This is a genomic window from Pseudomonas sp. S2_A02 (genome assembly GCF_054668495.1).
Genome location: NZ_CP162776.1, coordinates 3,739,681 through 3,797,351, shown reverse-complemented (window position 1 = coordinate 3,797,351; position 57,671 = coordinate 3,739,681). Strand labels below are relative to the sequence as shown.

Annotated in this window: 51 protein-coding genes and 1 pseudogene; 28 read left to right on the top strand and 24 right to left on the bottom strand. The window is 59.2% G+C overall.

Annotated features, from left to right (window positions below; genetic code table 11):
• Positions 1–88 precede the first annotated feature (88 nt).
• Both AB4O41_RS17210 and AB4O41_RS17205 read right to left on the bottom strand, forming a co-directional pair.
• Complete coding sequence (locus AB4O41_RS17210) at positions 89–1,039, bottom strand: homoserine kinase (RefSeq protein ID WP_460144054.1); 951 nt, start codon at positions 1,037–1,039, stop codon at positions 89–91.
• 59 nt (positions 1,040–1,098) lie between these two features.
• Complete coding sequence (locus AB4O41_RS17205) at positions 1,099–1,386, bottom strand: DUF2782 domain-containing protein (protein ID WP_008076254.1); 288 nt, start codon at positions 1,384–1,386, stop codon at positions 1,099–1,101.
• 74 nt (positions 1,387–1,460) lie between these two features.
• Between AB4O41_RS17205 and polA the strand changes: the two genes are divergently transcribed.
• Entirely contained in the window at positions 1,461–4,229 is a 2,769-nt protein-coding gene (gene polA / locus AB4O41_RS17200) for a DNA polymerase I (protein ID WP_460144053.1), read from the top strand.
• A 299-nt stretch (positions 4,230–4,528) separates the two neighbouring features.
• Here the strand turns inward: polA and yihA are convergent, their stop codons facing one another.
• Entirely contained in the window at positions 4,529–5,170 is a 642-nt protein-coding gene (gene yihA / locus AB4O41_RS17195; RefSeq protein ID WP_123720064.1) for a ribosome biogenesis GTP-binding protein YihA/YsxC, read from the bottom strand.
• Positions 5,171–5,361: 191 nt separating this feature from the next.
• Between yihA and AB4O41_RS17190 the strand changes: the two genes are divergently transcribed.
• The 7 genes from AB4O41_RS17190 (at position 5,362) to AB4O41_RS17160 (ending at position 12,631) form a co-directional block, all read left to right on the top strand.
• Entirely contained in the window at positions 5,362–5,652 is a 291-nt protein-coding gene (locus tag AB4O41_RS17190; protein WP_007947948.1) for a c-type cytochrome, read from the top strand.
• A gap of 46 nt (positions 5,653–5,698) precedes the next feature.
• Positions 5,699–6,310 (top strand): c-type cytochrome, encoded by a 612-nt coding sequence (locus AB4O41_RS17185; RefSeq protein ID WP_008076257.1) that lies wholly within the window; start codon positions 5,699–5,701, stop codon positions 6,308–6,310.
• Positions 6,311–6,508: 198 nt separating this feature from the next.
• Complete coding sequence (locus tag AB4O41_RS17180) at positions 6,509–7,150, top strand: thiol:disulfide interchange protein DsbA/DsbL (RefSeq protein ID WP_123356943.1); 642 nt, start codon at positions 6,509–6,511, stop codon at positions 7,148–7,150.
• 14 nt (positions 7,151–7,164) lie between these two features.
• A complete protein-coding gene (locus AB4O41_RS17175; RefSeq protein ID WP_460144052.1) occupies positions 7,165–8,025 on the top strand; it encodes an endonuclease/exonuclease/phosphatase family protein in 861 nt (286 codons plus the stop codon).
• On the top strand, positions 8,026–10,056 hold the full coding sequence (locus AB4O41_RS17170) for a GGDEF domain-containing protein (RefSeq protein WP_460144051.1): 2,031 nt from the start codon (positions 8,026–8,028) through the stop codon (positions 10,054–10,056). It abuts the gene before it with no gap.
• Positions 10,057–10,161: 105 nt separating this feature from the next.
• Complete coding sequence (locus AB4O41_RS17165) at positions 10,162–10,941, top strand: N-acetylmuramoyl-L-alanine amidase (RefSeq protein ID WP_460144050.1); 780 nt, start codon at positions 10,162–10,164, stop codon at positions 10,939–10,941.
• 73 nt (positions 10,942–11,014) lie between these two features.
• Positions 11,015–12,631 carry an EAL domain-containing protein gene (locus AB4O41_RS17160; protein ID WP_460144049.1) on the top strand — a complete coding sequence of 539 codons (1,617 nt, stop codon included), beginning with the start codon at positions 11,015–11,017 and terminating at the stop codon, positions 12,629–12,631.
• A gap of 12 nt (positions 12,632–12,643) precedes the next feature.
• On the opposite strand, the gene AB4O41_RS17155 is transcribed toward AB4O41_RS17160, so the two are convergent.
• Entirely contained in the window at positions 12,644–14,434 is a 1,791-nt protein-coding gene (locus tag AB4O41_RS17155) for an ATP-binding protein (protein WP_460144048.1), read from the bottom strand.
• 10 nt (positions 14,435–14,444) lie between these two features.
• Entirely contained in the window at positions 14,445–15,791 is a 1,347-nt protein-coding gene (algB, locus tag AB4O41_RS17150) for a sigma-54-dependent response regulator transcription factor AlgB (RefSeq protein WP_460144047.1), read from the bottom strand.
• A 442-nt stretch (positions 15,792–16,233) separates the two neighbouring features.
• Here algB and AB4O41_RS17145 point away from each other — a divergent pair, with 442 nt between their 5' ends.
• From AB4O41_RS17145 to AB4O41_RS17125, 5 genes and pseudogenes are all read left to right on the top strand, one after another.
• Positions 16,234–16,518: a hypothetical protein gene (locus AB4O41_RS17145; protein WP_460144046.1), complete on the top strand. Its 285-nt coding sequence runs from the start codon at positions 16,234–16,236 to the stop codon at positions 16,516–16,518.
• Between the two features lie 82 nt (positions 16,519–16,600).
• Positions 16,601–16,765, top strand: coding sequence for a DUF1328 domain-containing protein (locus AB4O41_RS17140; protein WP_003177151.1), 165 nt, complete (start codon positions 16,601–16,603; stop codon positions 16,763–16,765).
• Positions 16,766–16,767: 2 nt separating this feature from the next.
• Positions 16,768–16,872, top strand: a pseudogene (locus AB4O41_RS17135) (inhibitor of vertebrate lysozyme family protein); the annotation flags it as partial.
• A gap of 723 nt (positions 16,873–17,595) precedes the next feature.
• A complete protein-coding gene (gene gltP / locus AB4O41_RS17130) occupies positions 17,596–18,927 on the top strand; it encodes a glutamate/aspartate:proton symporter GltP (protein ID WP_367373517.1) in 1,332 nt (443 codons plus the stop codon).
• 204 nt (positions 18,928–19,131) lie between these two features.
• The gene (locus tag AB4O41_RS17125) at positions 19,132–20,361 is read left to right on the top strand and encodes a nucleoside recognition domain-containing protein (RefSeq protein WP_460144045.1); all 1,230 of its coding nucleotides are present in this window, start codon (positions 19,132–19,134) and stop codon (positions 20,359–20,361) included.
• A 117-nt stretch (positions 20,362–20,478) separates the two neighbouring features.
• Here the strand turns inward: AB4O41_RS17125 and AB4O41_RS17120 are convergent, their stop codons facing one another.
• From AB4O41_RS17120 to AB4O41_RS17080, 9 genes are all read right to left on the bottom strand, one after another.
• Positions 20,479–21,105, bottom strand: a complete 627-nt coding sequence (locus AB4O41_RS17120; protein ID WP_454833575.1) for an ABC-type transport auxiliary lipoprotein family protein — start codon at positions 21,103–21,105, stop codon at positions 20,479–20,481.
• Positions 21,102–22,040, bottom strand: coding sequence for an MlaD family protein (locus AB4O41_RS17115; RefSeq protein ID WP_460144044.1), 939 nt, complete (start codon positions 22,038–22,040; stop codon positions 21,102–21,104). The genes AB4O41_RS17120 and AB4O41_RS17115 overlap by 4 nt, the downstream gene beginning before the upstream one ends.
• Position 22,041: 1 nt before the next feature.
• The gene (locus AB4O41_RS17110; protein ID WP_460144043.1) at positions 22,042–22,845 is read right to left on the bottom strand and encodes an ABC transporter ATP-binding protein; all 804 of its coding nucleotides are present in this window, start codon (positions 22,843–22,845) and stop codon (positions 22,042–22,044) included.
• Positions 22,842–23,990 (bottom strand): ABC transporter permease, encoded by a 1,149-nt coding sequence (locus AB4O41_RS17105; RefSeq protein WP_460144042.1) that lies wholly within the window; start codon positions 23,988–23,990, stop codon positions 22,842–22,844. The genes AB4O41_RS17110 and AB4O41_RS17105 overlap by 4 nt, the downstream gene beginning before the upstream one ends.
• Positions 23,991–24,044: 54 nt before the next feature.
• Positions 24,045–25,073, bottom strand: a complete 1,029-nt coding sequence (locus AB4O41_RS17100) for a DUF5924 family protein (protein ID WP_460144041.1) — start codon at positions 25,071–25,073, stop codon at positions 24,045–24,047.
• Between the two features lie 205 nt (positions 25,074–25,278).
• Positions 25,279–26,655 (bottom strand): M16 family metallopeptidase, encoded by a 1,377-nt coding sequence (locus AB4O41_RS17095; RefSeq protein ID WP_460144040.1) that lies wholly within the window; start codon positions 26,653–26,655, stop codon positions 25,279–25,281.
• A gap of 56 nt (positions 26,656–26,711) precedes the next feature.
• Positions 26,712–28,370, bottom strand: a complete 1,659-nt coding sequence (locus AB4O41_RS17090; protein ID WP_460144039.1) for a Na/Pi cotransporter family protein — start codon at positions 28,368–28,370, stop codon at positions 26,712–26,714.
• Between the two features lie 321 nt (positions 28,371–28,691).
• The gene (locus tag AB4O41_RS17085) at positions 28,692–29,459 is read right to left on the bottom strand and encodes a TerC family protein (RefSeq protein ID WP_460144038.1); all 768 of its coding nucleotides are present in this window, start codon (positions 29,457–29,459) and stop codon (positions 28,692–28,694) included.
• Positions 29,460–29,545: 86 nt separating this feature from the next.
• On the bottom strand, positions 29,546–30,853 hold the full coding sequence (locus AB4O41_RS17080) for a CitMHS family transporter (protein ID WP_460144037.1): 1,308 nt from the start codon (positions 30,851–30,853) through the stop codon (positions 29,546–29,548).
• A 320-nt stretch (positions 30,854–31,173) separates the two neighbouring features.
• On the opposite strand from AB4O41_RS17080, the gene AB4O41_RS17075 reads away from it, so the two are divergent.
• Positions 31,174–31,575: a GFA family protein gene (locus AB4O41_RS17075; RefSeq protein ID WP_460144036.1), complete on the top strand. Its 402-nt coding sequence runs from the start codon at positions 31,174–31,176 to the stop codon at positions 31,573–31,575.
• Here the strand turns inward: AB4O41_RS17075 and AB4O41_RS17070 are convergent, their stop codons facing one another.
• The gene (locus tag AB4O41_RS17070) at positions 31,576–31,902 is read right to left on the bottom strand and encodes a DOPA 4,5-dioxygenase family protein (RefSeq protein ID WP_460144035.1); all 327 of its coding nucleotides are present in this window, start codon (positions 31,900–31,902) and stop codon (positions 31,576–31,578) included.
• A gap of 83 nt (positions 31,903–31,985) precedes the next feature.
• Here AB4O41_RS17070 and AB4O41_RS17065 point away from each other — a divergent pair, with 83 nt between their 5' ends.
• The gene (locus tag AB4O41_RS17065; RefSeq protein ID WP_460144034.1) at positions 31,986–32,651 is read left to right on the top strand and encodes an NAD(P)-dependent oxidoreductase; all 666 of its coding nucleotides are present in this window, start codon (positions 31,986–31,988) and stop codon (positions 32,649–32,651) included.
• A gap of 17 nt (positions 32,652–32,668) precedes the next feature.
• Here AB4O41_RS17065 and AB4O41_RS17060 read toward each other — a convergent pair whose 3' ends face one another.
• Positions 32,669–33,619: a choline sulfate utilization transcriptional regulator gene (locus AB4O41_RS17060; protein WP_460144033.1), complete on the bottom strand. Its 951-nt coding sequence runs from the start codon at positions 33,617–33,619 to the stop codon at positions 32,669–32,671.
• A gap of 114 nt (positions 33,620–33,733) precedes the next feature.
• Here AB4O41_RS17060 and betC point away from each other — a divergent pair, with 114 nt between their 5' ends.
• The 3 genes from betC to AB4O41_RS17045 all read left to right on the top strand — a co-directional run bounded on the left by betC (position 33,734) and on the right by AB4O41_RS17045 (position 37,908).
• Positions 33,734–35,248 (top strand): choline-sulfatase, encoded by a 1,515-nt coding sequence (gene betC, locus AB4O41_RS17055; protein WP_460144032.1) that lies wholly within the window; start codon positions 33,734–33,736, stop codon positions 35,246–35,248.
• Positions 35,249–35,264: 16 nt separating this feature from the next.
• Positions 35,265–36,185, top strand: a complete 921-nt coding sequence (gene choX, locus AB4O41_RS17050; RefSeq protein ID WP_460144031.1) for a choline ABC transporter substrate-binding protein — start codon at positions 35,265–35,267, stop codon at positions 36,183–36,185.
• A gap of 154 nt (positions 36,186–36,339) precedes the next feature.
• Positions 36,340–37,908 (top strand): SulP family inorganic anion transporter, encoded by a 1,569-nt coding sequence (locus AB4O41_RS17045; protein WP_460144030.1) that lies wholly within the window; start codon positions 36,340–36,342, stop codon positions 37,906–37,908.
• Between the two features lie 89 nt (positions 37,909–37,997).
• Here AB4O41_RS17045 and aroE read toward each other — a convergent pair whose 3' ends face one another.
• The gene (gene aroE / locus AB4O41_RS17040; protein WP_460144029.1) at positions 37,998–38,819 is read right to left on the bottom strand and encodes a shikimate dehydrogenase; all 822 of its coding nucleotides are present in this window, start codon (positions 38,817–38,819) and stop codon (positions 37,998–38,000) included.
• Positions 38,820–38,900: 81 nt separating this feature from the next.
• On the bottom strand, positions 38,901–39,815 hold the full coding sequence (gene hemF, locus AB4O41_RS17035; protein ID WP_460144028.1) for an oxygen-dependent coproporphyrinogen oxidase: 915 nt from the start codon (positions 39,813–39,815) through the stop codon (positions 38,901–38,903).
• A gap of 174 nt (positions 39,816–39,989) precedes the next feature.
• On the opposite strand from hemF, the gene AB4O41_RS17030 reads away from it, so the two are divergent.
• Entirely contained in the window at positions 39,990–40,967 is a 978-nt protein-coding gene (locus AB4O41_RS17030) for an NADPH:quinone reductase (protein WP_460144027.1), read from the top strand.
• A gap of 111 nt (positions 40,968–41,078) precedes the next feature.
• Here AB4O41_RS17030 and AB4O41_RS17025 read toward each other — a convergent pair whose 3' ends face one another.
• From AB4O41_RS17025 to AB4O41_RS17015, 3 genes are all read right to left on the bottom strand, one after another.
• Complete coding sequence (locus tag AB4O41_RS17025; RefSeq protein ID WP_030127850.1) at positions 41,079–41,636, bottom strand: L-threonylcarbamoyladenylate synthase type 1 TsaC; 558 nt, start codon at positions 41,634–41,636, stop codon at positions 41,079–41,081.
• Between the two features lie 54 nt (positions 41,637–41,690).
• On the bottom strand, positions 41,691–42,797 hold the full coding sequence (dprA, locus tag AB4O41_RS17020) for a DNA-processing protein DprA (protein WP_460144026.1): 1,107 nt from the start codon (positions 42,795–42,797) through the stop codon (positions 41,691–41,693).
• A gap of 80 nt (positions 42,798–42,877) precedes the next feature.
• On the bottom strand, positions 42,878–43,903 hold the full coding sequence (locus tag AB4O41_RS17015; protein WP_429431016.1) for a LysM peptidoglycan-binding domain-containing protein: 1,026 nt from the start codon (positions 43,901–43,903) through the stop codon (positions 42,878–42,880).
• A 169-nt stretch (positions 43,904–44,072) separates the two neighbouring features.
• Between AB4O41_RS17015 and def the strand changes: the two genes are divergently transcribed.
• The 5 genes from def to AB4O41_RS16990 all read left to right on the top strand — a co-directional run bounded on the left by def (position 44,073) and on the right by AB4O41_RS16990 (position 48,755).
• The gene (gene def, locus AB4O41_RS17010) at positions 44,073–44,579 is read left to right on the top strand and encodes a peptide deformylase (RefSeq protein ID WP_008007919.1); all 507 of its coding nucleotides are present in this window, start codon (positions 44,073–44,075) and stop codon (positions 44,577–44,579) included.
• 70 nt (positions 44,580–44,649) lie between these two features.
• Positions 44,650–45,609: a methionyl-tRNA formyltransferase gene (gene fmt, locus AB4O41_RS17005; RefSeq protein WP_460144025.1), complete on the top strand. Its 960-nt coding sequence runs from the start codon at positions 44,650–44,652 to the stop codon at positions 45,607–45,609.
• Entirely contained in the window at positions 45,606–46,916 is a 1,311-nt protein-coding gene (gene rsmB, locus AB4O41_RS17000) for a 16S rRNA (cytosine(967)-C(5))-methyltransferase RsmB (protein WP_460144024.1), read from the top strand. Before fmt ends, rsmB begins: the two co-directional genes overlap by 4 nt.
• A 22-nt stretch (positions 46,917–46,938) precedes the next feature.
• Positions 46,939–48,312: a Trk system potassium transporter TrkA gene (trkA, locus tag AB4O41_RS16995; protein ID WP_223489456.1), complete on the top strand. Its 1,374-nt coding sequence runs from the start codon at positions 46,939–46,941 to the stop codon at positions 48,310–48,312.
• 131 nt (positions 48,313–48,443) lie between these two features.
• On the top strand, positions 48,444–48,755 hold the full coding sequence (locus tag AB4O41_RS16990; protein ID WP_030129933.1) for a tetratricopeptide repeat protein: 312 nt from the start codon (positions 48,444–48,446) through the stop codon (positions 48,753–48,755).
• Positions 48,756–48,899: 144 nt separating this feature from the next.
• Here AB4O41_RS16990 and AB4O41_RS16985 read toward each other — a convergent pair whose 3' ends face one another.
• Both AB4O41_RS16985 and AB4O41_RS16980 read right to left on the bottom strand, forming a co-directional pair.
• A complete protein-coding gene (locus tag AB4O41_RS16985) occupies positions 48,900–49,787 on the bottom strand; it encodes a lysophospholipid acyltransferase (protein WP_460144023.1) in 888 nt (295 codons plus the stop codon).
• A 41-nt stretch (positions 49,788–49,828) separates the two neighbouring features.
• A complete protein-coding gene (locus AB4O41_RS16980) occupies positions 49,829–50,386 on the bottom strand; it encodes a DNA-3-methyladenine glycosylase I (RefSeq protein WP_460144022.1) in 558 nt (185 codons plus the stop codon).
• An 81-nt stretch (positions 50,387–50,467) separates the two neighbouring features.
• Here AB4O41_RS16980 and glyQ point away from each other — a divergent pair, with 81 nt between their 5' ends.
• From glyQ to AB4O41_RS16960, 4 genes are all read left to right on the top strand, one after another.
• A complete protein-coding gene (gene glyQ, locus AB4O41_RS16975) occupies positions 50,468–51,421 on the top strand; it encodes a glycine--tRNA ligase subunit alpha (RefSeq protein WP_003213601.1) in 954 nt (317 codons plus the stop codon).
• Positions 51,418–53,472: a glycine--tRNA ligase subunit beta gene (gene glyS, locus AB4O41_RS16970; RefSeq protein WP_460144021.1), complete on the top strand. Its 2,055-nt coding sequence runs from the start codon at positions 51,418–51,420 to the stop codon at positions 53,470–53,472. The genes glyQ and glyS overlap by 4 nt, the downstream gene beginning before the upstream one ends.
• A 4-nt stretch (positions 53,473–53,476) precedes the next feature.
• Positions 53,477–54,016 (top strand): D-glycero-beta-D-manno-heptose 1,7-bisphosphate 7-phosphatase, encoded by a 540-nt coding sequence (gene gmhB, locus AB4O41_RS16965; RefSeq protein ID WP_460148367.1) that lies wholly within the window; start codon positions 53,477–53,479, stop codon positions 54,014–54,016.
• Positions 54,017–54,098: 82 nt separating this feature from the next.
• The gene (locus AB4O41_RS16960) at positions 54,099–54,878 is read left to right on the top strand and encodes a lysophospholipid acyltransferase family protein (RefSeq protein ID WP_460144020.1); all 780 of its coding nucleotides are present in this window, start codon (positions 54,099–54,101) and stop codon (positions 54,876–54,878) included.
• Positions 54,879–55,060: 182 nt separating this feature from the next.
• Here AB4O41_RS16960 and AB4O41_RS16955 read toward each other — a convergent pair whose 3' ends face one another.
• The gene (locus AB4O41_RS16955) at positions 55,061–57,373 is read right to left on the bottom strand and encodes a CHASE2 domain-containing protein (protein WP_460144019.1); all 2,313 of its coding nucleotides are present in this window, start codon (positions 57,371–57,373) and stop codon (positions 55,061–55,063) included.
• Positions 57,374–57,671 lie beyond the last annotated feature (298 nt).

The following is a 57,671-nucleotide window of genomic DNA, read 5'->3' as shown; positions in this document are numbered from 1 at the left end:
AAGCCCGCTCCCACATTGAATCTCCTGTGCACACAAATCCTGTGACCGACGGAGATCGAATGTGGGAGCGGGCTTGCCCGCGATGCTTTTAGAGGGCGAACGGCAACGGCGTACTGACCTTCTGCCGTTGCGTCAGCCGCAACTGAAACTCCATCGGATCGTGAATCAACACGTCCTGCCCGGCGAAAGACTCCGCTGCGATCAACCGCGACAACCAGAACCGTACGCAAGCCACGCGCAGCATGGTCGGCCATAGCTCGGCTTCGGCAGCGGTAAACGGTCGCAGCGCGGCGTAAGCCCCCAGCAATGCCCGCGCCCGAGCGCCATCAAGCTGCCCTTGTTCGTCCGAACACCAATCGTTCAAGGCAATCGCCACGTCATAGAGCATCGGCCCCGAACAGGCGTTGTAGAAGTCGATCAACCCGGTCAGGTGCGTACCTTCGAACATCGCATTATCGCGGAACAGGTCCGCATGGATGTTGGCGCGCGGCAGCGCCAGAATTTTCGTCTTCTGTTGTGTGATTTCATCCAGCGCCCGTTGCAGCAAATCGCTTTGCTCGGCATTCAGATGCGAAAGCAACTGCGTGCCCTCCTCCAGCATCCAGTCCAGGCCGCGATCGGTTTTGCGTTTGATCATGTTGGCCTGGGTCGCCAAGTGCAAATGAGCCAGCAGTTCGCCGACCTGAGCGCAATGCTGCGCGTTGGCGTCCTTGATGTGTTTTCCCGCCAGACGTGGCTGCAACAGCGCGGGTTTGCCGGCCAGCTCGCGCAAGGCGACGCCGTCGGTGGTGCGCAGGGCATAAGGCACCGGCAGGTCGGCGTCGTGCAGCACGTCGAGCAGCTCGATGAAGAACGGCATCTCCTGCACCGGACCACGCTCGATCAGGGTCAGGACAAATTCGCCCTGCTCCAGGCTGATAAAGAAATTGGTGTTTTCGCTACCGGCGGCGATCCCCTGGAAATCAAGCAGGCGGCCAAGCCCGTAAGGGGCGAGAAAGGTTTCCAGCTCGGGCCGAGCCAGGGGGGTGAACACAGACATGGTTAAAACTGCCAGTACGGGCGCCGCGACTGCCGGCGCCGATTTAAGTTAGGAGCGGTTTACCACTCGAATATTTTCCATGACGGAATCAGCATATCCGGCTGGTCCGAGCGGATGAAGTTACCGTCCGAGCCATCAGCGCGCACCAGGAAATACGGTTTACCGACTTTCGGGGTCACCTTGATGGCATACAAAAAACCATTTTGCCGATATTCCTGAATGGTTTTGTCACCTTCAGTGCGGATTGTTACATCCGGGTCCGCCGAGGGCGCGTCGTCCGCCGCCATGACAGCCAATGGAGTGATTGCAAACAAGCCAGCCAGCAACAAGCGATTTAGTGTGCGCATGATAACCTTGTCCCTTTGTCGTCAACGGTCCCGCTATTCTAGCGCCGGACCCGCCGAAAAGGTTGATCCTGCTCATGAGCCAAGCCCCCCTCGTCCTGGTGGACGGTTCTTCTTATCTGTACCGCGCCTTTCACGCGCTGCCACCGCTGACCACGTCCAAAGGCCTGCCGACCGGAGCGGTCAAGGGCGTATTGAACATGCTCAAGAGTCTGCGCAAGCAGTACCCGGACAGCCCGTTTGCCGTGGTGTTCGATGCCAAGGGCGGGACGTTTCGCGATGCGATGTTCGCCGAATACAAGGCCAATCGCCCAAGCATGCCCGACGACATGCGGGTCCAGATCGAGCCGCTGCACGCCAGCGTCAAGGCCCTGGGCTTTCCATTGCTGTGCGTGGACAACGTTGAAGCGGACGACGTGATCGGCACCCTGGCTCGCAGCAGCGCGGCCGCCGACCGCCCGGTGGTGATCTCCACTGGCGACAAGGACATGGCGCAACTGGTCGACGGGCACATTACCTTGGTCAATACGATGACTGGTAGCGCGCTGGACGTAGAAGGCGTGAAGGAGAAATTCGGCGTCGCTCCCGAGCAGATCATCGATTATCTGGCACTGATGGGCGATTCGTCCGACAACATTCCGGGCGTTCCAGGTATCGGTCCGAAAACCGCTTCCGGCCTGCTGGTCGGCGTGAACGGTGGCCTGACCGAGCTCTATGCACAGCTCGACATCGTCCCGACCCTGCCGATTCGCGGCGCCAAAACCCTGCCGGCCAAGCTCGAAGAGCATAAGGAGATGGCGTTCCTCTCCTATCAACTGGCAACCATCAAGATCGACGTACCGCTGGACATCGGTCTCGATGACCTGCAAATGGGCAAGCCGGATCACGACAAGCTCGCCGAGCTTTACACCCTGCTGGAATTCAAAAGCTGGTTCGAAGAGAACCAGCGCGACGCGAAGCGATCGGGCCAGGACATTGTCGAGGTCATCCAGGAACAACCGGGTGCCGCCGAAGCGAAGTACGAAACCATCCTCGACCAAAAGCACTTCGAGGCCTGGTTGGACAAGCTCGACAAGGCGCCGTTGATCGCCTTCGTCACCGAAACCAACGGCAGCGATGCGCAACATGCACAACTGGTGGGCCTGTCGTTTTCCGTCGCAGCCAACGAAGCGGCCTACATTCCGCTGACCCATTCCTACATGGGCGTGCCGGAACAACTGGATCGCGACACCGTGCTGCTGGCGTTGAAGCCGCTGCTGGAAAACCCGAATAAGCTGAAAGTCGGCCAGCACGCCAAGTTCGAAACCAATATCCTCGCCAACTGCGCCATCGGTGGCGATCAGAGCAACGGGATTGTTGTTCAGGGTATTGCCTACGACACCATGCTCGAGTCTTACGTCCTGGACTCGACGGCCACCCGTCACGACATGGACAGCCTGGCGCTCAAGTACCTGGGCCAAAGCAAGACCGACATTCAAGAGATTGCCGGCAAAGGCGTCAAACAGCTGAGCTTCGATCAAATCTCTCTTGAGCTGGCGGGTCCCTATGCCGCCGAAGATGCCGACGTCACCTTTCGGTTGCATCTGGCATTACAGGAAAAACTGGCGGCAACGCCAAGCCTGGGCAAAGTGCTCAACGAGATTGAAATGCCGCTGATGCCGGTTCTGGCCCGTATCGAGCGCCAGGGCGCGCTCGTGGATGCCAACCTGCTGGGCATCCAGAGCGTCGAGCTGGGCGAGAAACTGGTCGCCCTTGAACGTGAGGCGTTCGCCATTGCCGGTGAAGAATTCAATCTGGGTTCGCCGAAGCAACTGGGCGTGATCCTCTACGAAAAGCTCGGTTTGCCCGTACTCAGCAAAACCGCCAAGGGCCAAGCCTCGACGGCCGAAGCGGTATTGGCCGAGTTGGCCGAACAGGACTACCCCCTGCCCAAGGTGCTGATGCAATACCGCTCGCTGAGCAAGCTCAAGAGCACCTACACCGATCGTTTGCCAGAGCAGATCAACGCTCGCACGGGGCGCATTCATACGTCTTACCAGCAAGCCGTCGCCGCCACCGGACGTTTGTCGTCCATCGACCCGAACCTGCAGAACATTCCGATTCGCACTGCCGAAGGTCGCCGGATTCGTCAGGCGTTCGTCGCGCCGAAAGGCTACAAGCTGCTGGCCGCGGACTATTCGCAAATCGAACTGCGGATCATGGCGCATCTGGCCAAGGACGAAGGCTTGCTGCACGCCTTCCGCAACAACCTCGATGTACACCGGGCAACGGCCGCAGAGGTGTTTGGCGTCGAACTGGATGCAGTCACTAATGATCAGCGTCGTAGTGCGAAAGCCATTAACTTCGGTTTGATCTACGGCATGAGCGCGTTTGGCCTGGCCAAGCAGATCGGCGTTGACCGCAAACAATCCCAAGCCTACATCGACCGCTACTTCGCTCGTTATCCCGGCGTGCTGGAGTACATGGAGCGCACACGCGCCCAGGCCGCCGAGCAAGGTTTCGTCGAAACCATCTTCGGCCGTCGTCTGTACTTGCCGGAAATCAACGCGAAAAACCAGGCACTGCGCAAAGCTGCCGAGCGCACGGCAATCAACGCCCCGATGCAAGGCACGGCGGCGGACATCATCAAGAAAGCCATGGTAACGGTGGATAACTGGCTGACATCGTCAGGCCTGGACGCCAAAGTCATCTTGCAGGTACACGATGAATTGGTGCTCGAGGTGCGCGAGGACCTGATCGACCAGGTGCGTGAGGAGATTCGCGTGCACATGAGCAGCGCCGCACAACTGGATGTACCGCTTCTGGTCGAGGTAGGCGTAGGTAACAACTGGGATGAAGCGCACTGATCGGCTGAAAGACGCCTGTGCTGCGGCCTTATGCCGCAGCACAAAATAACGAAGGACTATAGTGCGGAAAATGACATCGATTATTTCCAATGGTTTTTGAAAATAGTCTGAACTAAATCCGTGAACCGCCACTCAGAGATACTGAATGGCTGGTGAAGCCCTTCGATGCTCCTATGTTGTGTTAAGTGTTGGCAGATATCTGGACCCCGCCCTAGCGGTCCGGAGCTTGAACCCCGGAACTTCTCCCTCCCCATATGAAGTCCGGGGTTTTTTTTGCCAGCAGATTTGTCTGGAGAGCTTTACTCGGCAGTCTCAGCGCCCTTGTCCGCCAACTCCATCCAGCCCGCCAGAACTGTGTAGGCGTCTTCCAGGCCCATTCGTTTCGGTGCCGAAAATAGCTGGATAGTGATCGTATCGCCCCAGCCCTTGCGGATTTCCGCCTGAACCTTCAGCAGCGCGTTTTTCGCCGCGCCGTAGGTCAGCTTGTCTGCCTTGGTCAGCAAAATATGCATCGGCATGCCACTGGCGATGGCCCAATCGAGCATCAGCAGGTCGAAATCGGTCATTGGATGACGGATGTCCATCATCAGAATCAAACCTTTCAAACTCTCGCGACCACCCAGATAGGCTTCCAGGTGACGCTGCCAGTGCAGCTTCAACGGGATCGGTACTTTCGCGTAACCGTAACCCGGCAGGTCGACCAGACGGCGTTCATCGTCTAGCTTGAAGAAGTTCAACAACTGCGTGCGACCCGGAGTTTTCGAGGTCCGCGCCAGGCTGGCGTGTGTCAGGGTGTTCAACGCGCTGGACTTACCGGCGTTGGAACGCCCGGCGAAGGCCACTTCAAAGCCTTCGTCGTCGGGGCATTGATCGACTTTGGCGGCGCTGAGCATAAAGGTGGACTGTTGGCACAGGCCGAGGATGGGGTTCTTGAGTTGCATGGGATTTCCGATGTGGGCGGCGCCGGGAATGGACGCGGCAAGCAGTGTCGTTTCCGTTTCAGTGACGCCAGTATATAATGCCGCAGATTTTGTGTGCGCTTTGTCCCAGCGTAGGATGAAGTTCACGAGAGCGATTGACCTTGATTGCGCACTAGAACGCAGCACGCTCTCAACCCTGAAAAGGTCGTTTTATGACGAAATGGCTGCTAGCTGCCGGTGTCTTGATGCCGCTTTACAGCGCTCAGGCTACACAGGATCCGGAAGCTGTGTACAACCGTGTTTGTGGTGCCTGTCATTCCGGCCAACTACCCATGGCGCCCCAAAAGGGCGATCAGGAAGCTTGGACGCCGAGGTTGGCGAAAGGTATGGAGACGCTGGTGCAACACGTGACCCAGGGTTTCAAGGCGATGCCGCCGCGTGGTTTGTGCATGGACTGCAGTGCCGAGGATTACCAAGCAATCATCCAGTGGATGAGCGAGTGATCCCGGCCCATAACTCTTTAACCCTTAGCCGTAGTTGGATTAGCTGATGAACAAATTGATCGTGAGTCTGCTGTTGACCGTGGGGATCTCCGGCATTGCCCATGCTGCAGGTGATGCGACTGCTGGTCAGGCGAAAGCCGCAGTATGTGGCGCCTGTCATGGCCCGGATGGTAATAGCATGGCGCCAAACTTTCCGAAACTGGCAGGTCAGGGCGAGCGTTATCTGAACAAGCAGCTGCACGACATCAAGTCCGGCAAACGCACGGTACTGGAAATGACCGGCCTGCTGACCAACCTGAGCGATCAGGACCTGGCTGATATCTCCGCCTACTTCGCCAGCCAGAAAGGCAGCGTTGGCGCCGCCGACCCGAAAGTCGTGGCTCGCGGTGAAGCACTGTTCCGTGGTGGCGACCTGGCCAAAGGGCTGCCAGCCTGCACGGGTTGCCACTCGCCTAACGGTACCGGTAACGCCGCTGCCGGCTTCCCGCATCTGGGCGGCCAACATGCTCAGTACGTTGGCAAGCAACTGACCGATTTCAGAAAAGAAGAAGGTGGCCGCACCAACGACGGCGATACCAAACCGATGCAGAGCATCGCTAAAAAGCTGAGCGACGAAGATATCGCCGCAGTCTCCAGCTATATTCAAGGCTTGCACTAAGGCCTGCGATCGAGCGTTGCGAGTGGTGTACATCTCTTGCAACGTTAACACTCGATTAATCCGTCGATGCAAACATAAAAAGGGTAGCTTTGGCTGCCCTTTTTTGTGGCCGCTGCCGTTACACTACAAACTCAAGCCCGCCAGGATCTGTCTGAAAACAGGTCGCGCGAGGCGACCCAATTTGTCCAGGAGTAAAGCATGCGTAATCTGATCATCAGCGCCGCACTCGTCGCTGCCAGCCTGTTCGGCATGACCGCCCAAGCCGCCGAAAAACCTGAAGCGCCCTTTGTCGAGCTGAGCAATCCGGTCCCGGTGGCCGTGCCTGGCAAGATCGAAGTCGTGGAGCTGTTCTGGTACGGCTGCCCGCATTGCTATGCTTTCGAACCCGTCATTAACCCATGGGTTGAAAAACTGCCTTCCGACGTGAACTTCGTGCGCATCCCGGCCATGTTTGGCGGCCCTTGGGACGCACACGGCCAGATGTTCCTGACCCTTGAAGCCATGGGCGTCGAAAGCAAGGTTCACGCGGCAGTTTTCGAAGCGATCCAGAAAGAACACAAGAAACTGACCGACAAAGAAGACATGGCGGACTTCCTGGCGACCCAAGGTGTAGACAAGGACAAGTTCCTGGCCACCTTCGACTCCTTCGCCATCAAGGGCCAGATCAACAAAGCCAAAGAACTTGCAAAGAAATATGAAATCTCCGGCGTGCCTACCATGATCGTCAACGGCAAGTATCGCTTTGACATCGGCTCTGCCGGCGGTGCCGAACAAGCGCTGAAACTGGCCGACCAACTGGTAGCCAAAGAGCGAGCGGCAACCAAGGCCGTCGCCAACTAAGCGCGGCACCTGCCATGCGCCGCTGGGGAACTGAACGCATCGTTGGCCTGCATGATCCGCGGGTCAACGAGCATCACCTGGAATCGACGGGGTTGCCCGTGGACAGCCGTCTGCGTTTGCTCAGTTTCAATATCCAGGTCGGCATCAGTACCGAGCGCTATCGGCACTATCTGACCCGCGGCTGGCAGCATCTGTTGCCGCACACCGGGCGTGCCGACAACCTGCAAAAAATCGGTAATCTGCTGGGCGACTTCGATCTGGTCGCCTTGCAGGAAGCCGATGGCGGCAGCCTGCGATCAGGCTACGTCAATCAGGTCGAACACCTGGCGCAGCTCGGCGCCTTCCCCTACTGGTATCAACAACTCAATCGCAATCTGGGCCGTCTCGGCCAGCACAGCAATGGCGTGCTCAGCCGCCTGCGCCCGTGGGCGATTGAAGATCATCCGCTGCCGGGGCCCAAGGGTCGCGGGGCCATTCTGGTGCGCTTCGGCGAAGGTCCGGAGGCGCTCGTGGTGGTGATGATGCACCTGGCGCTGGGCGCTCGCGCCCGAAGCCTGCAACTGGCCTACATCCGCGAGTTGATCGGCGGTTATAAACACCAAGTGCTGATGGGCGACATGAACACCCATGCCAGTGACTTGCTGCAAAACTCCCCGTTGCGTGATTTAGGCCTGCTCGCGCCGCAACTGGAAGCGACCTTCCCCAGCTGGCGCCCACAGCGCTGCCTGGACCATATTCTGCTCAGCCCTACCCTGACCCTTGAAAAGGTTGAAGTGCTGGCACAACCCATTTCCGATCACCTGCCGGTCGCGGTAGAGATTCGTCTGCCGGGTTCGCTCACGGCTGATGCATTGCCCGCGTTGAGTCCTGCCTGAATGAGCGACGAAGCACAGCGCTGGAAAGAGAAATACCTCAAAAGCATCGAACAACAGGAAAAGCTGGAACGTCGATGGGACGCCCGGCTCGACCTGCTGCGTCGCGGGCTGGTGCGCAGCACCCTGGCCGCAGAAGGTACCGATCGCGCCGTGGACCAATGCATGAAGGAAATGCGCGAAGTCGTACGCACCGATGACATGGACGCCGGCCTGGCTGCCTTGCTGCCGCGCCTGGAAAAAGCCGTGCTCGACTCCGAGCAGCGCCGGGAAACCCGGGTCGATCAAGTCAGTGCCGCCCTGACATCGCTGGTCTCTCAGCTGCAAGCGTTGCCGCTGCCCCGGGAAGTGAGCCGGCCGCTGAAGCAATTCGCCAAACAACTGGACGGACGCGTAAGTCAGGCTCGCGAAATTCCGTTGCTGCTCAGCGAGCTGAGCGGCTTGCAGGGCAAAGCCTTGAACCTGCTGGAGAACCCTGCCGAACCTGATCGACCGGGTTTCTTGCAGCGGTTGTTTGGTAGGGAAACGGAAGAGACCGCGCAACAGCTCGCTGTCCCCGAATCACAAATGCCTGCCCCGCAACCTGTCGAACCGGCTGCAGCATCGGCCGAGCCCCCACAAGCGATGGCCAATCTCACGCCAGCCATCGATAAGCCGCAAGTGGTGTTGCCAACCATGGAAGCCGCCCTGCCCGCCGCTGCGCGCCCTGAGCCAGCGCAAATTCAGGCGCTAACATCAATGGCACCTGCGGCTGAAGTCGTGGCGTTTGTCCCGCCCGTCCTTGAGCCAGAAGCTACGAGCAGCCAGGCCCCGGAGGTACAACCTCCGCCGAATGTCGAGCAACCACAAGAGCCGGTTCCATCGATCGCCCTACCGGCTACTCAGGCTCCATCGGCAATCAATCCCGATGAACTGACCCCGATATCCATCGACCCAGAGCCGTCCGAGCACGATATTTTGTATGCCCTGCCGGACTCGCCGGAGCCGTCCTACAGCTCCGTCGCCAAGCACATCGAAGACACGCTGCTTGGCCTTCTCGATGACTTGGCGTTGCCCGAGCGCCATCGTCCGCAAGCCGAGGCAATGCGCGATCGCCTTCAAAATGGCTTGAACTGGTACGAGTTGATACCGATCCTCGATGATCTTGCAACGTTAATGCTGGCGATCACCGACAGTGGCCAGCACGAATTCGAAGCGTATTTGCAGCAACTCAACGAACGCCTTGAGTCGTTTCAGAGCAACCTGCAAGCCGCGAGCGACGGCCACGCCGACAACCGCTCGGCTGCGCGGGAAATGGACACGCAGATTCGCGAGCAAGTCGACGGCTTGCAAAGCAGCATGCAGGAAGCGGCGGATCTTGATGATCTCAAGCATGTGCTGGAAAACCATCTCGAAGGCCTGCTCGGCACCATGGACCAACACCAGAAGCAGCGCGACGAGCGCGAGCAGGAAGTAGCAGCCCGCCTGCAAAGCCTGGCCGAAAGGGTTGCCCACATGGAGCAGGAAGCCCTGGGCTACCGCGAACATCTCGAAGAGCAGCGCCAGAAGGCCTTGATCGATCCGTTGACCGGCCTGCCGAATCGAGCAGCCTGGAGCGAGCGCCTGGAGCATGAAATCGGTCAATGGCAACAACAGGGTAATACCCTGTTGCTGGCAATGCTCGACCTCGACCATTTCAAACGCATCAATGACAACTATGGCCATCTGGCGGGTGACAAGGTGCTGAAAATCATTGCCCGCGTGCTACGCAAGCGTCTGCGCGGGACTGATTTTATTGCCAGGTTCGGCGGTGAGGAGTTTGTACTGTTGATGCCTGCCACGGTGCCGGCGGTGGGCGCGAAACTGCTGGAAACCTTGCGCGCATCGATCGAAGCCTGCCCGTTCCACTTCAAGGGCGAGCGAGTCACCATCACCATTTCCATGGGACTGACCGCCTTCAGATCGGGCGAACATAGCGATCTGGTACTTAAAAGAGCCGATCAGGCGCTATATCGAGCGAAAAATAATGGCCGGAATCGAATAGAACTGGGCTGATAGCTAATTGTTCCATTTTGTTTAAAACAGCATTTTTTGCCATCTGCGCGCAAGGCAATACCGTTACACTGTTGCATTATTGTCTTGCGTGTACTGCCTCCCGCCATGAAATGTCTTGTTCTTATTGCGTCGCTGCTTCTATTAGCCGGTTGTGCCAGCGGCCCCCGAATTGATACCAGCCACCCTTCGGCCAATCACGACAGTCGTATTCAGTTCGTGGTGATGCATTACACCTCCGCATCCCTGGAGACTTCGCTGCAATTGCTGACCCATGGCGAGGTCAGCAGCCATTACCTGATTAGCGACGACAAGCACGCCACTATTTATAAGCTGATGGATGAAAATTTCCGGGCCTGGCACGCTGGCGAAAGCGAATGGCAAGGCCGGACCTGGCTGAACTCCAGTTCCATTGGTATCGAGATCGTTAATCAGGGCTTTGAGGACACCCCGAACGGGCGTCTCTGGTATCCCTACAGCGAAGCCCAGATTCAGTCGATGATCTTCCTGCTCAAGGACATCAGTAAGCGCCAAGGGATCAGCCCCCGTCATATCATTGGTCATAGCGACATCGCACCGATGCGCAAGCTCGACCCCGGCCCGCTGTTTCCCTGGAAGCGCCTGGCTGCCGAAGGCCTGGGTATCTGGCCGAACGAGCAGGCCGTGGCGCGGCAGCAAGCGCAGTTCGCCGTGCAACTGCCAAGCATCAGTTGGTTTCAGGGACAGCTTGCCCGCGTGGGCTATGCGACGCCGCAAACCGGCGAACTGGATGTAGAGACACGCAATGTACTGGCAGCCTTTCAACTGCATTTTCGCCCTTCCCGTTTCGACGGTACGCCAGATGCGCAAACCGCGGCGATTCTTCAGGTGTTGAATCAGACAAAATAATGACGCCCGCCCGACGGTCAGCGCTTTTTCCAAATCAGCAGCTATAACTCATTGGTAATTCTTCGGATATTCCATGATGCCTGCTGCTCGGGAGAGACTGCATAGCTGGTTCTATCGCCCTTGGTTTTTGGCGATGCTGGCTACTGCCTTGAGCGCAACGCTTCTGACGGTCGGCAGTTTGTTCGTGGCGATGAATCAAGTCGAGCACAACGAAAGCCAGGAAATGAACGCTCAGGGAGAACGTTTTCTGGTCCGCCTGGAGCAGCTGTTCGGGCAGTTACGCGAAAGCCTCGATGACCTGGAAGCCCAACCGCTGCGAGGCTGCGATGACGAAATGATCGCCACCCTGCAGCAGGTCAGTTTCAATTACCGCTTCGTTTATGAAGCCGCGTATATGGACACTTCGCGAACCTGCTCCAACCGTCCTCGCCAAGAGGGGCTGTCGCTGATCCGACCGCCGGACATCAAGGGCTCCACCTACAGCTATTGGCTGAACACCACCACCGAACCCGATGAGAACCGCGCCGCGCTGATGCTTGGGCGTGGCAACTTCCGGGTTGCGACATCGCGCGGGCATTTGACCGACATGGTCGATCTGTCTCCGGGGAGCAGCCTGTTGGTGGTGCTTGACCACGACACCCGGGCGATTCCGGTACTCGGTGTCGCGCAGCCCTGGCCCCCCGCGGAACCCTGGCCCCCGAAAAGCCCTGATGCGCTGCAAGTCACCCATACCCGCCTGATTTACCGAATGCCCACTAACACCCCCGAATACCAACTGGTACTGATCACCCCACGCACAGGAATGCATGTACCGGCCGTATGGTGGTGGCTACTGCCGGCCAGCCTGGCGCTGAGTGCCTGTGTAGGTATTCTGGTGTTTTTGCTGGTACGCCAGCGTCAGTCGCTGGATGCCGAACTGCAAGGCGCCATGCGGCGAGGCGAGCTACAGGTGTTGTATCAACCGATCTTCGACCTCGACAGCCGCAGCTGCGTCGGAGCCGAAGCTCTGCTGCGCTGGCGAAGACCGGACGGCACGCTGACCAGCCCCGACCTGTTCATTCCGATGGCGGAGAATACCGGCCAGATCCGCCAGATGACCGACTTCGTATTGCAGCGCCTGCTGGAACAGCTCGGCCAACTGTTGCGGTCCAATCCGCAGCTGTACATCTCGGTAAACCTGGCGGCCTGCGATGTCATGGTGCCACGTATCGGTCAGGTGATGGCGCGTCTGCTGAGTGTGCATCGGGTGGCGGCCAGGCAGATTGCCTTTGAGGTGACCGAACGCGGATTGGTCGATGTGGTGGTAGCCAGAGAAAACCTGCAAGCCCTGCGGGATGTCGGGCATCAGGTGCTGATCGACGACTTTGGTACCGGCTATTGCAGCCTCGCCTACCTGCAAACCCTACCGGTGGACTGCCTGAAAATCGACAAGGCATTTATCGACGCGCTGGGCCATGATGCCGCCAGCAGCGGCGTGGCACCGCACATCATTCGCATGGCTCAGGCCCTGCAACTCAAGGTGATTGCAGAAGGCATCGAACATGAAGCCCAAGCGGTGTTTCTGAGCAGCGAAGGGGTGAAGTTTGGCCAGGGTTGGTTGTTCGCCCACGCACTGAGCGCCGTGCAGTTCATCGAACTGATTACCCGTGGCCGCCGACTGACCACGCGACGTCTGGATGACGAAGCCTGAGGTGGCTACGATTCATATCGCCAGTGCCATGTAGAACTGTGTCCCCTGCCCCGGCCGCGAATAGACACCCATCCGCCCGCCATGCAGTTGCACGATTTCCTTGCACAGCGCCAGACCGAGCCCGGCACCGCCCTTTTTACGTCCCACCTGGACAAAGGGTTCGAAGATCCGTCCTTGCTGGCCGTAGGCAATGCCTTCGCCATTGTCCTCGACACTGATAATCATCCGCTCACCATGGCGCCGGGCCTGCAAACGTATCAGTCCGTCGTGAGATGTATGGCGCAAGGCATTGTCGATCAGGTTGTCGAGCACCCGTTCCAGTTGCGCCTGATCGGCTTGCAGCCGCGGTAATGGTCCCTGCACTTCCACCAGCAACTCAATGCCCTTCTCCTGCGCCGAGCCGGCAAAGCGTATCTGGGCCTGATCCAGCAAGTCTTCGATGGAGCACGGTGCCAGCGTGAGTTTTTGCAGGCCGTTTTGATAGCGAGAGAAATTCAGCAGGTCGTTGATCAACTGCATCAGGCGCTGCATTTCTTCGTTGACGGTGTCCAGCAGGTCGGCTTCGCGAGAGTCTGCGGCAAAATGCGTACGCTCGCGGAACAGGCCAAATGCCATGTGCATACCGGTAACCGGTGTGCGCAACTCATGGGAGGCGCGCAACACAAACTCGCTGCGTACCCTTTCAAAAGCCCGCTGTTCGGTGACGTCGTGCAACACCATCACGGCGCCGAGAATATGACCTTCGGTATGGCTGACCGGCGTCAGGCTATACGTCAGCAATCGCGACTCGCCATCGACCTCGATACTCAGGTCGTCCGGCGCCCGCTCCAGAGTGCCGCCGCGCAACACCAATTGCAGTTGTGCATCCAGTTCGGGACGCCCAAGCGCCGCGCCCAGCCCTTGGCCGAGACGCTCGGTGTCCCAGCCTAACTGGCGCTGGGCCACTGGGTTGAGGTGCTCGAGATGACCTTGACGATCAATAATCAGCAACCCGTCGTCGATACTGTCGAGCACCGCTTGCAAACGTTGCTGGCCGGCGAGCAGCTCGTCGATATTGGTCGCCTGGTGCTCACGCAAGGCCTCGGCCATGATTCCGAACCGCCGGGTCAACTGGTTCATTTCCATCGCGGAAGAAATCGGCAGGGTCACTTCAAAATTGCCCTGGCCGATATTGTCCGCTGCCTGCACCAGAGCCTCGATCGGAGCCCCGAACCGCCGTGCGATCGCATGGGCGGTAATGAACCCGATAAACAACACCGCCACCCCGACCAATCCAAGCAGGCCGGCAATTAACAGTGCCCGCTCCCGGGCCTTGCGTTCGATCTCTGTGATGTTTTCCAGCGCGCGCTTCTGTTCAGAGATCAAACCGTTTCGCAAGGCATTGAATTTTTCCGTTAGATCCCCGCCATCATTGACTACCTGTACCGGAACGCGGGAAAGATCAAAGGCCTGCAGTAAGCTCTGATAATCAGCCTTGGCCTTTCTGAAACCATACGGGGCTCCCTCGCTGGACGGCTCGCGAGCAATGCCTTCGTCAAGCAATTCGAGGGAATGCTGGCTGGAGGCCTCGAACTCCGCAGGGTCAGGGTTCTCGCCAAGCACGATAATCAGTTGATCACCCAGCGTCTGACGCAGCTTCAATCCCAGATCCAGCGTAATGAAGTTGTCACGGATCAGGGCTTCCTGAGTTCCCGCCATCTGCATCACGCTGACCAACCCGAGCAAAAGCCCAAGCAGCGCCACCGTAATCAGCGCGGAAATACTCAGAAACAGCCGGGTGCGCAACGTCATCGCCAGTTTCATCGATTACGACTCACAGGTTGTACTGCTTGCGTTTGCGGTACAGGGTCGAGGCATCGATACCCAGGGTCTTGGCCGCCTGATCCAGCGTGTCGGCCGTGGCGAGGACCGCGCCAATGTGAGCTTTCTCCAACTCATCCAGGCTCAACGCAGCACCAATGCGCGGCGTGTGGTTGGCCGGAGTTTCGGCCATGCCCAAGTGGCTGAGCTCGACCCGCTCCTGCGGACAAATAATGCTCGCGCGCTCCACCACATTGCGCAGCTCACGAATGTTGCCCGGCCAGCGGTAGCTGAGCAGCGCTTCGCGGGCCTCATCGCTGAAACACCGGGCCGGACGCGAGTATTCCTTGACGAAGCGCGCCAGGAAACGGTCCGCCAGGTTCAGAATGTCTTCCCTGCGCTCGCGAAGCGGCGGCAGGTGCAAGGTGATGACGTTCAGGCGATAGAGCAAGTCTTCACGAAAACGGCCATCGCGAACCATGTCTTCCAGATTGAGGTTAGTCGCTGCGAGGATTCGTACGTCGGCGCGGCGGGTCACCGGGTCGCCCACGCGCTCATACTCCTTGTCCTGAATGAAACGCAGCAATTTTGGCTGCAAGGTCAATGGAAAATCGCCGATCTCGTCGAGAAACAGCGTTCCGCCGTCGGCCTGATTGACACGACCCAAAGTACTTTCGCTGGCACCGGTGAATGCGCCCCGGCTGTGGCCGAAAAGCTCGCTGTCCATTAATTCGGCAGTCAGGGATGGGCAGTTGATGGTGACGCAGGATTTCTTCTGGCGTTTGCTCCAGCCGTGAATCGCCTGGGACAGTTCACCTTTACCGGTGCCGGATTCGCCGAGAATCAGGATGTTGGCGTCGGTACTGGCAACCTGGCGTGCGGTTTCGAGCACCACTTTCATGGCCGGACTGTGCGAATCCAGGCCCTCTTTGGGTTTGCGCACTTCACCTTCGAGGGCTTCCAGGCGCGCCGAGAGTTGCCGAACTTCCAGCTGTTTGGCAGTGGCCAGACGCAACTGGTCGGGGCTGCAAGGTTTGACCAGATAGTCGGCGGCACCCGCCTGAATCGCATCCACGGCAGTGTCCACGGCCGAGTGAGCAGTGACAATCACCACCCGCATCCACGGCGCCTGGATGCGCATTTGGGCCAGCACATCGAGCCCATTGTCTTCACCCAGGCGCAAATCGAGGAAGCACAGATCGAAAACCTGGCGCTGCAACAAGGCTTCGGCCTGAGCAGCGCTGGTCGCGGTGGCTACGCTGTAGCCTTCGTCTTCGAGGCAATAGCGAAAGGTTCGAAGGATGGCGGATTCATCATCCACCAGCAGAATGCGGCCTTGATGCTCAGTGGCTGATTCCATATTCCTGCGCTCCTTTAATTGTTGATTTTGGTTAGGCCCAGAAAAAATCGGGCAAGTTGCATGATTGATTGTGGTCGATTTCAGCCAAATCAGCGGAGCTATCTACTTATCAACAAGATAACTCATTGATTTATTTAATTTTTTATTAATAAACCGTTCTTCGGCGATTGCCTGCGTCCCTTTCTGACATCTGCGCCCTTCCCTCAATTCCAAAAATATTGAAAGTTTTCGCGAGTCCATCGTGCATTACGCACGACCTCAGAAGGGCCATCGTGCAGGATGCGTTCAAAACGATTTTCACAAATCATTCAACCTATTGATTTAAATAGAATTAACACCAACAAAAAGGTGGCATGCAGGCTGCAGGAGTCTAGATAACCAGGGCATTTAATGAACCAGCGCCCACCAAAGATCACTACCCCAATGTGGGAGGAACTTCAGGATGAATCGCCAAGGTGCCGCCCAATTGCGTCTCTCGCCATTGCACCTCCAGCAAGGCTTGTTTGCCCTGCTAGCGCTATTGATCACCTTGATTGGCGGCCAACAGTACTTGCGCTGGGAACAGAGTCAGCAGCCAGAGACGCCGCACCTGTCGATTCCACACACTCCTCAAACCCACTTCAGCGCCGTCAGCAGCAGCCTGGCTGACAGCGACTCGATGCGAATGATGGATGTCGACCAGGCCCAGCCTGTGGATGAGACGCCTCAGGAACATTGGGTGTTTTAAGCAAATGAACTTGGCGCGCTCGACGCGCCGGGAAAAGCACCACCAGCAGCACCTTTAAACAGAACGCGTAAGGAGAATCACCATGTTGAGCTGGGCAATCACATTCTTGATCATTGCCATCATCGCTGCAGTACTGGGCTTCGGTGGTATCGCGGGCACCGCCACGGGTATCGCCAAGATTCTCTTTGTCGTATTCCTGGTGATGTTCATTGCTTCCTTCTTCTTTGGCCGCCGCGGTCGAGGCTGACCATGAGCATTTCGTTAAAGACAGTGGCAGCCGCCCTGCTTCTGGGCGGCAGTGCCATGACAATCGCGGCCAATGATGGCCAGATGCGCGCCAATGAATTGCTCAATTGATGGAACAACTGAAGAAAGATCCGAATTGGTACTGAGTTTCGAAACACGAAAGAGGCCACCGCGCTTCTTTCCACTGCGCTACCCGAGGACGGTAGACGCATGACCAAGGGGTCGGGACGTTCTGACTGTTTCAGGGTCGGAGTGACCTACGGGTACAGGGAGTACCCGCGCAAGGGCCGGGTCAGGTAAAGCTGCGACGCAAGTTCGCCGGGGCCAAAGCGGCTCGACGGACTTGCGGAGAGCTTCAACGTGCAAAACGTTGATCTAGAGCATTCAGCTCATCTGTTCTTGCTGCATATTCCCCGCCAAACCGTTTCGCGGTGTTTCTTTGTGACCGTATATCGAGAAAGCTCCGACTTCCCCTGAAAGAGAATTCGCAGCCCAACGTAGGCTTTTTCCTAAATTTGCGTCTGTTTAAAAAACATCCACCTGCGCTGAAATGGCCGGCTCACGGCACTTATGCCCGCCGAAATGTCGCCTTCGAACCGCTTGGGACGCGGACTTCTGATAGAAAATCTCATGCCGATTCGGCATAGGGTAGGCGTTTACGGCATTAGACGGCGCTTCGCCGCATCGGAATAGTTGCGCCTTTTTCGCTGCCTGAGAGCTGTAAATGCTCGCTCGCGGGGACCTTATACGGGGGCCGGTGCCAGACTTGTTCGCCATTGAGCGTTTCAGTTCTTGCATCGGCCTGAGTCAAACGCAAGTAAGGGTAAAGATATGAAGAAGGCAAAGCTTAGCCTCGCCTGGCAGATCCTAATCGGTCTGGTTCTGGGGATAGCAATTGGTGCAGTGCTCAACCATTTCAGTGCCGAAAAAGCCTGGTGGATCACCAATATTCTGCAACCGGCAGGCGATATCTTTATCCGTCTGATCAAGATGATCGTGATCCCGATCGTGATTTCCTCGCTGATCGTCGGTATCGCTGGCGTAGGGGACGCGAAAAAACTCGGGCGTATTGGCCTGAAGACCATTCTTTACTTCGAGATCGTCACCACCATCGCCATTCTGGTCGGTCTGGTGCTGGCCAACGTGGTTCATCCAGGCAGCGGCATCGACATGAGCACCCTCGGTACGGTGGATATTTCCAAGTACCAGGCCACTGCCGCCGAGGTTCAGCACGAACACGCGTTCGTCCAGACCATCCTCAACCTGATCCCATCGAACATCTTTGCAGCCATGGCGCGCGGCGAGATGTTGCCGATCATCTTCTTCTCCGTGTTGTTCGGTCTCGGTCTGTCGAGCCTGCAATCGGACCTGCGCGATCCGCTGGTGAAGATGTTCCAGGGCGTGTCGGAAAGCATGTTCAAAGTCACCCACATGATCATGAATTACGCCCCTATCGGCGTGTTTGCATTGATCGCGGTGACCGTGGCCAACTTCGGCTTCGCCTCCCTGCTGCCGCTGGCCAAACTGGTCGTTCTGGTTTACTTCGCCGTCGCCTTCTTCGCCTTCGTGGTGCTGGGCCTGATCGCTCGCCTGTTCGGCTTCTCGGTGATCAAGCTGATGCGCATCTTCAAAGATGAGCTGGTCCTGGCCTACTCCACCGCCAGTTCCGAAACCGTGCTGCCGCGCGTGATCGAGAAAATGGAAGCCTACGGCGCGCCGAAAGCCATTTGCAGCTTTGTGGTGCCGACCGGCTATTCGTTCAACCTCGACGGTTCGACCCTGTACCAGAGCATCGCGGCGATCTTCATTGCCCAGCTCTACGGCATCGACCTGTCCATCAGCCAGCAATTGCTGTTGGTACTGACGCTGATGGTCACCTCCAAAGGCATCGCCGGCGTACCGGGTGTGTCCTTCGTGGTACTGCTGGCTACTTTGGGCAGCGTCGGCATTCCGCTGGAAGGCTTGGCGTTCATCGCTGGTGTCGACCGCATCATGGACATGGCCCGTACCGCACTGAACGTAATCGGCAACGCCTTGGCCGTATTGGTCATCTCGCGTTGGGAAGGCATGTACGACGACGCCAAGGGCCAGCGCTACTGGAACTCCCTGCCGCACTGGCGCAGCAAGGAAAAGCTGCCGGTTGGCGAAATTTCCAGCAACTAATGCATAACCCTGTGGGAGCGAGCCTGCTCGCGATGAGGCCATAACATTCAACATCATTGTTGGCTGTTACACCGCCATCGCGAGCAGGCTCGCTCCCACATTGGTTCCGCGCAAACAGTGCCATACAAACCCCGGAGAAATCCGGGGTTTGTCGTTTCTGACTACCCCGCTATCATTCGCCGCATCTTCCGGGGGATTTGACTGATGCTTAATGGCCTGTGGCTTGGCTTCTTCATCGTGGCAGCCGTATCGGCGCTCGCGCAGTGGCTGATCGGCGGTAACGCCGGGATCTTTGCGGCGATGGTGGAAAGCATTTTCGCCATGGCCAAATTGTCGGTCGAAGTCATGGTCCTGTTGTTCGGCACCCTCACCCTCTGGCTCGGTTTTCTGCGGATCGCCGAAAAGGCCGGGATCGTCGAATGGCTGGCCAAGGCGCTGGGCCCGCTGTTTCTGCGCCTGATGCCGGAAGTGCCGCCGGGGCACCCGGCCATCGGCCTGATCACACTCAACTTCGCCGCCAATGGCCTGGGCCTGGACAACGCCGCCACGCCGATCGGCCTCAAAGCCATGAAGGCGCTGCAAGAGCTCAACCCCAGCGACACCATCGCCAGCAACGCGCAGATCCTCTTCCTGGTACTCAACGCCTCCTCCCTGACCCTGCTGCCGGTGACGATCTTCATGTACCGCGCTCAGCAAGGCGCGCCAGATCCGACCCTGGTGTTCCTGCCGATCCTGCTCGCGACCAGTTGTTCGACCCTGGTCGGTCTGTTGTCGGTGGCATTCATGCAGCGTCTGCGCCTGTGGGACCCGGTGGTGCTCGCCTACCTGATTCCCGGTGCCCTGGCCCTCGGCGCCTTCATGGCGCTGCTGGCGACGCTCTCGGCGACCGCTCTGGCGAGCCTGTCATCGATCCTCGGCAACCTGACGCTGTTCGGGCTGATCATGCTGTTTCTGGTGATCGGCGCATTACGCAAAGTGAAGGTCTACGAAGCGTTCATCGAAGGCGCGAAAGAAGGCTTCGACGTGGCCAAGAACCTGCTGCCGTATCTGGTGGCGATGCTCTGTGCCGTGGGCGTGCTGCGAGCATCCGGGGCACTGGACTTCGGCCTGGACGGGATTCGTCATCTGGTGGAGTGGGCCGGTTGGGACACGCGCTTCGTCGATGCGCTGCCGACGGCCATGGTCAAACCCTTCTCCGGCAGTGCCGCACGGGCAATGCTGATCGAAACCATGAAGACCTCCGGGGTCGACAGTTTCCCGGCGCTGGTGGCGGCGACAGTCCAGGGCAGTACCGAAACGACCTTCTATGTGTTGGCGGTGTACTTCGGCGCGGTGGGCATTCAGCGTGCGCGGCATGCGGTGGGGTGTGCGTTGCTGGCGGAATTGGCGGGTGTACTTGGCGCGATCGGGGTTTGTTACTGGTTCTTCGGCTGACCGAGAACCCTGTGGGAGCGGGCTTGCTCGCGAAGAGGCCGGTGCATTCAACATCTCTGTTGACTGACACACCGCCTTCGCGAGCAAGCCCGCTCCCACATTGATGTGTGTAGGCCTTCAAGGCCTCAGCGGCGGCGCAACCTTCTGACCTTGCTCCACCGTCCAAGCCACCACCTGCGCCGTCAATTGATCGCTCGCCTGGCCAAAACCGGTCACCACCGCCGGCACCTTCACATCGCTCAACGGCTGACGCACTTCAAAGCGCCGGCTGGCGAGGATTCGCTGGTCATACCCACGCACCAGCAACGCATCCAGGCGCACGACCACGCTCGCCGCCGTGCCTTGGTACTCGGTCTGGAACGCTTGCAGGTTGCCGCCCAGTTCCAGGTCCGCCTGGAAATTACTGTCATCGGTGCTGAGCAACGGCACCCGACCGTCACGCTGGAAACCATCGAGCAGACGATTGCGCAACAGCACCGGTGCCGGATCGCTCCAGCGTGAGGCCTTGTAACTGCTGATCAGGTCACCCTGAGGGATTACGGCGATTTTCGGGTTGTTCAAGGCTTCGCTGGTCTGCGGCTTGGCCAGCCGCAACGACCAGCGCTGCGGCGTGCCGTGTTGGGCCGATGCATCGCGCTGCGCCGATGGCAGTCGATAGACATCGGACGGCTCGGCCTTGGGGAAAATCGAACAGGAAGTAACCAACGCAAAACCGGCGAGAAGGGCGAGATGAGCCAGCTTCATGGCGTGAACTCCTTGTTCTTGTCATTGCCAAGCAGGTAACCGCTGGGGTTGGCCTCAAGCCGCTGGGAAATAGTTCGCAGCGAGCTCAAGGTATCGCGCAGCTCACGTACCGCCGGTGCCAGGCCATTGAGGCCCTGCATGCCGTTGTTGAGGGAATCCTGATTGGCGGAGAGCAACGTGTTGATGGTCGCGCTGCTTTGTTCCAGGGACTTCATGGCTTGCCCGGCACTGCCGAACATCTGCTTGCCCTGATCGTTGAGCAGGCCGTTGGCGTTGCGCATCAACGCGGTGGTCTGTTCCAGGGTGGCGCTGGCTTGCTTGCCAACCGAAGCCAGTTGCTGCATCGCCTGACGAATGTCGCCGCGCTGGTCGGCGATGGTGCCGGTGGTTTGCTCCAGGTGCTCCAGGGTGCTGCTGATACGCGCGACGTTCTCCGAGGAAAACAACTGATTGGCGTTGTGCATCAACACGTTCACGCCCGCCATCAGATCACTACTGTCATTCATCAACCGGGCAATGGGCGAGGGCGATGCAACGATTGTCGGCAAATCGCCGTCTTTGCCCTTGAGGGTCGGACTTTGTGGCGTGCCGCCGCTGAGCTGGATGATCGAAGTCCCGGTGATCCCGGTCAGCGCCAGTTTGGCCTGGGTGTCTTCTTTGATCGGAGTGTCTCCGCCCAGGCGAATCCGCGCCAACACCCGGCGCGGATCATTCGGGTCCAGGCGCAGCATCACCACGTCGCCGACCTTGATCCCGCTGTACTGCACGGCGCTGCCCTTGGACAAGCCGCTGACCGCCTCGTTGAAGACGATTTCGTAATCCTTGAATTCGGTATCGACGCTGGACTTGGCCAGCCACAGCCCGAAGAGCAGGGCGCCTGCCACGACTATGACGGTGAACAGGCCGATCAATACGTGATGAGCTCGGGTTTCCATGTCAGACCTCGTTGAGCTGGTTAGCGGCCGTCAGCGCCGCGCGGCCGCGAGGGCCATGGAAGTATTCGTGAATCCACGCATCATCGGTTTCCGACACCTTGTCAATGGCGTCCGCCACCAGCACTTTCTTCTGCGCCAGCACTGCCACCCGGTCGGTGATGGTGTAGAGCGTGTCGAGGTCGTGGGTCACCAGAAATACGCTCAGGCCCAAGGCATCGCGCAGGGTCAGGATCAGTTGATCGAAGCTCGCAGCGCCAATCGGATCGAGGCCGGCGGTGGGTTCGTCGAGAAACAGGATGTCCGGGTCCAGCGCCAAGGCACGGGCCAGGGCCGCGCGCTTGATCATGCCGCCGGACAACGAAGCAGGGTATTTGTCGGCCGCCGATAACGGCAACCCGGCCAACGCCATTTTCACTGCCGCCAGATGCTCGGCGTCGGCACGGCCCAGGCCGGCGTGTTCAATCAGGGGGAGGGCGACGTTCTCGGTCACAGTGAGCGAAGAAAACAAGGCACCTTTCTGAAACAACACTCCGAACCGCCGCTCGACCAGCGAGCGCTCGTATTCCGACAGGCTCGGCAAGTTCTTGCCGAAGACCTTCACCAGCCCTTCGCTGGGCTGACGCAGGCCGACAATGCTGCGCAGCAGCACCGATTTGCCGCTGCCGGAACCGCCGACAACGGCAAGGATTTCGCCCTTGTACAAGTCCAGGTCGAGGTTCTCGTGCACGCTCTGGCGGCCGAAGCGATTGCACAGCCCACGGACTTCAATCACCGCCTCTGAAGGCGCTCGGGGTAAACGACTCACCAGTCCATCTCCATGAAAAACAACGCAGCCACGGCGTCGAGCACGATCACCACGAAAATCGACTGCACCACACTGGACGTAGTGTGCGCGCCGACGGACTCGGCGCTGCCGCTGACCTTGAAGCCCTCGAGGCAGCCGATAGCGGCAATCAGGAACGCAAAAATCGGCGCTTTGACGATCCCCACCAGAAAGTGCTGCACGCCGATGTCCGATTGCAGCAGTGATAGAAACATCGCCGGCGAGATATCCAGCGACAGCGCGCAGACTACGCCACCGCCGACAATCCCTGACACCATCGCCAGAAAGGTCAACATCGGCAACGCCACCAGCAACGCCAGGACGCGGGGTACTACCAGCAATTCCATCGGGTTGAGGCCGAGGGTGCGGATCGCGTCGATTTCTTCGTTGGCCTTCATCGAACCGATCTGCGCGGTGAACGCACTAGCGGTGCGGCCGGCCATCAGGATCGCTGTGAGCAACACGCCGAACTCCCGCAGAAAAGAGAACGCCACCAGGTCCACGGTGAAAATACTCGCGCCAAAACTCGCCAGCACCGTCGCCCCGAGAAACGCCACCACAGCGCCCACCAGAAAGGTCAGCAAGGCGACGATGGGCGCGGCGTCGAGACCGGTTTGTTCGATGTGAGCGACCATCGGCGTGAGGCGCCAGCGCTTGGGCCGAAACAGCCCGCGAGCGATGGTTTCCAGGATCAGGCCGACGAAACCCAACAGTTGCAACGTGTCCTGCCAGACCGCGTCGACCGCGCGGCCGATGCGGGTCAGCAGTTGAATGCCGACGCTGATTTCCGGTTCTTTGATCGGCACGCAGAAATCGGTCAGCGAGCAGTACACCGTCTGCAACAAGGCGCGATCAGCGGAGGAAAGGGTGCAATCGGGGTGTTCGGCAGATTTGCCCAGACGCTCGGCCCCCAGCAGCTCCACCAACAATGACGCACCCGCCGTATCGAGCGCGCCGAGGCCATTGAGATCGATGTGGGTGTTGCTGTCGTATTGGCCACGGAGCTTTTCGCTCAGGCGGCTGAGATCGGCGTAATGGGCGAGCGTCCAGTCACCCGTGACCCGCAACAGGGCAGGGCTGTGCGAGGTGTCCAGTCGGGCACTGCCGGGCATTGTGCTGCTTGTCATAAGCTCCGTGCTTGTTCGGCTGTTGCGCAGACCTGACTAATAACACGAACCGCACTACTTTTCTTTGACGGGTGTGCTGTCCGCGACCGTGAAGCGCAGCACACCAATCAACTGACCGTCTTCGGTGAGCACCCGAACCTGCCATTTGCCTGCGGGGTTGCCGGGGAAGTTCTGCTTGTGGGTCCAGGCGCGGTAGCCTTCCTTGCGCCCCCCGTTGATATCCAGCGGGATACGATCGACTTCTTTACCGTTGAACATCCAGACGTGATAAATCCGCTCGGCCAGACCCCGAGGGGCGTTGATCGCGGTGTACGCGTACAGCCCACCTCCACGAATCTGCTCGGCGCTGACTTCTTCCAGGCTCTTGCCGGGGGTTCTATCCTGCACTTGGGTGCTGATCGCCACATCGGTCATCCACAGGGTCGCCGGCGGAACCCAGGAGCGCAGCACCCAACCGGCGGCGCCGATGCCGACGGTGATGCTGAGGATCGCCAACGCATTGCGCACAGTGCGAATCGGGAAGATCGAGGCCAGGCTCGGGAATGACAGCAACATGGCAATGCCCAGCGCCAGCTTGAAGCTCTGGGCGGTGGTCAAGTGCAGGATGACGGGCAGGGCGGTCAACAGGGCCGCGAACAGGGTCAGGGTGTGCAGCGCCAGGAACGCCCAGCGGCGCGGTGCCAGCCATTTGTAATAAAGCGGATCGATGATCGAAATCAGCGCCGCCATGCTTAGTAATCCCGTGAAGAACAACTGGCCGCTGTTCCAGGTGGTGGTGATTAAAAAGAACGGCAGGACGAAGAACAGACTTTCCTGATGGATCATCTGCGTCGCGTAACGCAGCAAGGGCTGGGGTATTTCGCGCTTGAAGACCTTGGCGAACAGCTTGGTGAGGGTGTTTTCCAGCATCAGCCAGACCCAGCTGACCAGCATGATGGTGGTGATCCATGTCGCCAGACCTTGTTGGCGATCCACCAGCATGAAGCTGCCGACCCCGGAGATGAAACCACCAAGCGCAATGACCCCGGGATAGCGCTTCATCAATTCGAGGATGCGCTGTACGTACAGGGTCAGATTCGGCATTCGGCGATTCACAATAGTCGTAGGAAAAATCCTCGACAGGGTACCGCCCGGGGGGGCCTGTGGCGAGGGGGCTTGCCTCAATGCCAGTCAGTTAAGGTGCGCAACTTGTGGGAGCGAGCCTGCTCGCGATAGCGGTGGGTCAGCTAACATTGATGCTGAATATTCCGCCGTCATCGCGAGCAGGCTCGCTCCCACAGGGGGTTCGCTATCGTCTGCGGTGAACACGCCAACCCAATATTCCGAGCACCATCAACCCAAATCCCCCGACAATCGCCCACATCACCTGGTCATAACTCACCAGCGGCTTCTCAATCCGCAGATACCCCGGTTGCAGCAGCAACTCGCGCATTGCCTTGTTCGCCTCGGCCAGTGTCACGTCTTGCAGCGCCTTGGCCGGGTTGACGAAATGGCCGTCCTCGTAGTCGCCAAGGGCGCTCCAGTAATAGTCCGCCAGCGCGCTGTTGCCTTGCACGGCCCAGGCTTGGCGAGCGATAGCGGCTTGCTTGAGACGGGCGAAGGTGGCGGCGTCGAGGCCGTTCTTGAGCAGATCGGCTTGAAGCTCATCCAGCACCTGTTCCGCTGCCAGTACGTCGTCGCGATCAAGGTCGGCGTTCAGGCTCATGAAGCCCACCCCGCCAAATACCTCGCGCTCGGCCGAGGGCCCGTAAGACAGCCCATGGGCCAGGCGCAATTGGCGATAGAGCGCCCAGTCCAGATAGTCCTTGAGCAGGTCGAAGGTTTCGTCGTGCTGGTCTTCCAGCACCGGTTCCGGCACCAGCCAATGCAATTTGGCGCCGCCGCCGACGAAACCGTTACTCAAATTGCGCTCGTGGGCCGCGCTGGCCTGAATGTCTGGCAGAGGCCGGTGTCCAGTCGGTTCAACCGCCTCGAGTGCGCCATAGGCCCTTTCCAGATAGGCCGGCAGCAGGCGGTCGAGGTCGCCGACCACGATCAGGGTCATGTTGTTAGGCGCGTACCAGTCCTTGCGCACCTTCTCCAATTGCTCGCGGGTCAGGTGATCGACTTGCGCGCGCTCGGGGCATTTGAGGCCCAGTTCCACCGCCAACTGATTACTCGCGGTGTGGCCCAGGTCCTGGCGATCCAGCCAGCGTTGCAGGTGCGAGTAATGGCCACCGTCTTCGCGCTCGACCACTTGCTTGGCGACGTTGATCGCATTGTCGTCGATACGGGTCTGGGTCAGCAGCGCCAATAACAGGTCGAGAACCTTGCGCTGGTTTTTCGCCGGGGCTTCGATGACAAAGGTTGTGTCGGCATTGCTGGTGTAGGCATTCCACTCACCGCCCAGGGCCTGCATGCGCTCTTCCAGACCGCCTTCGCCGGTGGCGTCGATGCCGCTGAACAGCAAGTGTTCGAGCAGATGTGGCAGCTCTTTGTCGGCACAGCTGAAATCATCCAGGCCTACACCAACCACCAACCGGATCGCCACATGCCCGCGCTCGGTGCCCGGTTTGAGGACCAATTGCAGGCCGTTGCGCAAGGTGTAGCCCTCGACCTGAAAGCGATCCAGGGCAAATGAAGGCAGTGAGCCGAGCAACAGACAAGCGAACAGCAGACAACGCATAACGAGTTTCCGTACGACCAGCGTAAGTTCAACAGACTTCAGGCAACTGTGGACGTTCAGGGTGAATGAGTAATGTCAGTCAAATCGTCGACCGCCAGAGCGCCGGTGTCCGAAGTGCCCAACACCGCATAGGCGCTGCTGCAGAACAGCGAATTCAAGCGTCTCATGTCAGCAATCAGTTCCAGATGCAGCGAACTGGTCTCGATACTTTGTACGATCTTACGGTTTAAACGGCTGACATGAGCGTGGGCCAGGCGGCGCTCCTGTGCGCGAAAGCGACGTTTCTCACGCAGTAACTGACGAGCACTTTCCGGGTCGGCACTAAGGAACACTGACAACCCCAGACGCAGGTTGGCAATCAGCTGACTGTGCAGCCCCGCCAACTCCTCCAGACCGACCTCGGAAAAAGACCGGCGTTGCGAAGTTTTCTGTTGCTGAACCTTGCGCAGCATGCGTTCGATCAGGTCACTGGCCAGTTTCAGGTTGATCGCCAGCTCGATGGTTTCCGCCCAGCGCCGACTGTCCTGTTCGCTGAGGTCTTCGCGGGGCATTTGCGCCAGATAGAGTTTGATGGCGCTGTAGAGCACTTCGACATCATCGGTCAGGCGACGCATTTCCTGAGTGACGGCGGTCTGTTTGCCGCGCAGCACGTCGAGCATGGCTTCGAGCATGCTGTCGACCAGATCGCCGATGCGCAGGGTTTCCCGAGCAGCGTTGGCCAGTGCCAGACTCGGGGTAACCAGTGCAGTCGGGTCAAGATGCCGCGGTTTGGCCGTGCCGTTGATGTCCGGGCGCTCTGGCAACAACCACGCGCAGAGCCTGGCCATCGCCCCGACGCTGGGCAACAGGATCAGGCAACGCGCGGTGTTGTAGAGCAGGTGGAAGCCGATGACCATTTCTTGAGGGCTGAAGTCGAGGCTGTCGATCCAGTGCACCAACGGGTCGAGCACCGGAATGATCAGCAGCAGGCCAATCAGTTTGTACAACAGGCTGCCGAGCGCCACCTGACGGCCGGCCGCGTTCTGCATGCTAGTGCTGAGGAAAGCAAGAATACCGCTGCCGATATTGGCACCGATCACCAGGCCGATGGCCACTGGCAAACTGATCACGCTGGCACCGGCGAGGGTCGCGGTCAGCAGGACGGCAGCCAGGCTGGAATAGGAAACCATCGCGAACAGAGCGCCGACCAGAGCATCGAGCAGAATGTCGCCGGTCAGCGAGGCGAAGATGACCTTCACCCCTTGCGCCTGAGTAATCGGCGCGGCGGCCTCGACAATCAGTTGCAGCGCCAGAATGATCAATCCCAGACCGATGCCGACCCGTCCCATCTGTCCGACCCGGGTCTGCTTGCGCGACAGAAAGAAAATCACCCCAAGGAAAATCAGCAACGGCGACAGCCACGACAAGTCGAGGGTCAGTACTCGCGCCATCAGTGCGGTACCAACATCGGCACCGAGCATGGTCGCCAGAGCCGGGGTCAGCGCCATCAGGCCCTGACCGACAAATGAGGTGACAAGCATGGCGGTGGCATTGCTGCTCTGGACCATGGCGGTCACCATTATCCCGGCGAGAAACGCCAGCCAGCGCTTGGACATGTTATGGGCGATCACATGGCGCAAGTTGGAGCCATACACCCGCAGGATGCCGGTTCGGACGATGTGCGTGCCCCAGATCAACAGGGCCACGGCCGATAATAAATTGAGCAGGGTGAGCATGCAGGCCCCCTGTGGTGGTAGCGCCCCAGTGGGGCAAGTTAACGGTGCCGCGCGTTTTTCTACGTTCTGTACTTAAGCTGTAGTTGGCTAACGGTCTGGACGCCAGCATCGCATAGCTAAAGAAGCGATTGAAACAAAACTGTCATGAAAACAGTTTGCTGCGGGCAGGAAGAAGGATGTCTGTTCATCAGGCAAAAAAATGTGGGAGCGAGCCTGCTCGCGATGAGGTCGTCACATTCAACATTGATGTTGACTGACTGGCCGCTATCGCGAGCAGGCTCGCTACCACAGGTTTTGCGCGTTAATCGATCGGAGCCAGGGTTACTGACCCGGAACATCCTTGCGCAGTTTCACCGGATCCTGCTGTTTCTTCTTTTTCATCATTGCGGTGCGCATCTTGATGTTGATCGCTTCCACCGCCAACGAGAACGCCATCGCGAAGTAGACGTAGCCTTTTGGCAAGTGCACATCGAGCGATTCGGCAATCAGCACGGTACCCACCAGCAACAGGAAAGACAGCGCCAGCATCTTGAGCGATGGATGCTTGTCGATGAACTCGCTGATGGTGCCAGAAGCCCACATCATCACCAGCACCGCAACGACAATCGCCGCGACCATGACCGGTACGTGGGACACCATGCCAACGGCAGTGATCACCGAATCCAGCGAGAACACGATATCGATGATCGCGATCTGGATGATGGTGTACAGGAAATTGCCGCCCTTGCCCGAAGGTTCGTCGCCGCCTTCGTCCTGGCCTTCCAGCGCGTGGTACATCTCTTGCGAGCTTTTCCACAACAGGAACAGACCACCGAAGAACAGGATCAGGTCACGCCCGGAAATACCCTGGCCGAACACTTCGAACAGGTCCGCGGTGAGGCGCATGACCCAGGTGATCGACAGCAGCAACAGAATTCGCGTGACCATGGCCAGCGCCAGGCCGAAGATCCGGGTGCGTGCCTGCATATGCTTGGGCATGCGGCTGACCAGGATCGAAATCATGATGATGTTGTCGATGCCCAGGACGATCTCCAGGGCAGTCAGGGTGAAGAAGGCAACCCAGATTTCAGGGTTGGTCAGCCATTCCATGTGTATTCCTTTGAGGATGTGTTAAACCACAAAGGGCCCGGGCTTCAAACAGCAAAGCCTGGACCCGTTCATGGTGAGTCTTGAGCTTATAGAGTGCTGAACAGCGGAAAAATCCCCATCAGCAATGCGGCGACCAGTATGCACAGGCAAACCAGTACTGCCCACTTCAGGGTGAACCGCTGGTGATCACCGAATTCGATACCGGCCAGAGCCACCAACAGGTAAGTCGATGGTACCAGCGGGCTCAGCAAATGGACGGGCTGACCGACGATCGAGGCACGTGCCATTTCCACCGCGGTTATACCGTAATGACTGGCGGCTTCGGCAAGTACCGGTAACACGCCGTAATAAAAAGCATCGTTCGACATGAAGAACGTGAACGGCATGCTCACCAGCGCGGTGATCACGGCCAGGTACGGGCCGAGGAAATCCGGGATGACCGCCAGCAGGCTTTTCGACATCGCATCGACCATGCCGGTGCCCGACAGGATACCGGTGAAGATGCCCGCGGCAAAGATCAACCCGACCACTGCCAACACGCTACCGGCGTGGGCCGCAACGCGATCCTTCTGCTGTTGCAGGCACGGGTAGTTGACGATCATCGCGATACTGAACGCCACCATGAACAGCACCGGCAGCGGTAACAGGCCGGCGATCAGCGTGCCCATGAGCGTCAGGGTCAGCACGCCGTTGAACCAGATCAGCTTTGGACGACGGGCGTCCGGGAACTGCGAAACACTGATTTCGCTGTGATCGACTTCATCACCGACCAGATGCAGTTCACCCAGACGCGCACGCTCGCGCTTACCGTAGAAGTAGGCGATCGCCAGAATCGCCACCACGCCGGCCAGCATCGCCGGAATCATCGGTACGAAAATCGCCGACGGGTCCACGTGCAGGGCACTGGCCGCACGGGCGGTCGGGCCACCCCAAGGGGTCATGTTCATCACGCCACCAGCGAGGATGATCAGACCGGCCATGATCCGCGGGCTCATGCCGATGCGGCTGTAGAGCGGCAGCATGGCGGCCACGCAGATCATATAAGTGGTGGCGCCATCACCGTCCATGGACACGATCAGCGCCAGAACGGCGGTACCGACCGAAACTTTCAACGGGTCGCCCTTGACCAGTTTGAGGATCTTGCGCACGGCCGGGTCGAACAAACCTGAGTCGATCATCAGGGCGAAGTAGAGAATGGCGAACATCAGCATCACGCCGGTCGGCGCGAGTTTAGTGATGCCTTCGAGCATCATTGGGCCGATCTTCGGCGAGAAACCGCCGAACAGGGCGAAGATGATCGGGATGATGATCAGAGCGATCAGCGCGGACAGGCGCTTGGTCATGATCAGGAACATGAACGTGATGACCATGGCGAAGCCAAGGAAAGTCAGCATAGGAATACTCCAGGCGTAGCGCGGCTAGTAAATGGGCGAACCGGATGGGGTCAGCGCAGAACGGGAAGCACGAGACGTACGGGCGGAGTTGCAGCGAAGAGGCGGATAGGAGAGGACATCAGGATCACCATTGTTGTTGTTAAATGGACCGGACGAGCGATAAAACACGCGCATTGGCCAGCCGGTCTATTTGCCGGCAGTGGGGCGATCCTAATGGGGGAAGCTTTCAGCCAGCTTTCGCGAGTGAAAGCATTGACCGAATGTACAACCGGTCGTCGGCCGGGTTGAGAGTCCGTAAACACGGGTCAGGAGCAAAAGACATGGGCGAACTTCACACCGGCGGCTGCCACTGCGGACAAATGCGCTATCAATTCAACGGCCCATTGCATGACATCGCTCACTGCCATTGCTCGATTTGCCGGCGGGTCAGCGGCGGGATCGTGACCACCTGGATCACCGTGCCCGCGTCGGCATTTGAATGGATGGCGGGTACGCCATCCCGGTACGAGTCTTCGTCCACTTGCGTGCGATATTTCTGCCGCAACTGCGGGGCGCAACTGGCGCTGGAGACGAAGCTCAGCCCCGAGAGCATCGATGTGACCATCGCCACCCTTGACCATCCCGAGCAGGCAACGGCCGAGCGGCATATCTGGACCGACAGTCGTTTGCCGTGGCTGCATCTCGACGAGCATTTGCCCGGCGAGCCCCAGGAACAACTCTGATCAGAAAACAGACAGGTTCAGCGGCCGGATCGCGCCCATCCAGATCGCGTGCTCAGTGTGGTCGAGCAGATCGTCGCCCGTGTCCGGGTGCAGGAATATCACTAATCCCTTGCGGTTGAGCGCCAGCCACGGCAACACCGCGCCGAGGTGTTGCGGCTCGAAAGCCAATTGGCAGCTCCAGTCCGGATGCGGGCCGACCGGGCGTTCGTGCATACGCCCCATCTTCAGCGGAAACAATTGCGTTGCCTGCTCACACAAGGCCCGTGCCTGTAGCTGGGTGCTGGCATCGAAATAGACATGGGCGTGGTAACCCTTGATCGTTTGCATCTGACTCCCTTTGAACCTTGTCGAACCCTATCCGCTTCCCGCAGGTCACACACCATATACGCAGGAAAGAAGGGAGTACGGCCATGAAAAATGCCGAAACCCCGGTGGTGAAGGTAGTGCTTTATGGTGCCATGAGTAGCTTGGGCAGTGCGCTGATGGCTGAAATGCTGCGGCGCCAGCATGAAGTGATCGCGATTCTCGATGACCTGAACGCGCTCGCGCCGCGCCCGGGTTTACGCACCAAGGCGGGTGACCTGTTCGATGCCAAGCGGGTCAAGCAAAGCGTGGCCGGCTGTTCGGCGGTGATTTGCTTGCTCGATGCGCCAGGGTTGCCAATGAACAGTGAACACATCGAAAAATCCATCGTGCCCGGCCCGGTCGAGGAGGTGCTGGCGGTGGATGCACTGATCGACGGCATGCAGGCGGCGGGCATTGCCCGGCTGTTTGTGGTGGGCGATTTCGAAGTGCTGGACGACCCGGAAATCGAAGACCCGTTGCAACGCCACGCCGCCGAAGAAATCCGCGAGGCTCTGCAAAGCAGCTCTTTGCATTGGACCTTGGTGAATGCACCACGCCGCGTGCCCGGGCTGACCATCGAGCATTTCAGTCACGTCAGCAGTAGCCTGGAACCAGGCTTGGCCGCTGCGCTGGAACGGCTGAACAGGGTAGCCGTAGGAATTGCCGATGAGCTGCACCTGAACCTGCATGTGGGTGAGCATGTGAGTTTTGTCGGGACTTCGGAATCGTAAAGATCGTCCGAATCCGTTCACACCGCAATCAAAGGTACCGGAAGACCATTGAGCGATTGCGCACTGCTGGCCTGTTCCGCCATCAACCAATCCACAAACAGTTGAATCAATGCCCCACGCCGTTTGCGCTGGGGCAGGACCACGTAATAGCCCAGCCGGGAAATCACCGTGTCGGCAATCGGGCGACACAACAGACCTTGCGCCAATAAGTTATCCACAAGGTGCCGCCATCCGATCGCAACGCCTTGGCCGCCAATCGCCGCCTGAATCAGCAAGGTGTAATTGTCGAAGCGCAGTTGCCCCGGCGCTGGGGCCGAGGTGATTCCCAGTTCGCGAAACACGCCGCTCCAGTCGAACCAGTTGCTGCTGTTTTCTCCTCGCAGGTGCAGCAGCGGAAACTCCAGCAATGCCTGAGCCGGCAAGGGCAGGGGACGGTCCTTCAACAGTAGCGGGCTGCACACCGGAAATACCTCTTCGCTGAACAGCCAATGGCTCTCGCCTTGCTTGAACCGGCCATCGCCGAACAGCACCGCCACATCGATATCGGTGCGCAACATGTTATGGCTGCGCTCGCTGGTGACCAGGCTGACGTCCACGTGAGGGTTGGCGGTATGGAAGCGGTGCAGACGCGGCATCAGCCAGTACGCAGCGAAGGCAAAGTCGGTGGCCACCTGCAACACTTCGTGTTGTTGTTGTGCGCTGATTGCGCTCAACCCTGCATCGATATTCTGCAAACCGAGCTGAACTTGCTCAAACAGAATGGTCCCGGCCTCAGTCAGCTCAATACCGCGGTAGATACGATCGAACAATCGTGTCGCGAGTTGTTCCTCCAGCCGTTTGATCTGCTGACTGATGGCCGGTTGCGTGGTGCCGAGCTCCACCGCGGCGGCGGTGAAACTGCGTTGCCGGGCCGCGGCTTCAAAGGCACGCAGCAAGTCCAGAGACAAATCACCGAGGGCGTCATACATAAGCTGTGCTTATCCTAGTCATTGCCTGGCATGGGCTTTACCACAAAGGTAATGGGTTTCATGCTCGATCCCAGCACTCTCGCATAAATATCCACTATGGAATGCCGCGATCACATGAAGCGCAAGAATATTCTTTTCATCATGGCCGATCAGATGGCCGCGCCAATGTTGCCGTTCTACGGCCCTTCGCCGATCAAACTGCCGAATCTCAGCCGCCTCGCCGCCGAAGGTGTAGTGTTCGACGCCGCGTACTGCAACAGCCCACTCTGCGCGCCGTCGCGTTTCACCCTCGTCAGCGGTCAGTTGCCGAGCAAAATCAGCGCCTACGACAACGCGGCCGATTTCCCCGCCGATGTTCCAACCTATGCCCATTACCTGCGGCGCCTCGGTTATCGCACCGCGCTGTCGGGCAAGATGCATTTCTGCGGCCCGGACCAGTTGCACGGCTATGAAGAACGCCTGACCAGCGACATCTACCCGGCCGATTACGGCTGGTCGGTGAACTGGGATGAGCCGGACGTACGCCCAACCTGGTACCACAACATGTCGTCGGTGCTGCAAGCCGGGCCGTGCGTGCGCACCAATCAGCTGGATTTCGACGAAGAGGTGGTGTTCAAGGCCCAGCAATACCTGTTCGACCACATCCGCGAGGAGGGCGATCAACCGTTCTGCCTGACCGTGTCGATGACTCACCCACACGATCCGTACACGATTCCCAAAGCTTTCTGGGATATGTACGACGACGTCGACATCCCTTTGCCCGAAACACCTGCACAGGATCAACTTGATCCTCATTCCCAGCGTTTGCTCAAGGTCTATGACCTTTGGAACAAGCCGCTGCCTGTGGATAAGATTCGCGATGCGCGCCGTGCCTATTTCGGTGCATGCAGCTATATCGACAGCAACGTCGGCAAACTCCTGCAAACACTCGAGGAAACCGGGCTTATCGATGACACCATCATCGTATTCTCCGGTGACCATGGCGACATGCTCGGCGAGCGCGGCCTCTGGTACAAAATGCACTGGTACGAAATGGCTGCCCGTGTACCGCTGCTGATCAGTGCCCCAGGGCAATTCGGGGCTGGACGGGTCAGCGCGGCGGTGTCCACTGCCGATCTGTTGCCGACCTTTGTCGAATTGGCCGGCGGCTCGCTTGAACCGGGTCTGCCGCTGGACGGCCGCTCGCTGGTTTCGCACCTGCGAGGGCAGGGCGGTCACGATGAGGTGTTCGGCGAGTACATGGCTGAAGGCACCATCAGCCCGTTGATGATGATTCGCCGTGGCGCCTACAAATTCATCTACAGCGAAGACGACCCTTGCCTACTCTTCGATGTACATAACGACCCGAAGGAACAAGAAGAACTCAGCCAGTCGCCGCAACATCGACAGCTTTTCGAGGCATTTCTCGCCGAAGCGCGGGCCAAATGGGATATCCCGGCGATCCACCAGCAGGTGCTCGCCAGTCAGCGACGCCGGCGTTTCGTCGCCGACGCCCTGACCATCGGCAAGCTGAAGAGCTGGGATCACCAGCCTCTGGTGGATGCCAGTCAGCAGTACATGCGCAACCACATCGACCTCGACGATCTGGAGCGTAAAGCACGTTATCCACAACCCTGCCAAAACCAATAATGCTAAGGGGAAGTCCATGCAAAGGTTATCCACAGTACTGACGGTCGGGCTTCTGGCTCTGGGCAGCGCCTCGGCTTATGCCGAGCAAAGCTGCGAGACGGTGAAAATGGCCGACCCTGGCTGGAGCGACATCGCTGCAACCAACGCCATCACCGGGTTTCTGCTGGACGGCATGGGCTATAAGGCCAAGGTCGACACGCTGGCGGTGCCGATCACCTTTGGCGGTCTGAAGGATGGCCAGGTGGACGTGTTCCTGGGTAACTGGATGCCGGCGCAGCAGGGCTTCTACGATAAGTTCGTGGCCAATGGCGACGTTACTCAACTGGCAAAGAACCTCGACGGCACCGAGTTCACGCTGGCGGTCCCGGATTACGTTTGGGACGCGGGTGTGCATAACTTTAACGATCTGAACAAGTACGCCGACAAATTTGACAAGAAGATCTATGGCATCGGCTCCGGCGCCCCGGCGAATATTTCGCTGCAAGAGATCATCAAGAAGAACGACTTCGACCTGGGTCAGTGGAAGCTGATCGAATCCAGTGAGCAGGCGATGCTGGCCGAAGTGTCTCGTGCGGTGAAGAAACAGAAGTTCGTGACCTTCCTCGGCTGGACGCCACATCCGATGAACGTGCAGCTGAAAATGCATTACCTGAAGGGCGGCGAGAAATACTTCGGCGACACCGGCAGCGTTTATACCCTGACCCGTAAAGGTTATGCACAGGCCTGCCCGAATGTCGGCAAGCTGCTCACCAACCTGAGTTTTACCCAGGAAATGGAGAACAGCATCATGGCCGAGGTGGTGAACAAAAAGGTCAGCAATGCCGCGGCGGCCAAGGCCTGGATCAAGGCCAACCCGGCGGTGCTGGATAAGTGGCTGGACGGTGTGAAGACTATGGATGGCAAGGATGCGTTGCCCGCCGTGAAAGCCAAGCTCTAAGTTCATGTGGGAGCGGGCTTGCTCGCGAAGGGGCCATCAGATCCGGCATTTATGTCGACTGACACACCGCATTCGCGAGCAAGCCCGCTCCCACAGTGGGAACGATCAGCGTGGGTCCTGATACTCTTTCGTAAAACCCTGCCCGAGAGGACCCATGGCCTTCCCCAGCCGCCATTCACTCTTTCCCTTCCTGACCTGGTTGCCCCGGCAAACCCGCGCCAGCGTCGGCCGTGATCTGATTGTCGGCCTGAGCGGTGCGATTCTCGCGTTGCCCCAATCGATTGCCTACGCCCTGATCGCCGGTCTCCCACCGGAATACGGGTTGTACGCCGCGATTATCCCGGTGCTGATCGCCTGCCTCTGGGGTTCGTCGTGGCATTTGATCTGCGGCCCTACAGCGGCCATTTCCATCGTCCTATACGCCAGCGTCAGTCCTCTGGCCGTCCCCGCGTCGCAAGACTACGTCACGCTGATCCTGCTTCTGACACTCCTTGCCGGCATTTTCCAGTGGCTGCTAGGTTTGCTGCGTTTCGGCGCCCTGGTGAATTTCGTCTCTCACTCGGTGGTGCTGGGCTTCACCCTTGGCGCAGCGGTGGTGATTGCCATTGGGCAACTGCCGAACTTGCTGGGGCTGGATGTGCCCAACCAGGCCACGGCGCTGAACAGCCTGGTGCTGCTGTTCAATCATCTCAGTGAGGTGGACAAACCTTCACTGGTACTCGGTCTGGCCACGGTGGTGGTGGGCTTCGTGCTGAAACTGCTGGTGCCGCGCTGGCCAACGCTGTTGATCGCTTTGGCCTTGAGCGGGTTGCTGGTATGGCTATGGCCAGCGATGTTCGGTCATGTGCAGTTAGTCAGCGCCTTTGTCGGGCGGCTGCCGCCCTTCAGCCCGCTGCCGCTGGACCTGGACCTGGTGTTGCGCCTGCTGCCTAGCGCGGTGGCGGTCGGGATGCTCGGGCTGGTGACGAGCCTGTCGATTGCCCGCTCCTTGTCGGCGCGCTCGCAGCAGTTGCTCGACGCCAATCAAGAAGTCCGCGCCCAGGGTTTTTCGAACATGGTCGGTGCGTTTTTTTCCGGGTCGCTGTCAGCCGGTTCCTTCACCCGCTCGGCCCTGAGCTATGACGCCGGTGCCTGCTCACCGTTGGCGGGGGTTTTTTCAGCGATGTGGGTGGCGTTGTTCGCTATCTTCGGTGCGGTATTGATCGCGCACATTCCGATCCCGGCCATGGCCGGCAGCATTTTGTTGATCGCCTGGGGATTGGTCGACCATCGCGGCATTCGCGCCTTGTTGCGGGTCAGCCGTGCCGAGTTTCTGGTCATGGTGCTGACCTGTGTCGCGACGCTGTTGCTGGAGTTGCAAACGGCGATCTACGCCGGCGTGCTGGCCTCGCTGTTCTTCTACCTCAAACGCACATCGCAACCACGGGTGCAGCATTGGCGTGAGGGCGACGAAGACATTCTGCGAGTCGGCGGTTCAATCTTTTTCGGCGCCAGCCATTACCTGCAAGTGCGCCTGCAACGGATGCACGGCGCACGGGTGGTGATCGAGGCGCAACAGATCAACTTCATCGACTATTCGGGCGTGGAAATGCTGCACCAGGAAGCGCGACGGCTGCTACGCCAGGATCGCAGCCTGACCCTGCGGCGAGCACGGCCGCAGGTGGTGGAGGAATTGAGAAAGCTCGAAGGCGCGGAGAAATGCCCGATCCGCTTCGAAGATTGAAACACAACCCCCTGTAGGAGCGAGGCTTGCCCGCGAAGCTTTGGCGTACTTGAGGACGCCTTCGCGGGCAAGCCTCGCTCCTACAGGGGTTATGTGGCCAATTGCCGGCGGAGTTCGGCCAACACCGGCGCTGTGTCCGGGCGCACACCGCGCCACAGATAGAAAGCTTCCGCCGCCTGCTCGGCCAGCATTCCCAAGCCATCCATCGCCACCGCCGCGCCGTGCTCGCTGGCCCAGCGGCAGAACGAGGTCGGGTCTTTACCGTACATCATGTCGTAGCAAACCGTTTTGCCCGGCTCGATCAAACTGCTGGCAATCGGCGGTACATCGCCTGACAGGCTGGCGGACGTAGCGTTGATGATCAGGTCCACCGGCTCCTGCAACCAATCGAAGCCACTGGCCGACACCGGCCCCAGATCCGCGAACAATTCCGCCAGCAATTCGGCTTTTTCCACCGTGCGGTTGGCGATAATCACCGACGCCGGTTGCTCCGCCAGCAGCGGTTCCAGCGCCCCGCGCACCGCACCGCCGGCCCCGAGCAGCAGGATGCGCTTACCCGCAAGGCTGAAACCCGCATTAACCGTCAGGTCCCGTACCAGCCCGGCGCCATCGGTGTTGTCACCCAGCAAACTGCCATCGGCCAGTTTGCTCAGGGTATTCACCGCACCGGCCCGTTGCGCCCGCTTGGTCAAGCTGTTCGCCAAACGATAGGCGTCTTCCTTGAACGGCACCGTCACATTCGCCCCGCGCCCTTCGCGGAAAAATGCCTGGGCACAGCCGGAAAAATCATCGAGAGGCGCCAGCAAAGTGCTGTAGTCCAGTTTTTGCCCCGTCTGCTCGGCGAACAAACGGTGGATCAGCGGCGACTTGCTGTGGCCAATCGGGTTACCGAATACGACGTAACGATCCATCTACATTCCTCAACCATAGGAGCTGCCGAAGGCTGCGATCTTGACTGCAGCCCCGACAATGCAAAAACTCAAACCCTGGAATCAGGCCTTGGCCAACCAATCGCGGTCTTGCAGGAAGTACTCGGTCAGACGCGCTTCTTCACTGCCCGGCTCGGCCTTCCAGTCGTAGGCCCAGCGCACTTGCGGTGGCAGAGACATCAGGATCGATTCGGTACGCCCGCCTGATTGCAGGCCGAACAACGTGCCGCGGTCATAGACCAGGTTGAACTCGACGTAACGACCACGGCGAAACTCCTGGAATTCACGCTGTTTGGCCGTGAACGCATCATTCTTGCGGCGCTGCACGATCGGCAGGTAAGCGTCGATAAATGCATCGCCGATGGCACGCATGAAGGCGAAGCTGGTGTCGAAGTCCCACTCATTCAAGTCATCGAAAAACAGGCCGCCGATGCCACGCGGCTCGTGGCGATGCTTGATGTGGAAGTAACTGTCGCACCAGGCTTTGTAGCGCGGGTAGACGTCCGGGCCGAACGGCGCGCAGGCCTGTTCGGCGACGCGGTGCCAGTGCACGCAGTCTTCTTCATTACCGTAATAAGGGGTCAGGTCGAAGCCGCCACCGAACCACCAGACCGGCTCTTCACCTTCTTTTTCGGCGATGAAAAAGCGCACATTGGCGTGGGATGTCGGTACATGCGGGTTGTGCGGGTGAATCACCAACGACACGCCCAAGGCTTCGAAGCCTCGGCCGGCCAGTTCTGGTCGATGAGCGCTGGCGGAGGGTGGGAGACCGCTGCCAAAGACGTGGGAAAAGTTGACGCCGCCCTTTTCGATGACCGCGCCGTTTTCAATCACCCGGGTGCGACCGCCACCACCGGCAAGCCGGGTCCAGGCGTCTTCGACGAAATGCGCGCCGCCGTCTTCAGCTTCCAGGGCAGCGCAAATGCGGTCTTGCAGGTCGAGCAGGTAGGCTTTTACGGCCTCGGTGCGGGTAGTCATGGCATCACCTTGAATCGGGCAAAGCTACGCGGCGCTCATACAGGCCGGCGGCAAATTGCTGCGTAGGATAACACTGCACCTTGTGCCGTCGCAGTTGACGAAGGTCAAGCTTTAAGAGTCCGATAGGGCGCTTGGCGCTACAACTCTAGAAGCTAATACTTAAGGAAAGTGCAGATGGCAAAGCGTATCCAGTTCCGCGCCCACGGCGGTCCCGAAGTGCTCGAGCATGTCGATTACCAGCCCGCCGAACCCGGCCCGCTGCAGGTGCGCGTGACCAACAAGGCCATCGGCCTCAACTTCATCGACACTTATTACCGCAGTGGCCTTTATGCGCCACCCGCCTTGCCGTCGGGCCTGGGCGCTGAAGGCGCGGGCGTGGTCGAGGCGGTGGGCAGCGAAGTCACCCGCTTCAAGATCGGTGATCGCGTGGCGTACAGTAGTGGCCCATTGGGCGCTTATAGCGACGTTCATGTATTGCCGGAAGCCAATCTGGTGCATCTGCCAGATGCCATCAGCTTCGAACAGGCCGCCGGCATAATGCTCAAAGGCCTGACCGTGCAGTACTTGCTGCGTCAGACGTATGAACTCAAGGGTGGCGAAACCATTCTGTTCCACGCAGCAGCCGGAGGCGTCGGTTCCCTGGCTTGCCAATGGGCCAAGGCCTTGGGCGTGAAACTGATTGGCACAGTCAGTTCAGCAGAGAAAGCCGCTCTTGCGAAAGCCAATGGTGCCTGGGCGACCATCGATTACAGCCATGAAAACGTCGCACAACGCGTGCTGGAATTGACTGACGGTAAAAAAGTGCCGGTGGTGTACGACGGCGTAGGCAAAGATACCTGGCTGACGTCACTCGACAGCGTCGCGCCTCGGGGGCTGGTGGTGAGTTTCGGTAATGCTTCCGGCGCAGTGGATGGAGTGAATCTGGGGATTCTCGCGGGGAAGGGTTCGCTGTACGTGACCCGACCGACCCTGGCGACCTACGCCAACAATGCTGAAAACCTGCAAAGCATGGCCGATGAGCTGTTCGAGATGATCATCAGCGGCAAGTTGAAGGTGGACATCAGTCAGCGCTATCCATTGGCTGAAGCGGCGAAAGCACAGACCGAATTGTCGGCGCGGCGCACGACGGGCTCGACCATTTTGTTGCCTTGAGGACGCCATCGCGGGCAAGCCCGCTCCCACAGGATTTCGGTCGTTCACATTATTCGTATACGACTCGGATCTGTGGGAGCGAGGCTTGCCCGCGAAGAACGATGACGCGGTCTAATCCGGGCGCACAACGTGGCCGGTGGCCAGATCGCGAATCACGCTCGGATTCTTCCGTCCACCCAGATTGCCACCCAGCACCCAATCGACCTGCCCACGGAAATACTGCTCCACGCGAAGCCGCGTTCGCGCCGCCGGCCGTCCCTGCGGGTTGGCCGAGGTCGAAACCAACGGCCCGACCAACGCACACAAATCCCGCACCAGTGGGTGATCGCTAACCCGCAACGCCACGGTTTCGTGCACACCGGTAATCCATTGGGGCAACATATTCTGATGCGGCACCAGCCAGGTGTTGGGGCCCGGCCAAGTGCTGGCCATGCGGTCCATCCACAACTCAGGGAAGTCTTCAAAGAGGAAGTCGAACTGACGGATATTGTCGGCCACCAGAATCAGGCCTTTATCCACAGACCGCCCCTTGATCAGCAACAGACGATCCACTGCCTCTTCATCCCACGGGTCGCAACCCAGGCCCCAGACAGCTTCGGTTGGATAGGCAATGACCGCCCCAGCGCGAATTTCTCGTGCGGCTTGTTGCACACGCCAACTGTTGACCATGAAAGACTCTCCGGAATAAGGCTCTGCGCAGTTTACCGATCTTCCCTATAAAACCTAGCGTCCCCGCGCAAGCCAGCGGCCGCTTTCACAGACCGCACGGCCATCCATTTCCAGCTCCGTCAGCGCTGCCAATACTTTCGACAACGCCCAGCCGCTGGTGATCGCCAAGGCTTCGCTGGTATGGGGCGCCGCGTGGAGCAATATGAGCAGCGGATGAGTCTCTGTCGTCTGCGGCGTTTCTGTGGATAACGGCAGCCGTTGCCAGCCGCGCAAGGCTTCGAGGATGTGCTCGATGGTTTCCACCAGCACCGCACCGTCGCGGATCAACTGATGGCAACCCTTTGCGCCAGGGTGGTGGATCGATCCCGGTATCGCATACACCTCACGCCCCTGTTCCGCCGCCAGTCTCGCGGTGATCAACGAACCACTGGCAATACTCGCCTCGACCACGAGCACGCCGAGGGACAAACCGCTGATGATTCGATTGCGCCGGGGGAAGTTGCCAGGGGAAGGGCCGGCGTCCAGCGGGAACTCTGAAAGTACCGCGCTTCCCGACGCGATCATGGCGTCCGCCAGTCGCTGATTTCGCTGTGGATAAAAATTTTCCAGCCCCGTGCCAAGTACGCCGACCGTTTGCCCGCCAACGTCCAGAGCCGCCTGATGCGCCGCAGCATCGATGCCCAAGGCCAGACCGCTGGTGATAACAAAACCGGCGCCGGCCAGACTGCGGGAAAAAGCGGTGGCAGTGTCCATGCCCGGCCGCGAAGCACGACGGCTTCCGACCATCGCCAGCTGTGGTTTTTCCAGTATGCCCGGATCGCCCGCGACGAATAGCAGAGGCGGCGCATCACTGATTTGCGCCAGCAACGCGGGGTAGTCAGGTTGGTCCCACATCAGTAAATGCTGGCCCGGGCGCTCTAACCAGGCCAATGCGTGACTGGCGCCGTCACGGACTTCAATAGAGCGCCGGCCCTCCGCGCAAGCAAGTGGAAGGCCCAACGCACGCCAGGCGCTGGCCGGTGCGCTGATGGCTTTGGAGGCAGAGCCGAAGGCCTCAAGCAGTTTCTTGAAACGCACAGGACCGAGTTCCGGCAAACGGTGCAGGCGTAAACGGGCTTCCAGTTCCGCAGGGGAAACGGACGTACAGGCAGACAGCGACATGGATCATCCTTGATCGTTATAGAGTCCCGTCGAATCGGGAATAAGCTGTGGATAACTCTGTTGGTAACTTGTGGAGCGTGTTAAGGATTTCGCACCTTGTCCATCACCGCCAGGGAGCGCGATGCGTTAAGGACAAGCCCGTAACTGAGCTTGTCGTAAGTGCGGAAGACCATCAGCAAACCGGCCCGCTCGTCGGGAATTTTCAATGGCTGGCCGGTGATCCGGTCACGCACGGTTTCACCGGTTTTCATCACCACCAGCACATTGCCTTCGGCCAGGCCATCGCGCTGCCCCTTGTTCAGCGTGACGACATCCAGCGCGCCGATCTGGGTCACCCCACGCGGCACATCGATAATCAAGCCGTCGATTTCGGTAGTTGGCGCACTGGGCATGAAGGTCGAATTGATCGAGCGCTCTTCGCCGCCGAACAACCGGTCGCCGAGTCGCACTTCCTGAGTGGTGCGTTGCAGGGCCAGGGTGGCGACGTCGCCTTCAGTGGCAATGATCTCGCCGCCACCGATGTCGTCGGCGTTGATCCCCAGAAACTCCTTGCTCTGCGGATCGGTGTAGACCTTGCCCTGACGGAAGATGCCGTACACCGGTTGTGCCGGGTCGAAATGGCCACGCGCGAATATTCGATCACCCGTGCCGCTGAGCACCCGTTCGGCATCGCCGGCGACGATGTAGGGCGCCTTGTCGAAATCCTCTGCCTTGTCGACGATGCGGTTGCTCAGCAGAAAGCTGTTGATTGATTTCAGCGGAATGCTCGGAATGGCATCGGCCACCGGCGAGCTGCGGATTCGTGGCGAAAGCTTGATGGTGCCCCGTGAAGCGCCGCGATTGAGGGTCAGGCGTGGTTGACCGTTGACGTAGACCAGCGACAGCGTATCGCCCGGATAGATGAGATTAGGGTTTTCGATCTGTGGATTGGCCTGCCAAAGCTGCGGCCATTCCCACGGTTCACGCAGATATTTGGCGGAAATGTCCCAGAGTGTGTCCCCTGCCACCACAGTGTATTGCTGTGGAAAACCTTCCCTGAGTTGCACTTGCCCGTGCGCAAAACCGGCCGAGGCCAGAAGGAGCAAGGCGAGTAGTGATTTCCTCATGCGGTGAATCCCTTTATTATGTACGTTCGCGTGAAACGCCAGAGCCCTCGTGGCTCGCTCCCGGCTCATTATTGAAAAGCCGGAAGCTACGTTCACAACGGTAGCCTGCATCCTCGGACTCGCCAGGCCATCGACCCGACTTTACCTCACACGTGCAGCAATTGAGCTTATGGCCATTTTAGACATCCTCGAATTCCCCGACTCGCGCCTGCGCACTATCGCCAAACCAGTGGCTGTAGTGGACGACGAAGTGCGTCAGTTGGTCGATGACATGTTTGAAACAATGTATGAAGCGCCAGGCATCGGCCTCGCCGCGACCCAGGTCAACGTGCATAAACGTATCGTCGTGATGGACCTCTCCGAAGACCGCAGCGAACCACGGGTGTTCATCAACCCCGAGTTCGAAGTCCTGACCGACGAGGTGGACCAGTACCAGGAAGGCTGCCTCTCGGTGCCGGGTTTCTACGAAAATGTCGACCGCCCGCAAAAGGTCAAGATCAAGGCCCTGGACCGCGACGGCCAACCGTACGAACTGATCGCCGAAGGCCTGCTTGCGGTGTGCATCCAGCATGAATGCGACCACCTCAACGGCAAATTGTTCGTTGATTACCTGTCTACGCTCAAACGCGACCGGATCAAGAAGAAACTGGAAAAGCTCCATCGCCAGAACGCTTGATGCCCTTCTTTCAAAGGCTTGCCGCGGCAAGCCTTTTTCTTTTCAAGACGCTTTGTAATTGAGAGCTTTCATGACTGAGCCACTGCGCATTGTCTTTGCCGGTACCCCGGAATTCGCCGCCGAACACCTCAAGGCCCTGCTCGACAGTCCTTATGAGATCGTTGCGGTCTACACCCAACCGGACCGTCCGGCGGGCCGTGGGCAGAAGCTGATGCCGAGCCCGGTCAAGCAGTTGGCTCTGGAGCACAACATCCAGGTGTTGCAACCGCCGACCCTGCGCAACGAAGACGCTCAGGCTGAACTCGCCGCACTGAAACCGGATTTACTGGTGGTGGTCGCTTACGGGCTGATCCTGCCGCAAGTGGTGCTGGATATTCCGCGTCTGGGTTGCATCAACAGTCACGCTTCCTTGCTGCCACGCTGGCGCGGTGCGGCACCGATCCAGCGCGCCGTTGAGGCGGGCGACAGCGAAAGTGGCGTAACCGTGATGCGCATGGAACTGGGTCTGGATACCGGGCCGATGCTGCTCAAGGTCACCACGCCGATCAGCGCCGAAGACACCGGCGGCAGCCTCCATGATCGCCTCGCAGAGATGGGCCCACCGGCCGTGGTGCAGGCGATTGCAGGTTTGGCTGCAGGCACTCTGGAAGGCGAAGTGCAGGACGACAGCCTCGCCACCTATGCACACAAATTGAACAAGGACGAAGCGCGCATCGACTGGAGTCGCCCGGCAGTTGAGCTGGAGCGTCTGGTTCGCGCCTTTAACCCATGGCCGATCACCCACAGCACGCTAAACGGCGAAGCACTGAAAGTGCTGGCCGCAAGCCTCGCCGAAGGGCAGGGCGCACCGGGTGAAATCCTCAGTGCCAGCAAGGACGGCTTGGTCGTCGCCTGCGGTGAACAGGCGCTGTGCCTGACCCGTCTGCAATTGCCCGGCGGCAAGGCGCTGAACTTCAGCGACTTGTTCAACAGCCGTCGTGAGAAATTCGCCGTCGGCACCGTTCTCGGTCAATCGGCGGACGCTCAATGAATCCACGTCTGGCTGCCGCCAAGGCACTGGCTGCTGTTCTTAACGGAAAAGCCTCACTCAACAGCTCTCTGCCGACGCAAATGGACAAGGTCGAAGACCGTGATCGCGGCTTCACCCAGGACCTGGCGTTCGGCACGGCTCGCTGGCAGCCACGTTTGTCGGCGTTGGCGGCCAAGTTGCTGCAAAAGCCGTTCAAAGCAGCTGATGCCGATGTCGAGGCGCTGTTGCTGGTCGGCCTCTACCAACTGCTCTACACCCGGGTTCCGGCCCACGCGGCCATCGGCGAAACCGTCGGTTGCGCCGACAAACTGAAAAAGCCCTGGGCCAAAGCCCTGCTCAATGCCGTGCTGCGCCGCGCCCAACGGGAAAGCGAAGCACTGCTGGCCGAGCTGGAACACGACCCGGTGGTGCGCACCGCTCACCCGCGCTGGCTGCAAAAATCCCTCAAAGCCTTCTGGCCTGAGCAGTGGGAAGCCATTTGCGCGGCGAACAACGCTCATCCGCCGATGATTTTGCGGGTCAACCGTCGCCATCACACTCGCGACGCTTATCTCGGGTTGCTGACTGAAGCGGGCATCGCTGCCACGCCGTGTGTTTACAGTCAGGACGGCATCATCCTCGACGCAGCGGCCGACGTGCGCAGCCTCCCGGGTTTCGCCGAAGGCTGGATCAGCGTGCAGGACGAAGCCGCGCAACTGGCCGCCAATCTGCTGGACCTCGCGCCAGGCCAACGGGTGCTGGACGCCTGCTGCGCACCGGGCGGCAAAACCTGCCACATCCTTGAGGCCGAGCCCAAACTGGCCGGCGTAGTGGCCGTGGATCTGGAAGCCAAGCGTCTGGTGCGAGTACGGGAAAACCTTGCACGCCTGGGCTTGAGCGCCGAACTGATCGCCGCCGACGGCCGCGACACCGCGACCTGGTGGGACGGTAAACCGTTCCAGCGCATTTTGCTGGACGCCCCGTGCTCGGCCACCGGGGTGATCCGTCGTCACCCGGACATCAAACTGACCCGCCAACCCGATGACATCGCCGCGCTGGCGGTGCTTCAGGGCGAGCTGCTTGATGCCATGTGGATAACGTTGGAAGTGGGCGGCATTCTGCTTTACGCCACCTGCTCCACGCTGCCGACCGAAAACACCGAAGTCATCGAAGCGTTCCTCGCTCGCACCCCGGGTGCCCGTGAACTCGATATCGCCAGTCAGGCCGGCATCAAGCAGCCCCACGGTCGCCAATTACTGGCCCAGGAAGGCGGCCACGACGGGTTCTACTACGCCAAGCTGATCAAGATCGCCGCCGCGCGCGGTTAACCGGTTTTAAGGGAGTGACTGGATGAAAATCATCATCCTCGGCGCAGGGCAGGTCGGCGGTTCGCTGGCAGAACACCTGGCTAGCGAAGCCAACGACATCACCGTGGTCGACACCGATGGCGAACGCCTGCGCGACCTCGGCGATCGGCTGGACATCCGCACCGTACAGGGTCGCGGTTCGCTGCCGACCGTACTGCGTCAGGCCGGTGCCGACGACGCCGACATGTTGGTTGCAGTGACCAACAGTGACGAAACCAACATGGTGGCCTGTCAGGTCGCTCACACCTTGTTCCACACGCCAACCAAAATCGCCCGGGTCCGCGAAGCAGCGTACCTGACCCGCCCCGAACTGTTCGATAACGAAGCGATTCCGGTCGACGTGCTGATCAGTCCGGAGCAAGTCGTTACCAACTACATCAAGCGCCTGATCCAGCATCCCGGCGCGTTGCAGGTGATCGACTTCGCCGAAGGCAAGGCGCAACTGGTGGCAGTGAAGGCCTATTACGGCGGGCCGCTGGTGGGCCAGCAACTGCGTCAGTTGCGCGAACACATGCCGAACGTCGAAACCCGCGTTGCGGCGATTTTCCGGCGTGACCGACCGATCCTGCCCCAGGGCGATACGGTGATCGAGGCCGATGACGAAGTGTTTTTCATCGCCGCCAAAGCGAATATTCGCGCGGTGATGAGCGAAATGCGCCGCCTCGATGAGAGCTACAAACGCATCGTTATCGCTGGCGGCGGGCAGATTGGCGAGCGTTTGGCCGAGGCCATCGAAAGCCGCTATCAGGTGAAGATCATCGAGATGAACCCGGCCCGCTGCCGTCACCTCTCGGACACCCTCGACAGTACCGTGGTGTTGCAGGGCAGTGCCTCCGACCGCGATTTGCTGATGGAAGAGAACATCGCCGACGCCGACATCTTCCTGGCGCTGACCAACGACGACGAAGCCAACATCATGTCGTCGCTGCTCGCCAAGCGCCTGGGCGCGAAGAAGGTGATGACGATCATCAACAATCCGGCCTACGTCGACCTGATCCAGGGCGGCGACATCGACATCGCCATCAGCCCTCAATTGGCGACCATCGGCACCTTGCTGGCCCACGTGCGGCGCGGCGATATCGTCAGCGTGCACTCATTGCGTCGAGGTGCGGCGGAAGCCATCGAGGCCATCGCCCACGGTGATGCGAAGTCGAGCAAGGTGATCGGCAAAGCCATCGAAAACATCGGCCTGCCGCCGGGGACCACCATCGGCGCGATCATCCGTGACGAAGAAGTGATCATCGCCCATGACAACACCGTGATCGAAACCGGCGACCATGTGATTCTGTTCCTTGTGGATAAAAAGCATATTCGGGATGTGGAAAAGCTGTTCCATGTGGGGTTGAGCTTTTTCTGATGATCGTTCCCACGCTCTGCGTGGGAATGCCTCAACGGACGTTCCGCGTTCGGCTTTGAATGGGACGCAGAGCGTCCCGGGCTGCATTCCCACGCGGAGCGTGGGAACGATCACTGACTGAGGAAGCACCGATGATCGAATCCCTGGAAAAAATGCTCGCCAAGGGTGTGGATAACTCGCTGCTGCGCTTCGGCCTGGGCAAGGGTTATCTGGATCTTGGTGAAAATGCCAAAGCCGCAGAGCATTTCCAGCGTTGTGTCGAGTTCGATCCGAAGTATTCGGCAGCCTGGAAGCTATTGGGCAAGGCCCATTTGGCATTGGCGGATTACGCGGCGGCGCGTCAGGCCTGGGAACAGGGCCTGGAAGCCGCCCGCAACCATGGCGACAAGCAGGCCGAGAAGGAAATGACGGTGTTTCTGAAAAAGCTTGAGCGTCAGATCTGACACAAAACCCTGTGGGAGCGGGCTTGCTCGCGAAAGCGGAGTGCCAGCCAAGATGATGTCGACTGACACACCGTCTTCGCGAGCAAGTCGGATCGCCGCACCGCCGCTCCCACAAGGGACCACAGCGTTAGATCATCCAGTGTCTCAATACCAGCGTTCTTCACCCGGCGGGCGCTTCTTGAAGCGCTTCATGCTCCACATGTACTGGCTCGGATAAGCCCGCACATAGCGCTCGACCACCTGGCTCATCGCCGCGCAGGAAGTTTCGGTATCTGTGCTGTACATGGCTTCGGGGGCAGCTTCGAGGATCACTTTGTAACCCGAACCGTCCGGCAACCGCAGGGCATGCAGGAACACGCCGACCGCTTTGCCGCCGGCCAGCATGTTCGGGACGAATTTACTGGTCAGGGCCTGAGTGGCGAAGAACGGCACGAAGATCCCGGCGGATTCGGCCGGTTCCGGGTCAGCCGGAATGCCCACTGCACCACCTTTGCGCACTTCCTTGATCACGCTGAGGATGCCTTCCTTGGTGGAAGCGGCCACCCGGTTACCCAATTGCACCCGCTGCTTGCGCAGCAATTCATCCACCGCCTTGAGCTTGGGTGGACGGTAGAAAATGATCGGTTTGCACTGGTTGCAATAGAAGTGATTCAACACTTCCCAGTTGCCCAGGTGGCTGGTGATGCCGACCACGCCTTTGCCGGATGCCAACGCCTCTTTCAAAACGTCGAGACCTTCGACTTCGCGCACCAGGTCAATGGAGCGCTGAGCCGGCCAGATCCACGCGCAAGCGCTCTCGGTCAGGGATTTGCCAATGTCTTTCAGGCTCTGGCCCACCAGACGCTCGCGTTCGGCCGGGTCCATCTGCGGAAAGCACTTGGCGAGGTTGATCCGTACCACGTCGCGGGAACGATTGGGGGTTTTCCACATGATCCAGCCAATCGCCGAGCCCACCGCCTGCACTGCCCGCCACGGCAGCAGGGCAAACAACCGCAGAGCGCCTACCAGCAAGGCGCCTTTAAACTTATCCACAGGGTCACTCCTGATCTTGTGCTGTGCGCGAGGCGGCTATTCTAACCGCCGCTCGCCAAGGTGGCGTAACGATCGCAATCCCGAGTGTGGTCCATGACCATGCCCGAAGCCTGCATCAACGCGTAACAAATGGTCGGGCCGACGAACGTGAATCCGGCTTTTCTCAGACCTTTGCTCATCTCCACGGCGACCGGTGTCACGGCCGGTACTTCGCTGCGATCCTTGAAATGATTGATCACAGGCGTTCCGCCGACGAACGACCAGAGAAACCCCACCGGGTCCTCCAACGCCAGCCAGGCCTGGGCATTGCGCCGGGCGGCATTGAGTTTGAGACGATTGCGGATGATCCCCGGATCGAGCATCAATACATCGATTTCCGCATCGCTCATCTGCGCCACGCGCTGTACGTCGAAGCCAAACAGCACCTCGCGATAGCGCTCTCGTTTGCGCAACACGGTGATCCAGGAAAGCCCGGCCTGGAACCCTTCGAGCAAAAGCAACTCGAACAAACCCTGCGCATCGCCTAGCGGCGTGCCCCACTCCTGATCGTGATAAGCCATGTACAGCGGATCTTCGGTACACCAAAAGCAGCGTGGCATAAGGCTCCAGGGGGCGTGCGCAGGACCGAATCGGGTATACTCCCGCTCTTTAAATCGCAGCCCAAGAAACAGGTGAATTTCGTGAGCCAGCCTACGCCAGCCGTGCGTACCTTCCAAGACTTGATCCTCGCCCTCCAGCAATACTGGGCCGAGCAAGGTTGTGTGGTACTTCAGCCCTACGATATGGAAGTAGGCGCCGGCACTTTCCACACTGCCACGTTCCTGCGCGCCATTGGCCCGGAAACCTGGAACGCCGCTTATGTGCAGCCCAGTCGTCGCCCGACTGACGGCCGCTACGGCGAAAACCCGAACCGTCTGCAGCACTACTACCAGTTCCAGGTAGTCCTGAAGCCGAACCCGGACAACTTCCAGGAACTGTACCTGGGCTCCCTCAAGCACGTAGGCCTCGACCCGCTGGTGCATGACATCCGTTTCGTCGAAGACAACTGGGAGTCGCCAACGCTGGGCGCCTGGGGTCTGGGCTGGGAAGTCTGGCTCAACGGCATGGAAGTGACGCAGTTCACTTACTTCCAGCAAGCGGGCGGCATCGAGTGCTACCCGGTGACCGGTGAGATCACTTACGGTCTGGAGCGTCTGGCCATGTACCTGCAAGGCGTGGACTCGGTCTACGACCTGGTCTGGGCTGACGGTCCGTTCGGCAAGGTGACCTACGGCGACGTGTTCCACCAGAACGAAGTGGAGCAGTCGACCTACAACTTCGAACACGCCAACGTCGAGAAGCTGTTCGAGTTGTTCGACTTCTATGAAAGCGAAGCCAAGCGCCTGATCGAACTCGATCAGCCATTGCCGTTGCCGAGCTACGAAATGGTGTTGAAGGCTTCCCACACCTTCAACCTGCTGGATGCGCGCCGGGCGATCTCGGTGACCGCGCGTCAGCAATACATCCTGCGTGTACGCACCCTGGCGCGTTCCGTTGCGCAAGCCTACCTGCTGGCTCGCGCCAAGCTGGGCTTCCCGATGGCGACCCCGGACCTGCGTGATGAAGTACTGGCCAAGCTGGAGGCTGCACAATGAGTGCTCAAGATTTTCTGGTTGAATTGGGCACCGAAGAACTGCCACCCAAAGCCCTGAACACCCTGGCCGAAGCGTTTATGGCCGGTATCGACAAAGGCCTGCAAGCCGCTGGCCTGAATTACGAAACCAAAACCGTCTACGCCGCGCCACGTCGTCTGGCCGTGCTGATCACCGCGCTGGCGACCCAGCAGCCGGATCGCAGCATCAACCTCGACGGCCCGCCGCGTCAGGCCGCGTTCGATGCCGAAGGCAACCCGACTCAAGCAGCCCTGGGCTTCGCCAAGAAGTGCGGCGTCGACCTGAGCGAAATCGATCAGAGCGGTCCGAAACTGCGCTACAGCCAAAGCATCGCCGGCAAGCCGACCGCGAGCCTGATGCCAACCATCGTCGAAGATTCCCTGAACGACCTGCCTATCCCCAAGCGCATGCGCTGGGGTGCTCGCAAGGAAGAATTCGTTCGCCCGACTCAATGGCTGGTGATGCTGCTCGGTGACCACGTCATCGACTGCACCATCCTCGCGCAAAAGTCCGGCCGCGATTCCCGTGGTCACCGCTTCCACCATCCAGAAAGCGTGCGCATCACCTCGCCAGCCAACTACCTGAGCGATCTGCGTGCTGCCTATGTGCTGGCCGATGCCAACGAGCGTCGCGAGCTGATCAGCAAGCGCACCGAAGAACTGGCGACGCTGCAGGAAGGTACGGCGATCGTGCCGCCGAGCCTGCTCGACGAAGTGACCGCGCTGGTTGAATGGCCGGTGCCGCTGGTGTGCTCGTTCGAAGAACGTTTCCTCGACGTGCCGCAAGAAGCGCTGATCACCACCATGCAGGACAACCAGAAGTATTTCTGCCTGCTGGATGCCGAGGGCAAGTTGCTGCCACGTTTCATTACCGTGGCCAACATCGAAAGCAAAGACCCACAGCAAATCATCGCCGGTAACGAGAAAGTGGTTCGCCCACGCCTGACCGACGCCGAGTTCTTCTTCAAGCAAGACAAGAAGCAAAAACTCGAAGACTTCAACCTGCGTCTGCAGAACGTGGTGTTCCAGGAAAAACTCGGCAGCGTCTACGACAAGGCCGAACGCGTTTCCAAACTTGCCGCTTACATTGCTGCGCGGATTGGCGGCAACGCCTCGTGGGCAGCCCGTGCAGGCCTGCTGTCCAAGTGCGACCTGGCGACTGAGATGGTCGGTGAGTTCCCGGAGATGCAAGGTGTCGCCGGTTACTACTACGCCCTCAACGACGGCGAGCCGGAAGAAGTCGCACTGGCGCTGAACGAGCAGTACATGCCACGCGGTGCCGGCGCTGAATTGCCGACCACGCTGACCGGTGCGGCCGTGGCCATCGCCGACAAGCTCGACACACTGGTGGGTATTTTCGGTATCGGCATGCTGCCAACCGGCAGCAAAGACCCGTATGCCCTGCGCCGCGCTGCGCTGGGTGTATTGCGCATCCTGATCGACAAGAAACTCGACCTCGACCTGAACGACGCCGTGGCGTTTGCCGTGAATGCGTTCGGTACCAAGGTCAAGGCTGCCGGCCTGAATGATTCGGTGCTGGAATTCATCTTCGATCGTCTGCGTGCCCGTTATGAAGACGAAGGCGTTGATGTCGGGACTTACCTGTCGGTACGTGCCCTGAAGCCGGGTTCGGCGCTGGACTTCGATCAGCGTGTACAAGCGGTAGAAGCGTTCCGCAAATTGCCGGAAGCCGCTGCCCTGGCCGCCGTGAACAAGCGTGTTTCGAACTTGCTGAGCAAGGTCGAAGGCTCTGTTCCTTCGGTCGTTGAAGCCAAGTACTTCGACAACGCCAATGAGTTCTCGCTGTATTCGGCGATCCAGCAAGCTGACCAGGCTGTGCAGCCAATGGCGGCTGCGCGCCAGTACAGCGAATCGCTGGCGCGTCTGGCCGCTTTGCGCGAGCCAGTGGATGCGTTCTTCGAAGCGGTGATGGTCAACGCTGAAGACGCCAAGGTGCGAGCCAACCGCTATGCGCTGCTGGCGCGTCTGCGTGGTTTGTTTCTCGGCGTCGCCGACATTTCGCTGCTGGGCTAAGGGGCTGCTGTTGAAACTGCTGATTCTCGATCGGGACGGAGTGATCAATTACGACTCCGACGCGTACATCAAGTCGGTGGAGGAGTGGATTCCGCTCCCCGGTTCGATCGAAGCGATCGCGCAGTTGAGCAAGGCCGGCTGGACGGTGGCGGTCGCTACCAACCAGTCCGGCATCGCTCGCGGCTATTACGACATCGCCACCCTGGACGCCATGCACGCTCGTTTGCGCGAGCTGGTGGCGGAGCAGGGCGGCGAAGTCGGGCTGATCGTTTATTGCCCGCATGGGCCAGACGATGGCTGCGATTGCCGCAAGCCAAAACCCGGGATGTTGAAAACCATCGCCGCGCATTACAACGTTTCGCTGACGAATCTATGGTTCGTCGGCGATACTCTCGGTGACCTGGAAGCCGCCAGAGCCGTCGACTGTCAGCCAGTTTTGGTAAAGACAGGGAAAGGCGAAAAGACTCAGAGCAAAACCCTGCCGGCGGGCACCTTGATTTTTGACGATCTGGCGGCGATTGCCGCGGAACTTATCCATCACTAAGGCTCTTCTGAACATCCTGGCCAAGGACTGATCGGGAGTGCGTTTGAATAGGCGGGCAATGCCCGCAACGGTAAATGTCGCCATGTCGATACTGCAGGCCATCAGAACTTTCCTCTTTTACCTGCTGCTGGGCACCAGTTCTTTGCTCTGGTGCACCCTGAGCTTTTTTATCGCGCCGTTTCTGCCGTTCAAGGCGCGTTATCGTTTTATCAACGTGTATTGGTGCCGTTGCGCCTTGTGGCTGAGCAAAGTCTTTCTGGGTATCCGTTACGAAGTGAAGGGTGCCGAGAATGTGCCTGACCAGCCCTGCGTGATTCAGTCGAATCACCAGAGCACCTGGGAAACATTCTTTCTCTCGGCCTATTTCTCGCCTCTGAGCCAGGTGCTCAAGCGCGAACTGCTCTACGTTCCGTTCTTCGGCTGGGCCATGGCCATGCTGCGACCGATCGCCATCGACCGTGGCAATCCCAAAGCTGCGCTCAAGCATGTGGCGAAGAAGGGCGATGAGCTGCTCAAGGACAATGTCTGGGTACTGATCTTCCCTGAAGGGACTCGCGTTCCTTACGGCACTATCGGCAAGTTCTCCCGCGGTGGCACCGCGCTGGCCGTCAATGCGTCATTACCGGTACTGCCAATTGCGCACAATGCTGGCAAGTTCTGGCCAAAAACCGGTTGGGCGAAGCAGCAAGGCGTGATTACCGTCATCATTGGCGCGCCGATGTACGCCGAGGGTAGTGGGCCGCGAGCCATCGCCGACCTGAATGACCGAGTGCAGGCCTGGAACGAACAGATGCAGCGCGAAATGGGTTCGTTGCCAGCAGCCCCGACGGCACCCAACGCCACCGATCAAGTGACTGTCTGAAATTCTGTGGATAACCTGTGTACCATTTTGTTGAAAAACGTCTTTTTTAGTTTTTAAGCTTATGATTTACATACATATTTCTTAAGCAAATAAAACGTCGAAAAAGGTGCATAAGTTTATTTCGGACTAAAAAAAACCGGCTGATATAGCCGGTTTTTTTATGCCCGTTGAAAGCGTCTGGCTCACTCGCTCAATAGCGGTAACTGGACACTGAACGTTGTGCCTCGCCCCACCACGCTATGACAGGAAATCCTCCCGCCATGACGGTCCACCACGGCCTTGACCATGGACAAACCCAGCCCCAGGCCGTCACTGCCGTGAGCCGAGGTAAAACGCCGATACTGACTGAATAACTCGGGAAGTTCATCGACAGTAATCCCTCGGCCCTGATCCGCGATCTCGCACAGCAACCAGCCCTCGGCATAACTCACCCGCACCGAGATCCGCGAACCCGCCGGACTGTACTTGATGGCGTTTTCCAGCAGGTTGAACAGTGCTCGTGTCAGCAGCGACTGATCGGCCAGCACCAGCGCTTCAGCGTCTTCGTCGAGATCATGCAGCAATTGAATGTTCTTCAAATGAGCAATGCTCGAAGCCTGGTCGAAGGTATCGAGTAACAACATCGCGAACATGCTGGGCTGAAACTGATAGGCCTCGGACTCGGCTTTTGCCAACTGCACAAAAGCCTCGGTCAGCTTCAACGCCTTGCGCACTTGTAACTCGATCTGGCTGAACACTTGAGTGTCGCCGGACACCTGATGACGCTGAACGTCGAGCAAGGCCAGAATCGCCGAGTGGGGCGCTCTGAGGTCATGCGACAAAAAGCGCAACAAAACCGCTCGCTGCTCTTCGGCGTCCCGCTCGACGCTCAGGTCAGTGAGGCTCAGTAGCCAGCCAATCACGGAGTCGCCCTCGGCCGGAAACAGCGGTGCCAGGTCCAGACGCAGGCTGCGTGCCTGGGTGTCACGAAACTCCAGCGGCTCCAAGGTCGACAACGCAGATGGCATTCCGTTGGACGGCACCGGGTAACCCAGATCGCTCAGTTGCTCGAGCATGTCCTCGCCCACCAGGCCACGACAAAACATTTCTCGAGCCTTGCGGTTGGCCAGCAGAATGCGCCCGTTCGGATCGCTGATCAGCGTCGCCACCGGCAGGTATTCAAGTCCATCAGCAATAAAACGCCGGGTGTCGCGGGTCCGACTCATGGCCTGCTCCAGCGCGACAATTTGCCCTTGCAGCACATCACCGGCTGGCGCTTGGGTACGACGACGTTCGGGAAAGACTTTTGGCTCGCTGTCCAGACGCGCCAGTTCCCAGCCGAAATAGGCGAGCACCGCATTCAGCCTTCGCCAATTCCAGATCAGATAACCCAGCAAAATACCCATCAGGCTGGCAGCCGGCGACCACCACCACCCTAGGCGCAACAGCACACTCGAAACCAGCAGAGCAACTGTCATTGCACCCAAGGTCAGCCATAAGGCGCGACGCGGACGCACCAACAGCAGGCCCAGCAATTCACCGACAATCACTATCGTTAGCAATGCCGCCAAGCGCTTATCGACAACCACAATATTGCGCTTTTGTAGCAGTCCGTTGAGGATACTCGCCTGTATCTCGATGCCCGATGTGGTGCCGATGCTGGCCGATTGCGGTGTCACATAACGGTCGCCCAGACCTGAAGCGGTTGAGCCTATCAGGATCAAGCGATCGCGCAGCAACTCGGGCGGGACTTCGCCGCGCAATACACTGACGTAGGGCACAGTGGGAAAGCCCACGTCGGAGCGGATGAAAGGAATCCGTATTTCATGCGTTCGCTGCCAGCCTTGCGCCGATGGCAGGGCCGGGGTACCAGGCATCGGGGCATTCCCCTTGTCGGCAAGGGTTTCTTCGTACAGCAGCCAGGCCAGTTGCGGGCGGGGGTTTTGCGCCGGACCTTCACTTAAATACACGCTGCGCACGATCCCATCGGCGTCCGCTTCGGCATTGATGTGCCCGACGCCTTTGGCACAATGGTTCAGCGGATCCACCGGCTCAATTTCCCCCAGGGGCTGACCGTAACGCGCTTCATCTTCACGCAGCAGCGGCACGAAAACATTCCCGGCCCGGCAGGCCGCCTGGGCCAAAAGTTGATCATTCTCGGGTTGGCTATCAGGTTCGCTGAAAATTACGTCGAATAGAACGCCTTTAACGTTCGCGGCGCTGAGCCGATCCAGCAGCTGCGCGTGCGTGGCCCGCGACCACGGCCATTGGCCAAGCTGCTGCAAGCTGTAGTCGTCGATAGTTACGAGCAATATTCGTGGGTCCACCGACAGCGGGCTTAGCCGGCGAAGATTGTCGTACAACAGCTTGCTCAAGATCAGGCCTTGGCTCATGGACAGCATCGCCGTCAGCGGCAACAAGATCAGACAGACCCACAGCCACTCTCGGACCATACGCCGAAACAACCGCTGAGCCTGGGTGGGTTCACGCTCGTCCTTCCTTGGTCGGCTCTTCATCGGTCGTCGACCAGGATGCTATTGGACATGCGTTGTCTTGCCCTCTAACCCATCAAAGAGACAAACACCGCGTGGAAGCAATAAGGTCATGGGGTTCATGGATTGGCTTTTTATGCTCTTATGAAAATCACGCCAGTAACGCACACAAGTATTTAACGCACGATACCTGACTGGCCGCTCTGGCAGATAGCCATCGGAGCAAAGGACATAAGAGATGACACATCCTTGTGTTAGAACCGAGCAGGCACTCCGTGTATTTCCCCCTGAACTGCAAACCGTCGAAAACCGGCAATCGATG

Coding starts and splice junctions, on each gene's coding strand:
- choX (WP_460144031.1), top strand. CDS start 35,265: ATGCAAAGGTTATCCACAGTACTGACGGTCGGGCTTCTGGCTCTGGGC.
- AB4O41_RS17065 (WP_460144034.1), top strand. CDS start 31,986: ATGAAAAATGCCGAAACCCCGGTGGTGAAGGTAGTGCTTTATGGTGCC.
- AB4O41_RS17070 (WP_460144035.1), bottom strand. CDS start 31,902: ATGCAAACGATCAAGGGTTACCACGCCCATGTCTATTTCGATGCCAGC.
- AB4O41_RS17080 (WP_460144037.1), bottom strand. CDS start 30,853: ATGCTGACTTTCCTTGGCTTCGCCATGGTCATCACGTTCATGTTCCTG.
- AB4O41_RS17185 (WP_008076257.1), top strand. CDS start 5,699: ATGAACAAATTGATCGTGAGTCTGCTGTTGACCGTGGGGATCTCCGGC.
- algB (WP_460144047.1), bottom strand. CDS start 15,791: ATGGAATCAGCCACTGAGCATCAAGGCCGCATTCTGCTGGTGGATGAT.
- betC (WP_460144032.1), top strand. CDS start 33,734: ATGAAGCGCAAGAATATTCTTTTCATCATGGCCGATCAGATGGCCGCG.
- AB4O41_RS17160 (WP_460144049.1), top strand. CDS start 11,015: ATGATGCCTGCTGCTCGGGAGAGACTGCATAGCTGGTTCTATCGCCCT.
- AB4O41_RS17030 (WP_460144027.1), top strand. CDS start 39,990: ATGGCAAAGCGTATCCAGTTCCGCGCCCACGGCGGTCCCGAAGTGCTC.
- AB4O41_RS17015 (WP_429431016.1), bottom strand. CDS start 43,903: ATGAGGAAATCACTACTCGCCTTGCTCCTTCTGGCCTCGGCCGGTTTT.
- AB4O41_RS17090 (WP_460144039.1), bottom strand. CDS start 28,370: ATGCTCACCCTGCTCAATTTATTATCGGCCGTGGCCCTGTTGATCTGG.
- AB4O41_RS16990 (WP_030129933.1), top strand. CDS start 48,444: ATGATCGAATCCCTGGAAAAAATGCTCGCCAAGGGTGTGGATAACTCG.
- rsmB (WP_460144024.1), top strand. CDS start 45,606: ATGAATCCACGTCTGGCTGCCGCCAAGGCACTGGCTGCTGTTCTTAAC.
- AB4O41_RS17125 (WP_460144045.1), top strand. CDS start 19,132: ATGCTTAATGGCCTGTGGCTTGGCTTCTTCATCGTGGCAGCCGTATCG.
- fmt (WP_460144025.1), top strand. CDS start 44,650: ATGACTGAGCCACTGCGCATTGTCTTTGCCGGTACCCCGGAATTCGCC.
- glyS (WP_460144021.1), top strand. CDS start 51,418: ATGAGTGCTCAAGATTTTCTGGTTGAATTGGGCACCGAAGAACTGCCA.
- AB4O41_RS17095 (WP_460144040.1), bottom strand. CDS start 26,655: ATGCGTTGTCTGCTGTTCGCTTGTCTGTTGCTCGGCTCACTGCCTTCA.
- AB4O41_RS17100 (WP_460144041.1), bottom strand. CDS start 25,073: ATGCCGAATCTGACCCTGTACGTACAGCGCATCCTCGAATTGATGAAG.
- AB4O41_RS17155 (WP_460144048.1), bottom strand. CDS start 14,434: ATGAAACTGGCGATGACGTTGCGCACCCGGCTGTTTCTGAGTATTTCC.
- AB4O41_RS17205 (WP_008076254.1), bottom strand. CDS start 1,386: ATGCGCACACTAAATCGCTTGTTGCTGGCTGGCTTGTTTGCAATCACT.
- gltP (WP_367373517.1), top strand. CDS start 17,596: ATGAAGAAGGCAAAGCTTAGCCTCGCCTGGCAGATCCTAATCGGTCTG.
- AB4O41_RS17140 (WP_003177151.1), top strand. CDS start 16,601: ATGTTGAGCTGGGCAATCACATTCTTGATCATTGCCATCATCGCTGCA.
- AB4O41_RS17145 (WP_460144046.1), top strand. CDS start 16,234: ATGAATCGCCAAGGTGCCGCCCAATTGCGTCTCTCGCCATTGCACCTC.
- polA (WP_460144053.1), top strand. CDS start 1,461: ATGAGCCAAGCCCCCCTCGTCCTGGTGGACGGTTCTTCTTATCTGTAC.
- AB4O41_RS17025 (WP_030127850.1), bottom strand. CDS start 41,636: ATGGTCAACAGTTGGCGTGTGCAACAAGCCGCACGAGAAATTCGCGCT.
- aroE (WP_460144029.1), bottom strand. CDS start 38,819: ATGGATCGTTACGTCGTATTCGGTAACCCGATTGGCCACAGCAAGTCG.
- AB4O41_RS17175 (WP_460144052.1), top strand. CDS start 7,165: ATGCGCCGCTGGGGAACTGAACGCATCGTTGGCCTGCATGATCCGCGG.
- yihA (WP_123720064.1), bottom strand. CDS start 5,170: ATGCAACTCAAGAACCCCATCCTCGGCCTGTGCCAACAGTCCACCTTT.
- def (WP_008007919.1), top strand. CDS start 44,073: ATGGCCATTTTAGACATCCTCGAATTCCCCGACTCGCGCCTGCGCACT.
- AB4O41_RS17085 (WP_460144038.1), bottom strand. CDS start 29,459: ATGGAATGGCTGACCAACCCTGAAATCTGGGTTGCCTTCTTCACCCTG.
- AB4O41_RS17060 (WP_460144033.1), bottom strand. CDS start 33,619: ATGTATGACGCCCTCGGTGATTTGTCTCTGGACTTGCTGCGTGCCTTT.
- hemF (WP_460144028.1), bottom strand. CDS start 39,815: ATGACTACCCGCACCGAGGCCGTAAAAGCCTACCTGCTCGACCTGCAA.
- AB4O41_RS17105 (WP_460144042.1), bottom strand. CDS start 23,990: ATGACAAGCAGCACAATGCCCGGCAGTGCCCGACTGGACACCTCGCAC.
- AB4O41_RS17210 (WP_460144054.1), bottom strand. CDS start 1,039: ATGTCTGTGTTCACCCCCCTGGCTCGGCCCGAGCTGGAAACCTTTCTC.
- AB4O41_RS16960 (WP_460144020.1), top strand. CDS start 54,099: ATGTCGATACTGCAGGCCATCAGAACTTTCCTCTTTTACCTGCTGCTG.
- AB4O41_RS16955 (WP_460144019.1), bottom strand. CDS start 57,373: ATGAAGAGCCGACCAAGGAAGGACGAGCGTGAACCCACCCAGGCTCAG.
- AB4O41_RS17170 (WP_460144051.1), top strand. CDS start 8,026: ATGAGCGACGAAGCACAGCGCTGGAAAGAGAAATACCTCAAAAGCATC.
- AB4O41_RS17115 (WP_460144044.1), bottom strand. CDS start 22,040: ATGGAAACCCGAGCTCATCACGTATTGATCGGCCTGTTCACCGTCATA.
- dprA (WP_460144026.1), bottom strand. CDS start 42,797: ATGTCGCTGTCTGCCTGTACGTCCGTTTCCCCTGCGGAACTGGAAGCC.
- AB4O41_RS17165 (WP_460144050.1), top strand. CDS start 10,162: ATGAAATGTCTTGTTCTTATTGCGTCGCTGCTTCTATTAGCCGGTTGT.
- AB4O41_RS17190 (WP_007947948.1), top strand. CDS start 5,362: ATGACGAAATGGCTGCTAGCTGCCGGTGTCTTGATGCCGCTTTACAGC.
- AB4O41_RS17180 (WP_123356943.1), top strand. CDS start 6,509: ATGCGTAATCTGATCATCAGCGCCGCACTCGTCGCTGCCAGCCTGTTC.
- AB4O41_RS17120 (WP_454833575.1), bottom strand. CDS start 21,105: ATGAAGCTGGCTCATCTCGCCCTTCTCGCCGGTTTTGCGTTGGTTACT.
- AB4O41_RS17075 (WP_460144036.1), top strand. CDS start 31,174: ATGGGCGAACTTCACACCGGCGGCTGCCACTGCGGACAAATGCGCTAT.
- AB4O41_RS17045 (WP_460144030.1), top strand. CDS start 36,340: ATGGCCTTCCCCAGCCGCCATTCACTCTTTCCCTTCCTGACCTGGTTG.
- AB4O41_RS16980 (WP_460144022.1), bottom strand. CDS start 50,386: ATGCCACGCTGCTTTTGGTGTACCGAAGATCCGCTGTACATGGCTTAT.
- trkA (WP_223489456.1), top strand. CDS start 46,939: ATGAAAATCATCATCCTCGGCGCAGGGCAGGTCGGCGGTTCGCTGGCA.